Below are 57,671 nucleotides of genomic sequence, written 5' to 3' on the forward strand. Positions count from 1 at the left end.
TGAGCAGATAATACTGCATTGCTTCAAAGGTTTTGTGCGTGAGCGCATTGGCACTGCCATCTGAATATTTCACACCATTTTTGGCCAGATAGTAAGCATAGTTAATGACTCCTACGCCCAGAGTTCGACGGTTCATTGTTGCCCGGTGAGCCGCTGGTAGTGGATAATTCTGGTAATCCAGTAATGCATCCAGTGCACGAACGACCAAATCAGATAACTCCTCAAAGTCATCCAGAGATTCGATTGACCCCAGGTTAAAGGCTGAAAGAGTGCACAGCGCAATCTCCCCATTTTCATCTTCGACATTGGCCAGCGGCTTGGTAGGGAGTGCAATTTCCAGACACAGGTTCGATTGTCTGACCGGAGCAACCGAAGCATCAAACGGACTATGTGTATTACAGTGATCAACGTTTTGGATGTAAATCCGGCCGGTGGATGCTCTTTCCTGCATAAGCAGCGTAAACAGATCAACAGCCTTCACTATTTCTTTTTTAATTGAAGGGTCATTTTCATATTGCAGATAAAGACGTTCAAATTCATTCTGATCCTGGAAGAATGCATCATAAAGTCCGGGAACATCAGATGGAGAGAACAGAGAAATTATTCCGCCTTCTACAAGTCGTGAGTACATCAGCTTATTCAGCTGAACACCATAGTCCATATGACGGACACGGTTTTCTTCAACACCCCGGTTGTTTTTCAGAACAAGTAACGACTGAACTTCTCTGTGCCACATAGGGTAAAAGACGGTTGCCGCACCACCACGGACACCGCCCTGAGAGCAGCATTTGACTGCAGTCTGGAAATATTTATAGAAAGGAATACATCCGGTATGGAAAGCTTCGCCATTGCGGATTTCTGATCCCAGAGCCCGGATACGCCCGGCGTTGATTCCGATACCTGCTCTTTGAGAAACATAGCGGACAATTGCGCTTGCAGTTGCATTGATTGAATCAAGACTGTCGCCACATTCGATCAATACACATGAACTGAATTGCCGGGTTGGTGTGCGGACACCTGACATAATTGGTGTTGGCAGTGAAATTTTGAAAGTTGAAGTCGCGTCATAAAAGCGTTTTACATAGCTAAGTCGTGTCGATTGCGGATATTTTGCAAACAGGCAGGCGGCGACAAGAATATAAAGAAATTGTGCACTTTCGTATATTTCACCGGAGACGCGGTTCTGGACAAAATATTTTCCTTCCAGTTGCTTTACAGCTGCGTATGAAAAGTTAAGGTCTCGTTTATGGTCGATGTATCCACCAATCTCATTCCACTCTTCCTGAGTATAATCAGCCAGTAAATGCTGATCATATTTGCCCATTTCAACCAGTTTAACGACATGATTGTATAAAGCAGGGGGCTCATATTGGCCAAATGCTTTTTTTCGCAGATGAAAAACGGCGAGTCTAGCAGCCAGATACTGGTAGTCAGGAGATTCTTCAGAAATGAGATCTGCAGCGGATTTTATCAGGGTTTCATGGATATCAGATGTCGTGATTCCTTCATAAAACTGAATGTGAGCCCGTAATTCAACCTGTGATACAGAGACGTTATTCAGATCCTCTGCAGCCCAGGTAATCACACGATGAATTTTATCCAGATCAATCTTTTCTTTGCGTCCGTCACGTTTGGTGACTGTGAGTTGTTGATTCATTCTGATTTATTTCCTAACAAAACTGAAAAGGCCAGGCCGGGTTTATTGCTCTCATCTTCACGATGACCATGCGTGCCTTACTTTACTTAATGTGAATAATGTTACTAACACAAAAAACACAATATATAGGGTTGAGCCATATTTTTTTTACAAGATAGTGCTATTAAGAATTCATTTCAAGGTGAAGATCCTGAACAGGTTGTGGATAACAAGCGCATGAGAAATTTTATGATAGTGTCTACTTACCGATGAGGAAAGCCAGCTAAAGCATATTGAAAACAGCATCGATTTGATTCAGTCTTTTTTTATAAAAATGTAAAAAAATTATCTTGATTTATGGAATGAAATGATCATTTTCTGTCTTTGTTGTTATCTTGGTCAATATGGGAGATTTTTGTGCATTTGTCCCTGACTTCAACAGAGTCAGGGACGAATATCAGCTGCTTTTTGTATGGACAATATAGTTGATATCAACATTGTGTCCCAGCCGGTAGGTGTCTGTCAGAGGGTTATAATGCAGACCGGTCATTCCTGTTTCCTGCAGTGGTGTTTTGTCTATCATCTTTAAAAGTTCTGAAGGCCGGATGAATTTGTCGTGCTCATGAGTGCCTTCCGGGACTATTTTCAGTAATTTCTCAGCTCCGACAATTGCAAACAGATATGATTTGATATTTCTGTTCAGTGTTGAGAAGAAAACATGTCCACCCGGTTTGACTAATTGTGCACAAGCCTGAATGACGGAAAAAGGGTCCGGTACATGTTCAAGCATTTCCATGCAGGTAATCACATCATAACGGCCCGTGTTTTCCTGAGCATGTGCTTCAACCGTTTCTTCAACATATGAGATTCGGAGTTGTTCTGAACGGGCATGCAGACGTGCAATTTCAAGTGGCTCTTTCCCCATATCCAACCCGGTGACATCGGCACCTTCTCTCGCCATACTTTCAGAAAGAATACCGCCACCGCAGCCTACGTCGAGTACCTTTTTTCCAAACAGGCCATCAGCTTTTTCTAATACATAATTGAGCCGGAGTGGGTTGATTTGATGTAATGGCCTGAATTCACCGTCCGGATCCCACCATCGTGATGCCATTTCTTCAAATTTCTGAATTTCTTTAAAATCAACGTTTTGATTTGAACTCATTTTGAATACGCTTTTTTGCTGAGGGTATGATTATCTCTGATGCAGGAGAGTAACATAAATTAACAGGCAACGAGAATGGCTTGTCCGCATTGAGTGTTTTATGAACAAACCAATGAGGAGGCATGTTTGAATTATAATCAGTTGTTCATTAATGCGACCGGCGCAAAGAAAAAGGTCGGGAAAGTGATGCCGAAAATCCGGAATCTGTGTTATATTTTCGAACCTTATACGTATCAGATTCATGATCAAAATATAGAGGGATAATGGCTCTATGAGCGATCTAGCTAAAGAGATCACGCCTGTCAGTATAGAAGATGAGCTACGAGGCTCATATCTCGATTATGCAATGTCTGTCATTGTTGGTCGGGCTCTTCCTGATGCTCGTGATGGCCTAAAACCAGTGCACCGCAGGGTGCTTTATGCAATGAGTGTACTGGGAAATGATTGGAATAAACCCTATAAAAAATCTGCTCGTGTTGTGGGCGATGTGATTGGTAAATATCACCCGCATGGTGACAGTGCAGTCTATGATACTATTGTTCGTATGGCGCAGCCTTTTTCTTTGCGCTATATGCTGGTCGACGGCCAGGGTAACTTTGGCTCGATTGATGGTGACTCGGCAGCAGCAATGCGTTATACCGAGGTCCGCATGGCTAAAATTGCCCATGAGTTACTCGCGGATCTCGATAAAGAAACTGTCGATTATGTACCAAACTATGACGGAACAGAGCAGATTCCTGCTGTTTTGCCAACCAAAATTCCAAACCTGCTGGTCAATGGCGCATCCGGAATTGCGGTTGGTATGGCAACCAACATTCCGCCACATAACCTGACGGAAGTGATTGATGGCTGTCTGGCCTACATCAATAATGAAGAGATGAGCATCGATGAGCTCATTGAATACATTCCGGGCCCTGATTTTCCGACTGCAGCGCTCATTAACGGCCGTAAAGGGATTATTGACGCCTATAAAACAGGCCGGGGTAAAATCTACCTTCGTTCTAAAGCCGATATTGAAGTCGAAAAAAATGGCAGAGAAACCATCATTGTCACTGAAATTCCTTATCAGGTGAACAAAGCCCGTTTGATAGAAAAAATTGCTGAACTGGTCAAAGACAAAAAAGTCGAAGGGATCAGTGCATTACGTGATGAATCTGATAAAGACGGTATGCGCATTGTCATTGAATGTAAGCGTGATGCTGTTGGCGAAGTCGTACTGAACAACCTGTATTCGCAAACTCAGTTGCAAACGACCTTTGGGATTAACATGGTCGCGTTGGATAATGGTCAGCCAAAATTATTCAACCTGAAAGACATGTTGAAATGTTTTGTCGACCACCGCCGGGAAGTTGTGACCCGCAGGACTATTTTTGAACTTCGCAAAGCAAGAGACCGGGCGCATATTCTTGAAGGTCTGGCATTGGCGCTGGCCAATATCGATGAGATTATCGATTTAATCCGTCAGGCTCCGACTCCTGCTGAAGCTAAAGCCGGATTGATTGCCCGGGGATGGGAATTAGGGAATGTGTCAGCCATGCTTGAAAGAGCGGGTGTTGATGCTGCCCGCCCTGACTGGCTTGAGCCTGAGTTTGGTATTCGTGAAGGACTTTATTATCTGACTGAGCAACAGGCTCAGGCGATACTTGATCTCCGTCTGCACAGACTGACAGGTCTTGAGCACGAAAAAATTCTGGATGAATATAAAGCACTGTTAGAAGAAATTGCAGAGCTGATGTACATCTTATCGAGCACCGAACGTCTTATGGAAGTCATTCGTGAAGAACTGGAAATTGTCCGGGACGCATTTGGTGATGCCCGTAAGACAGAGATTACAGCTGCTTCTCACGATATCGATCTGGAAGAGTTGATTGCACGTGAGGATGTTGTTGTGACGTTGTCACATGAAGGCTATGTAAAATACCAGTCTTTAAGTGACTACGAGGCACAGCGCCGGGGTGGAAAAGGTAAGAGTGCCACGAAAATGAAAGACGAAGATTATATTGAACGTCTTTTAGTTGCGAATACACATGATAATATTCTGTGTTTCTCAACCCGTGGTAAAGCATATCGCCTGAAAGTCTATCAGTTACCTCATGCGACCCGGACAGCCCGGGGAAAACCAATCGTTAATATTCTTCCGCTTGAAGAAAATGAACGTATTACTGCTATTTTACCTGTTGCGGAATATTCAGCAGATAAATATATCTTCATGGCGACTGGTGATGGCACTGTGAAGAAAACATCGCTGGATCAATTCTCCAATGTCAGGGCAAACGGCCTTATTGCTGTCAACCTAAGAGATGATGACTCACTGATTGGTGTTGATATCACCAATGGTGAAAGTGATATCATGCTGTTTTCTAAGCTGGGTAAGGTTGTCCGCTTTAATGAACAGCAAGTCAGATCTATGGGACGAACGGCCGCCGGTGTCCGCGGAATTAAACTTGCAGAAGGTGATCAGGTCGTCTCTTTGATTGTTCCTGCTTCAGATGGTGATATTCTGACGGTGACAGAGAATGGTTATGGTAAGCGGACAGTACTGGATGAATATCCTGCCAAGAGCCGTGCAACTCAGGGTGTTGTTTCGATCAAAGTTTCTGAGAGAAATGGTTGTGTCGTTGGCGCTGTTCAGGTGGATTTGGGTGATGAGTTTATGATGATCACCAATGCAGGAACACTTGTACGGACCCGCGTGTCTGAGGTGAGTCAGGTTGGACGGAATACTCAGGGCGTTACGCTGATACGTACAGCAGATGACGAGCAGGTTGTTGGTTTGCAGCGGATCGATGAAGTTGATGAAGCCGACATTCAGAATATTGATGATGCAGAGGCACTGGTTGAGTCTCCTCAAGCATCTGATGATAAGCCAACGGGTGATTAAGTCTCCTGTTGGTTAACTTGAATTTTCTGATTGTTTTAACCGGGATATCATTCGATGTTCCGGTTTTTTTACATAGTTCTGACCTGATGTTTATTTTTAAGAGGTATAGTTTTCGATCACTGAAAAATCACACGTAGCAAGGTGCTTAGCAGTAAAATGAAGGAAAAAAATTGATATTGCTTCCAAAAACGAAATCTAATGCAGACAAGTATAAGGAAAGTGGTAAAATTTTTTTATTCGTTTTTTTAATAAGTTAAGTGGATATCTGCAGTGGATTCGCAAGTGACTCAGTTGAGAAAAAATTTTTACCAGCAGGTTCGGGCCGATAAGAAATATATCATTCCAGAAGTTTGTTCCACGTTGTCTCTTTTAACTGATGAAGAACTAAAACAGATTGAGCAGGCTTGGGTTGAATTGGCCATCTGGAAAAAATCACAAAGCCATTAAGTATAAGTTGTTCAAATAAAGCGTCCAAATTTTGTTATTGGGGGCTTTATTTTCTTCTTCTGTCCAAAAATCATTATTGTTTTATTTGAAATCACACCTTTTTGCCCCCATCTTATAGTAATGCATACCCTATTCAGGACAACAACCGGTTCACGAGGTCTGAGACTTGTTGGTATGTGATAAAAATTATTATTAATTAATAAAATCAAGTGAGAGCTGATATGGCAGAAGTAAGGGCCAGAGTTGGATTAAAGGTCGGAGTAAACAGTAGTATTGATGCGGAAATTCTTTCTTTTGAAGGATTGAAAACTGATAAAGAGCATGTGGCACTGGTTTTTAAAGCTGCGGATAAAAATCAGGAGATACCTCTGGTCAGAATGCATTCTGAGTGTCTGACTGGTGATGTGTTCCATTCATCAAGATGCGACTGTGGCGAACAGCTGGAAGAAACTGTGTCACTGATGGGTGAGTCTGGCGGTGTATTGCTTTATTTACGTCAGGAAGGACGTGGGATAGGTCTATATAATAAAATAGATGCTTACCTCCTGCAGAATGAAGGTTATGATACATATGAAGCGAACCACCAACTTGGCTTTGGCGATGATCTGCGTGACTTTCAGGAGGCTGCACAGATGTTACAGGCGCTTTCTATTAAAAAAATACGACTCATCACCAATAATCCCAAGAAAGTGAAAGAGTTGAAAAATTACGGGATAGAGATTGCTGAAGTGATCCATACATCTGCACATGTGAAAGAAGGAAATGTCAATTACCTCAAAGCCAAAGTATCTCATGGTAAGCATAAATTGAATTTATAATAGTAATTTCTGCAGGCTCCATTCTGTGGGGCCTCACTTCTGCACTTGTCAAACTATTAAGGTAATGTCATAGTTCCTGCAACGAATAGATTCTTTTCAAGGCAAATTATGGCACTTCAGTATCAAATTGTTCCGGTGACTTCTTTTTCTCAAAATTGCTCCATTGTCTGGTGTGATGAGACAATGGAGGGGATTGTTATTGATCCGGGTGGTGAAGCAAAGCGTTTGTGTCAGATAATTGGAGAGTTGGGTGTAAAAGTTGTGAGTGTTGTTTTGACTCACGGGCATTTGGATCATGTTGGTGGAACTCAGAAGCTTGTTGAAGAGTTAAGCGGGGTTAAAATCATCGGGCCTCATCAGGCTGATTTGTTTTGGTTACAAGGGCTTGAGCAACAGAGTCAGATGTTTGGTTTCCCTTTAACGCCAGCGTTTGAGCCAGATCAGTGGCTGAATGAAAATGATGTCGTTTCATTTGGCCGGCAACAGTTAAATGTGATTCATACACCGGGGCATACACCGGGGCATATAACACTGTTTAATGAAGCCGGCAGAATTGCTTTTGTTGGTGATGTCTTATTTAATGGTGGCATCGGACGAACAGATTTCCCTCAGGGTGATTTTAATACTCTGATTGAGTCAATTAAAAACAAGTTATGGCCGCTTGGAAATGATATGACTTTCGTCCCGGGACATGGCCCTAAGTCAACCTTTGGACAGGAGCGTGTATCTAATCCCTTTGTTGCGGATGAGTCTCCGCTATATTAGGTCAGTCAATCAGGTCATATTCCGTAGAAATTTAAGTGTCTGGGTCGGCTGCTGCAATATAGCGTCGGGCCAGACCGATAAATTCTTCTCCTGTTCTGTTCATCCCTAAATCACCCACGGAAATAAATATATCGTAACCGTGCAGCTGTCTTTGATATTGCATTCTGTTGGCTAACATGGCCTGAAGTCCGGTATAGCGTTTACCGTTATCAGCAATGAACTCCCTGGAGTCCAGAACAATATCTTCAAAATTCAGCATATATTCCGGATGCTGTTTTATTCCAAGAAATAATAATCCTCTTTGATTCAGAAGTATCTCACTGATAATTCGTGGACAAATACTTTCAAGGTAAGGCGTGTATGATTTTAATCGTATACCTATCCATGGTATGGGTTGATGCCAGCCATTGTGGCTTAAAGTACATTGCTCAATTTGTCTGATGTTACGCCATTTAATAATCCAGCCACCCCGGAATAGATGTTGTTGAAAATGTGTCGGGGTCAGTGAGAAAGCAACCTGACTCTTGATAATCAGCCAATAGATCAGAAGGATAAAAGCGACCAGCAATGTTGTATATATGAATGCGTGAGTAAGAGAGGGTGCAGTGAAGATAATCGCCATGCTAATAGTAAAATAGACAATACCCGATGCCCGAACTACCGAACTTTGTTTGTTAAACTTAAAGTTTTCAAAATAGACCGTTTGCATATTTATTGCCAGACTCATGATGACTTATCCTCATTTTAGCATGCAACAATCAAAATTCGCCTGAGTTAAATTTGTCCAAAAAATAGTCATACGCACTCAGGTTTAGTCGGTTCCTCTACATTTTCTGAGGTGACCCTACAAAAGGGAGTGAAATTTTGATATAAGATGCGCTTTGTTGTTAGTTCTGCTTCAGGCAGTGAAATGGAGAATACTCTATGAGACTTTCTCATAAGCGTAATGTGCAAAAAAAATTGCAAAAACGTGTCTTAGCATTCGCTTCAAATATTGTTCAGTATGAACAATCCCGTCAATCTGAGGTAACCCCTGTTGTGCCAGCTAAACCCGTTCAGGTAAAGCGGGAAGTGACAGTAAATCTGACTCCCAAGCAACAGCAGGTTTTGGATATCGTCAGTCAGCACTCAGATGGCATTAATCCTAAATCAATTGGCCTGGAAGCCGGACAGGAAGATACAAAAGCTGCATCGTGGGCAACAGGTGCGCTGAAAAAGCTTCTTGAAGAAGGGTTGGTTGAAAAAGTACAACTTTCAGGAAATAAGGTGATTTACAAAGCACAATAACATTTCCTGCTAGTGACCGAAGTATCTGCTTCCCGGGACGTTAATTCTGATTGTCACGTTTGCTGAAGCAGATATTTCATTGATAAGTCTTTGTCAGGGGTTATTGTGCACTACAGAAACGTTGTTACTCGCTTTTAGTTATACTTCCGATCTCAAGCATTGGTGCAACGTCGATATTATCTGCTTGCATCATGTTTGAAAGTCTCTGAATTGATGATAACAGGAGACTTTGTTCCCATTCTTCCAACTGCTGGAACTGAGAGACAAAATTATCTTGCAAAGGTTGCGGTGCTTTATTGAGCAGGTCTTGTCCTGAATCAGTCAGGTAGGCGTGTACCTTTCTTTTATCAGACACACTTCTTACACGACGCACATAACCATTACGCTCTAAGCGATCCAGAATCGTTGTTGCTGTCGCCTGACTCATATTAGTATGGTTTGAGAGTTCCCGAATTGTGACCTCACCTAACTGTTCTATTGAACGCATCAAAATCAGTTGCGGCCCGGTCAGCCCGGCAATTTTGCTTAATTTTTTTGAGTGGAGGTCAATGGCTCGGATTATCTGGCGTATTGAAACCAGAACTTCTTCATATTTTTCCAAAATTCAGTATCCAGGAATGGTTTTGCTCTTATACCGCGGACATTACATGAGTTACCTGCAGAAGAAAAGTCCTGATGTCATAGTTTTCGATGGTTTGTATTCTGAACCATGAACGGCATCAAAGCGTTTTTTGATTTCAGGAAGGTTTTCTACCGGGGGATGATAAGAGAGCTGAGAGATGGTTCCAGATCGATTGTTTATCAATCAGATCATTGTGATGCCCCAAAATATGCATTCCGGTTATTTGAAGTACATTCAAAAATAAAAAATGTTATTTGTATTAATGTCGTTCATTTTTATTTTTATTGGTGCTTTTTAATGAAAGCTATACATATTGTGTGATAATATCCTGATTCTTCTCATTTTTCCTGAATTTTATTCCCTTTGTGATGTAAGGAAAATCAGTCTAATGAAATTGACACTGAAAAATAAACTCATAGTGGCCAGTTTGTCGGGCGCACTATTTATGGCTGTTGCTCTGACGTGGCTGTCTGCCCATCAACTTTATCAAGAAACCCGCAGTAATGTTTATGAGCGGGCCAGAACATTATCAGAAACCGCTTCGAAAGGAATTTCGGACTGGCTGATGATGAAAAAGAAAATTGCAGGTTCAATCCATGATTACGTGCATGAAGACAATATTGTTTCTTATTTGCAACAGGCTCGCTTAGCGGGTGGTTTTGATGATATTTATTATGGGACGGTTGAAGGAGAGATGTTCCGTTCTCATCCTGAGAGAAACCGGGCTGACTATGACCCTCGCCAGCGTCCCTGGTATCAGGATGCTGTGAGCCACGGAGAAAGGATTGTTACAAAAGCCTATTCTGATGCGATAACGGGGGCATTGTTGGTAACAATTGCAGCCCCGGTTATGGAAAACGGAGCTTTAGCCGGAGTATATGGTGCAGATGTACTCATCGACGAAATTGTGAAAGATACACTGAGTTTGAATGCCGGAGAAAATGCATCAACTATGCTGATTGATAGTCATGATGGATATTTTCTGGGACACCGGGATAAAAATACTGCAATGAAGCCGGTCTCTTCACTGACACCTCAGCTGACCATGGATATGCTGAACAAAGCGGCCAGAAATAAAGAAATGGTCACACTGAATATTAATGGGCAGGAGAAGTGGTTCTATTTTGCAAATGTTCCGCATTCAGGCTGGATATTTGCTGTGGAAATGGACAGAGCTACTGAAGAGCAGGCGTTCAAAAATACATTTATTGGCTTGTTGTCTATTGCCGTGATTATCACCCTTTTAGTGATTGGGTTTATGTCCTGGCTGGTGAGTTTCCTGATTAAAGACTTAGGGCGTGTTTCCCGGGCTTTGGGGGAGATTGCTTCTGGTGAAGGTGATTTAACTCAGCGTCTTTCTCCCAAAAATGATGATGAAGTCGGACAATTGGCTAACAATTTCAATCAGTTTGTTGGCACTATGCATGCAATGATAACCCGTTTAAGTCATGTTGCATCTTCTTTATCTGCGCAGGCACAACATGCGGCTATGCATGCTGATACAAGCAGCAAGCAAATTGGTGTTCAACAGGATGAAATTAATATGGTCGCGACTGCAATTAATGAGATGGCTTCCGCGACTCAGGAAATTGCCGGTAATGCAGAACATACAGCACAAAGTTCGAATAATGCGGTCTCTGTATGTCAGGCGGGCGTAAATCAAGCTTCGAAAACACAGGCATCGATTCATAGTCTGGCTGAAGAGGTTCAGGTGGCGACCGATGTGATTCAGAAACTGGACGAACATGGTAATCAAATTAGTTTGATTCTTTCAACAATTCAGGATATTGCTGAACAAACCAATTTGCTGGCATTAAATGCAGCGATTGAAGCTGCAAGGGCAGGAGAGCAAGGGCGTGGATTCGCGGTTGTTGCTGATGAAGTAAGGTTACTGAGTCAGAGAACACATGCTTCTACAGAAGAAATTCAGCAGATGATTCATACACTTCAGTCTACGACAGGTAAAGCCGTTCAAATTATGTCAGAAAGCCGGACACTGGCTACGTTGAGTGTTGAAGAAGCCAGTGCTGCCGAAAACAGTCTTGTGCAGATTAATGATGCGGTGACAAATATTTCTGATATGGCTGCACAAATTGCTTCAGCTGCGGAAGAACAGGCTTCAGTCACTTCTGAAATCACAAGGAATACGGAAGGAATTCGTGATGTTTCAAATAAATTTGCACTGGAAGCTGAAGATGCAGCTGAACAATCAGCAGAGTTATCTCGTTTATCTGGTGAATTAGAAAGAGAAATTGGTCAGTTTAAGTTGTAGTTCTGAGCCGAATTGAAATTCCTGTAAAAGAATTCGTATTTTATGGGACACGGGTGGCGATTGGCTGCCCGTTTTTACATCAAATATTATGTTTGATTTATTTCTCAATATTATTCTTGCAATCTTTTCCTTTTAATTTGAGGATGAGATAGTCATCTTTTGTGCTGCAATGGAGAAGTTCAATGAATAAAACTTTAATTATTGTTGATGTACAGAATGATTTTTCTTCTGAGGGTGCTTTAGCTGTACCTGAAGGTGAAGCAGTTGTGCCTGTGATTAATCAAATCATGCCTTTCTTTGATTTTATTATTGCAACAAAAGACTGGCATCCTGAGGGACATGCCAGTTTTGCATCCAGTCACCAGCGTACGCCGGGTGATGTGATAGATCTTGACGGAATACCACAAATTTTGTGGCCGGATCACTGTGTGCAAGGAACGAAAGGGGCTGATTTTATCGAAGGGCTTGATACTGACAGGATTAACTCGGTGATTTACAAAGGCACTGATCCCGGAATTGACAGTTATAGCAGCTTTTTTGACAATCATAAGCAAAAGTCAACTGGCTTAGCGGATTTATTAATTTCTTGTGATAAGCATGAACTGTATATTGTTGGTCTGGCAACAGATTACTGTGTTCAGTATACCGCGCTTGATGCTGTTTCATTAGGATTTAAAACATATGTTATTCAGGATGCGTGTCGCGGGGTGAATCAACGGCCCGGAGATGATGATGTGGCATTTTATGAGATGTCTAAGGCTGGGTGCTTGCTGATACTGTCCAGTGATTTACCTTTAAATCAGGCCTAGAGCTGGTATATCTTTCACCGCCTAACCTGTAGTTGCCTGAAGGGCTGGGGCCATTTTTTACCCTGACCGCGTTGGCAAATGTTAAATATAGACGGCTATTCTCTGAATTTTCGGCCTTACCAGAGTAAAAAATAGACTCCAGCAGGAACGTCGATGAAAGATAAACAAGCTCTGGAAAGAATAAAGAATAAAGAATAAAGAATAAAGAACTCAGGTTTTATTCTGTTGTCCCAAACGAGCCAGATATTGATGGATGAATTGTGTGTCCATCCCGGCTAACTGCATTTTCAGCTCAAGTCTCTTGATTTTATCCAGGGTCTTTTTTTTCGCAGAGCGGTTGTCTTCATCAAGGTATTTGTTGTCCTGCTTTTGCAGAGAAAACAGTAGATCACACATTTTCAGCGCTTCCTGCCTTTGTTCCAGCTCCGGGGGAAGAAACCCCGCATTTTTCAACACATGGTACCCTGTGCGTAAATGTTCGGGGACCATGCGTAAGTCTTCAAGTGCCAGAGGCTTTCCCTGACCTCTGAGGTTTTCTAATTCACCCTGTTGGATTGAAGACTGAATGCTTTGCTCAGCCAGCTGATCGATTAACGATTGCATTGCACTGCCTGTTTCCGGAATAAAAATTAATGGAATTGGATCATTATACCTGCCCACAATGCAGAGACTGGCATCGCAAGAATCAGAGCCGGGATCATATTGGCGACAGGGTAGCTGACAATATTACAAATTCTGAATCCGGTTGCAAACATGACTAAGCCACCTACAGCAGAAAAATCAGCCACCATTTTTGCATCGGTTAATGGCAGCAATGCACTGGCTGAAAAGAACAGAATTAACTGGATCAGACACTGTGGAATAGCCAGAGTTGCAACGGGCAGGCCCAAACGTATCGCAAAAATAATCGCTGTAAAAAAGTCCAGAAAAGATTTGACGATTAAAAGGGACGCATCTCCGGTAACGCCTTCATTCATTGAGCCAAAAATGCCTGTGCCACTCATACTGAACAGAATCAGAATTGAGATAAATGTGTCCATGTATTCATTTTGTTGTATTGTCGGATTTTGTGGCGGTGTGAACTTTTCAACCAGTTGTTTGAGCTTTCCGGCAAGAACAGTAATTTTTTCTTCTAACTGGATCAGTTCACCAATAATTGTTCCGATTAACAGGGTCAGAATGACAACCGGAAGAGAGTTGAGTTTCATGACCATGGCTATGCCAAGGCCCATAGAAGCAAACCCGAAAACAATGGGCATTCTTTTTTGTATATCAGATGGGATTTTATCCCCGAACAGTGCGCCAACTCCGCTGCCGATAATTATCGCAGCAGAGTTAATAACAGGACCTATCATCGAATATCCTTTATCATTTACGTCATGTTGAAATTAAAACAACCACGGAAAGAGTGATGTTGTAGCATGTGGGACTTAGCGAGAGCTAAGGGAGGATATTTCCTTATGAAACAAGAGGATGTAAACAAGGAAATATCGCATCAGAGTGCTTATTCTATACTTTTGTTATCAAAATAAAAAGAGATAAGGAGAAATTGATCACAAAAAAACGTTTTGAAAGTGTGAATTAAAATACTTTACAGGCGAATCCTTTCAGGTAAAAACCTTCCGGGTAAGTGCTGTCAACCGGATGATCTGCCGCTTGTCCAAATCGTTCAATAAATTTTACATGACGTTTGGCATCAAGGGCTGCATCAGCGATAATTTTCTGGAACAGTGTCTGATCCATCAACCCTGAACATGAATAGGTTAAAAGTGTACCGCCAGGTTTTAAAATTTGCATGGCCAGCATATTGATGTCTTTATAACCGCGGCACGCACCATTTAACTGTGCTTTTGATTCTGCAAATTTGGGGGGATCCATAATGACAACGTCAAACTGGGTTCCCTGGTCACGATATTCTCTGAGAAGTTTAAATACATCCGCATTGAGAAATACCATGCGTTTTTTCGATGTATCAAACTGGTTCAGTTCTGCGTTCAGTTTAGCTGTTTCTAACGCGTGCTGTGATACATCAGCATTGATTATTCTTTGTGCGCCGCCTTTAGCGGCGTACAGTCCAAATCCACCGGTATAAGAAAAGCAGTTCAAGACTTCTTTATCTTTAACATATTTCATGGCGTGATAGCGACTGTCTCTTTGATCGAGATAAAATCCTGTCTTATGACCGTTAACAATATCTACACTGATTTTGATACCGTTTTCTTCAATGATTACGGGGTCAGAAGGCATGTTTCCATGCAAAAGTCCGGTTGTCGGCTTGAGTCCTTCTTTTTTTCTGATGGCAACATCAGATCTTTCATAAATATTGATTGCCGGGAAACATTTGCGTAGTGCATCGACAATAACAGTTTTCTGATAGTCAGCCCCAGCACTCAGGAACTGGCAAACTAAATAGTTATCATACCGGTCAATGGTTATACCGGGCAGGCCATCGGATTCGGCAGCAATAAGGCGGTAACCCGTAAGCTTTCCTTGTTGAATAACTTCTTCTCTGAGCAACTGTGCCTGGGAAATGCGTTCAACAAAAAAATTGGTATCAATTTCTCTTTTTTCAAAGCTCCATACTCTGGCCCGGATTTGTGAATGAGGGGAGTAGGCTGCTTTTGCAAGCCACCGGCCATCATGACTGTAGATATCGACGGTTTGTCCTGCTTCCGGGGTGCCGTTAATTTGTTCGATTGCACGGGAAAAAACCCAGGGATGACGTCGGATAAGAGATTTTTCACGGCCTTTAGCCAGCGTAAGAGAAATTGTCATTAAAGCTTTCCGGGTAAAAATAAGAAGCGGTATTTTTATTGATGTTGTACCGAAAAGCAATTGCTGTCTTTGAATTCCTGCTGATATCCGTGCGAACTCCATTGGATTTAGTGCATACTATAAGAAGTGGTTAGCGACAGAAAAATGAACAAACTATACACAGATGGAGGTGTTTTATGGTCAGGAAAACAGAAATCTATGTAGTGAAAGGTATCGTTCAATGTGTTGGATTTCGCTATTACACATCACATAAAGCGATGAAGCTGGGCTTGACCGGGTATGCAAAAAACCTCAATAACGGAGATGTAGAAGTAGTTGCAAGCGGTGATGCATCCAGACTGGAACAATTATTCGAATGGTTGCATCAGGGCTCACCGGGAGCAAATGTGACAGCGGTGAGCAGAACGGAGTTAAAAACCGATAAAATTTACCAGGGGTTTGCCATTCAATAGGCTGTTACAGATCAATCGTCTGTTACAGACACCTGGCCGGTTTCGGCAAGCCTGCCAGCTTAGTGGCTTGTTTTGCTGGTCCCTGACGGAATAATTTAAACAGATATTTACTGCTGCCTTTTTCTGGCCCGTACTCTTTTTCCATCGCTTTGACCAACATACGAATCGCCGGTGCTGTTTTATATTCTTCGTAAAATTTGCGCACAAAATGGATCACTTCCAAATGCGACTCTGTCAGTTCAATGCCTTCTTGTTCAGCCAGAGTGCCGATCATTGCGGGTTCCCACTGTGTATAATCCAGCAGATAGCCTTCTTTATCCGTTTCGATCATTGAACCATTATATTCGAACATCACGACCTCTTCATTATCAAACCGGGCACAGGCTAACGAAGTGATGCTGATTTCGCAATATGAAAAATAAAAAATGTGAAAATAAAAAAGCCCGGAGAGGTTATCCGGGCTTACGCTTCACAGTTTGTCTGTGATATTAATCGTTTCCACTCAATGCTCTGAGGATATTCAGTAGGCTGAGGAACAGATTATAGATAGATACATACAGCGTGATTGTCGCTGAGATGTAGTTTGTTTCACCGCCGCGGATAATTTGCTGTGTTGTCAGCAGGATAGCACCGGTAGAAAACAGAATAAATAAACCACTCATCGCGAGGTATATCACTGGTAATTGCAGGAAGATGTTTGCAATCATACCAACAATCAGAACCACAAACCCGGCCATTAATAATCCACCCAGGAAGGATAGATCACGTTTGGTGGTCAGTGCATAAGCTGATGCTGCCATAAAGGTCAGGGCAGTACCGCCCAATGCGGTCAGGACCAAATCGCCCAGGCCATTGCTGATATATACATTCAGAATCGGACCGAGCGTATACCCCATAAAACCGGTAAACAGAAAAGTGAAAACCAGTCCCATGCCATTGTTGCGGTTCTTTTCTGTTAAGAAAAGTAAACCATAGAAACCAACAATTGTGATGAGAAATCCAGGATAAGGAAGATTCATCGCCATAGAAACGCCTGCAACAATCGCAGACCACAGCAGGGTCATTGACAGCAATGCGTAGGTATTTCTGAGAACCTTATTTGTTTGTAAAGCGCGGGTTTGACCCGTTGAACTTGAATATATCGGACTATTCATACTTTTCCTCGTATGTCTTGTTGCCTGTTTATTCGACCAGTCATCAGCCTGAAAGTTCTGAATTTCATTCTGCTGGTTTTATGTCTCTATCATAATCAAAAGATGACACAAATGCCGAAACAAAGTTGTAACACAATCTTTCTGTAAGAGTATATACGCATCCGGACTTAAGTTATATAAAAAACAGTGAGTAAAACCACAAGAGGCATTCATATCACATGAATGCCTCTTGTGGTTTTATGTACAAATGATCCAAAGGTGAATTTAGTGATGCAGTATTTGAGAAAGGAAATCTTGTGTCCGGTCTGATTGCGGATTACCAAAGAATTCTTCAGGATTATTTTCTTCAATAATTTCACCGGCATCCATAAATATCACCCGGTCAGCGACTTCTTTGGCGAATCCCATTTCATGGGTCACACAAAGCATCGTCATCCCTTCATCTGCCAGTTCTACCATGACATCCAGAACTTCCCGGACCATTTCCGGATCCAGTGCTGAGGTTGGCTCATCAAACAACATGATCTGAGGACTCATGCACAGGGAGCGTGCAATAGCAACCCGCTGCTGCTGTCCGCCGGATAGCTGGCCCGGATATTTATTGGCCTGATTCGGTATTTTGACCCGCTCCAGATACTTCATTGCCTGAGCTTCTGCTTCTTCTTTGGACATTTTTTTGACCCAAACCGGCGCCAGTGTACAGTTTTCCAGAACTGTCAGGTGAGGGAACAGGTTAAAGTGCTGAAAGCACATACCGACATCCCGGCGGACGGCTTCAATATCTTTTAAATCTTCTGTCAAAGCATGTCCGTTGACGATAATATCACCTTTCTGATGTTCCTCAAGCCGGTTAATACAGCGAATCATGGTTGATTTTCCAGAGCCGGATGGGCCACATATCACGATCTTTTCACCGCGTGTTACATCAAGGTTGATGTTTTTCAGGACGTGGAACTCTCCGTACCACTTGTTCATATCTTTAATCTGAATCATTAATTCTTTGTCTGAGTTCTGCTGCTTCATTTGTCATCCTTAAAACTAAATTCCTGTCTTTCCGGCTCTATCTTTTGTGCCCGGTATGTAATTTATTTTCCAGCCAGATGGAGTATCTGGACATACCAAAACAGAACACCCAGAAAACTAAAGCAACAAATGCATAGCTTTCAGTAGAAAAGCCTAACCAGGCCGGATCTGTATTCGCTGCCTGACCAATACCAAGTACATCAAACATACCGATAATGAGAACCAGACTTGTATCTTTAAATAAATCAATAAATGTATTCACTATCGAAGGAATCGTAATCTTTAATGCCTGAGGCATGATGATTAATCCGATTTTCTTCGGATAATTTAACCCTAATGCATCTGCTGCTTCATATTGCCCTTTAGGAATCGCCTGAAGGCCACCACGAATTACTTCTGCCATATAGGCTGCACTAAAGAGTGTGACACCAATCAAAGCTCTGATCAGCTTGTCAGTTTCTGAACCCTCAGCCATAAAAAGTGGCAGCATCACTGAAGCCATGAACAGGACGGTAATCAGAGGGACGCCACGCCACATCTCAATATAGACTGTACTCAGGCTCCGAATCACTGGCATGTGAGAACGACGACCTAAAGCAAGTAAAACACCGATGGGTAAGGAAGCGACAATCCCAACCAATGCAAGTACCAGAGTGACCAGTAATCCGCCCCATTTATAGGTTTCTACAACCGGTAATCCAAACATACTGCCATGTAACAGGCCTGCCATCAGTACCGGATAAAGGGTAATCGTAAACAGGCAAATCCAGCCACGTTTCGGTGTTTTATTCCAGGCCAGTAATCCGATAAGGATCGCCAGTGTTGCGTAGAAAAACTCAGGACGCCACAGCTCTGCTTCAGGATAAAAACCGAACATGAACTGATTAAACCGGACATAGACAAGAACCCAACACGCACCACCTGTTGTACATGCATTGCGGTCTTCTCCAATCCAGTCTGCCTGCAAAATGGCCCAGTCAATCACATGATACAGCCCTTTGATTGCAAAATAGGCAATAACCAGTGTTAATACGGAGTTAACTGCACTGTTAAATAAGTTTTTTTTCATCCAGCCGACGAGGCCGGTTGTATTGCCTGGTGGTGGCAGATCGGGCTGAAATTGATGAACTTTCATATTATCTCTCCACGAGCGCAACTTTACTGTTATACATATTCATCAGGAACGAGGTCGTGAGACTCAAAGTCAAGTAAACGGCCATGGTCATTGAGATGACTTCGATCGCCTGTCCCGTCTGATTGAGTGTGGTTCCGGCAAAAATGTTAAACAAATCCGGATAGCCGATAGCCACTGCAAGTGATGAGTTTTTAGTCAGGTTCAGATACTGGCTGGTCAGGGGCGGAATAATGATGCGCATTGCCTGGGGTATCACGACCAGCTTTAACGTTTTACTGCGCGGTAATCCCAGAGACATGGCAGCTTCACTTTGACCATGGCTGACAGCATTGATGCCTGAACGCACAATTTCTGCAATAAAGGCTGCGGTATATACACTCAGCGCAATCAAAAGAGCAACAAATTCCGGAATGATCTCGATCCCGCCCTGAAAGTTGAATCGTTTCAAAACAGGGTAGTCTGCAGAGATAGGTTTACCCGTCAAAAAGAACACGATTAACGGTAATCCGACAATAAACAAGGTACTGATAAGAAAGACAGGTGTTTGCTGTCCTGTAAGTTTTTGTTTTTCGTTTGCACGGATTTTTATACAAATTGCAGCAATCACGCCAAACAGAAGACCGATGAATATCCATCCGCTACCAGGTTCAAAAACTGGTTTGGGAATAAACAGGCCACTGATATTCAGATAGACTGATTCTCCGAGAGACAGGCTCTGTCGTTTGCCCGGCAAAGCGCCCAAAACAGAAAAGTACCAGAAGAGAATTTGCAGCAGCAGTGGTACATTCCGGAAAATTTCAATGTAAACTGCAGCGAAGCGGCTAACGAGCCAGTTGGTGGATAAACGGGCAATTCCCAAAATAAAGCCAAGAATTGTCGCGAAAAATATACCGATGACAGAAACCAGAATAGTATTCATCAGACCAACAACAAAGGTCCGGCCATATGTATCCGTTTCTGTATAATCGATAAGCGAGAGCCCAATACCGAACCCTGCGGGCTGATCCAGAAAATCAAATCCGGTTGTAATGCCCCGTGAATTCAGGTTTGTTAATGCATTGTTAACGATAGTGTAGACAAAGAATGTTAATGCAAGTACTGCAATAATCTGAAATACAACCGACCGGAATGTTGGACTATAAAATAAATGCGCCAATCCCCTGGATTGACTATTCTCGGGGTGTTTCATACCTCAAAAGACCTCAGAAATCCATTTTTCAGATAAGGGCGGAATTGTTTCCGCCCATAGGTTTTATGTGATTAACGGATTGGTGGAGCGTACATGAAGCCGCCTTCATTCCATAAGGCATTCACACCGCGGGAGATTTTCAGTGGTGAGCCAGAACCGACTGAACTTTCAAATACTTCACCATAGTTACCCACTTGCTTGATGATTTGATAACCCCAGTCATCGCGAATCCCTAAACCGGAACCTTTTGGTCCGTCAAGACCAAGGATACGCTTGATATTTGGATCGGATGACTTTTTCATCTTATCCACATTTTTTGATGTAATACCATATTCTTCGGCATTCACCAGTGCAAATAATGTCCACTTCGCTACATTGAACCATTTGTCATCATCCTGACGGACGACAGGACCTAAAGGCTCTTTTGAAATAATGTCTGGCAGAACAGTTGCTGATGATGGCTTCTTCAGGTTGACACGTAATGCATATAATTGAGACTGGTCAGAAGTCAGAACATCACAACGTCCGGCATCAAATCCTTTTGCGGTTTGGGCTGATGTATCGAATACAACGGGTTTGTAACTCATGCCTTGTTTGCGGAAATAGTCAGCAAGGTTGAGTTCAGTAGTCGTACCTGACTGAATACAAACGGATGCACCATCAAGCTCTTTGGCAGTCTTGACACCAAGGTCTTTTTTCACCATAAAACCCTGGCCATCATAGTAGGTGACACCCACAAAATTCAGACCCAACGCTGTATCCCGTTGCAATGTCCATGTCGTATTGCGCGACAGAACATCAATTTCACCGGACTGAAGGGCGGTGAAACGCTCTTTTGCAGTCAGAGGAACAAATTTAACTTTATTTTTGTCTCCCAGTACGGCTGCTGCCAGAGCATGACAATATTCAACGTCAATCCCTTCCCAGTGGCCTTTGGCATTTGGGTTAGAGAAGCCGGGGAGACCTGTACTGACCCCACAAGTTACAAATCCCTGAGAGAGCACTTTATCCAGAGTGCTTTCTGCTGCTGAAGCGGAATTTGCCATCAAAGCTGTTGATGCTGCAACGATTGACGTAAGTAATTTTAATTTGTTCGCCATGAGTATCCTTCCTGTCTGTTCCATAGACACCAGTTGATTCTGATGCAAAAATTCAATTTTCGATGATTTCCCGTAATGGCTGGTTTTGTTATTCGTACGAAAGGTTGCACCGTAAAGTGGCAACACCATCATCACCATCAGTGAGTTCGTGAATGACTGTTTATTGATTACCTGATAAGTAATTACAGTTTAATCATTAACCCGACATTGGTTAGCATGGCGAATTGTTATTTAAATGTAAATAGTGCAACCAATAACCATAATAGTGCAACAGTATCTATGTGTTTTGTAATTTAACTTTTTTGAAATTTTAATCTGATATTTGTATTTTATTTAAAATAATAATCCACCTTTCGAATTTATTTTGACGAATCATTTTTAAGATATGCTGTTTCAGTAAATTCTCTGCACTGTTTTTGTTAGTATAGGTCATTGGCGATGTAAATATAGAGTTAATGGTGTAATGCAATATTTTCCAATTTTTTTAGATTTGAAAGATAAAGCTGTTTTGGTGGTTGGCGGAGGGGAAGTGGCCAGCCGGAAAGTAGAAGCTTTAATCAAAGTGAATGCGCAGGTAACTCTGGTTTCTCCGGAAATTGTGCCTTTTCTCCATGATCTGGTTGAAAAAGGACAGATCCGGTGGCTGCAACAGCCTTATCAAAGCCAGTTAATCAGCGAACAGTATATTCAGGTCTGGGCAACGACGGATAATACCAGCCTGAATCATCAGATTCATGCAGATGCAAAAAAAGCAGGGATTCTGGTGAATGTGGTCGATGATCAGCCTTATTGTGACTTTATCACGCCTTCGATGATGGTTCGGGGAAAAATTCAAATTGCGATATCCAGCGGTGGCGCTTCCCCTGTGTTAATCCGTAATTTACGCGAGTCTGTCGAATCGGTCTTACCTCAAAACCTTTCATTGCTTGCCGAATTTGGTGGTCAGAAACGTGAACAGATCAAGTCTGACATCTCTGGTATTGACGGCAGGCGGGCTTTCTGGGAACGTTTTTTTGATGACAAGCAAGTCATGGATGCGTCGGACTTATCACAGCTGGAATTGCGGTATCAACAATTACTCTCAGAACCGGAGTTGCCGGTCAATGAAGTCATCTGGGTGATATATGATGAGGATGTTGAGTTGCTTCCGGTCAAAGCACTCAGGTTTATGCAAAAAGCAGATTTGGTGTTGCATCCTGAGCAAATTCAACCTGAGTGTCTTGAATTATGCAGGCGGGATGCAGGACGTTCTGTTTACACCGATGCGCAGACATTAGCACAGGAACTGAAAAAAGAGAGGAAACAGAATCGATATATTTGTGTATTTGTGCACGAGCAGCATGCCGGACTTCTGACTGGACTGCCTGAGGCAGGCGATCGCTATTTTGGTCCGGGGGCGTTCAAAAATTATTGAGCTTTTATGCTGATTTCGATAGCGGCTATGGTCTGCGGGCAGAAGCCGCTATGCTTTTAACTAACAAAGAAATCAATGAATAACAAAGGAACCAATGAAGTAAAAATTAATCTCTGAAGTTGTTGAACTGAAATGGCTGCTCAAAATCAGCAGACTTTATCCATGCGATCACCTGCTGGAGATCATCTCTTTTTTTGCCGGTGACCCGGATTTTTTCTCCCTGAATTGATGCCTGAACTTTGAGCTTCTGATCCTTAATGGATTTCACCAGTTTTTTTGCAGTCAGAGAGTCGATCCCTTGCTTAAATTCCACATCCTTGTACCAGTTTTTACCAGAGTGGATGGCATCTTTTATTTCCATTGCATTGGCATCTACACCCCGTTTAGCAAGGTTACCACGCAAAATATCCATCATTTGATTCAGCTGAAAGTCATCTTCAGCTGATAGTTTTGCTGTGCTCTCTTTCAGATCAAACGTTGCTTCAACATTACGGAAATCAAAACGGGTTGCAAGCTCCCGGTTGGAATTATCAATGGCGTTACGAAGTTCAACTGAGTCAATTTCTGAGACAATGTCAAAAGATGGCATGAGAATGCTCCTGTCGGTTAACAATTTTTTTCAGGCAGAACCACAACTGCCTGAAGTGTTGATTGACACTATTATGCAGATTTTGACTTATAGATCGATAAATCCTGGTCCTTTGCTTGTATTTATCAGGTTCAATCGGTATGTTCGACAACAGTCTGTGTTTATTAATCATTATATGGAGTCATAATGAGCATTGAGCATCCTCAAAATGCCAGTGAATATCCAATAGCCTTTGGTAATGTGCTGCCTGCTGCTTCTCAGCATCAATCCGGTCCTTTTCCTCATCTTTATGTATCGTTGTCAGACTTAGTCGCAGAGGCGATTTTTTATCATCCCGGTATTGAGGCTCATCTCTCAGAGCTGGATGAAACAGAGAAAAAGTCTCTTGAGAGTATTTTGGATGGAAAAACGGTCGGTGAGCACTTTGTGTCCGTATTGGCTGAACAAATTACAACAATGATTGATTCTGCCGGTTATAAAACGATTCGGATTTGTCTGAGTGATGCCGATAGCCATGAATACCGATCATTAATCGGTGGGCGTTTTGAACCTGAAGAAGTCAATCCGGCAATGGGATGTCGTGGTGTTTCCCGTTTAGTTGCAAAACATCAGGCGCAACATTTTTCTTATGAGTGTGAAGTGATCCGGCGATTGCGTCAACAGGGCATTCCGGTTGAGATTGTTGTTCCGTTTGTCCGGACGCTCAGTGATGCTGCCGCAATGATTGATCGCCTGGCGGAACATGGGCTGCCAAGAGGTTTGAATGGCCTGAAGGTGCTGTATTCATGTGATGTACCTTCCGCAGCATTGTTGTCAGAGCGCCTGCTTCACTATTTTGATGGCGTTGTTGTTCATGTTGATCATCTGACACAGTTTACTTTAGGTGTCGACAAATACAATGAGGCGCTGTCTCACCTGTGTAAACCTGAGAGTGAGTCGGTCACTTCTCTGATTGATATGGTGGTTAAATCAGCGCACCGGGTGAAAAAAAATGCGGTTGTCGTGATTCAGTCATTTGAATTACATCCAGAGTTTCAGTCATATGCAAAAGAAAAATTGCAGGCTGATGTTCTTTACACCTACTAAGTGTCAGCCTCGATCTGTCCTCAGAAAAAATGATGAGCAGGCATTATGAATGCCTGCTAATTTTTCAGTTCTTCTTCCAGTTCAATGGGTTCTATTGCCACGATTTTGCTGCGGTTTAAAACAATTTTCCACCGGTAGTAAGTGGGCTGACCAACAAAGTTATTTTCTTTGACAATCAGATTAATCAAATGCCTTTTTTCTACTTTTTCTTTGCTGACCTGCCCATTCGACAGGCGATATATCCGGTTGGTGTTTTTATCAAACAGACGGGTGATTTCTCTGAAATCGATAAGTATTGTCTCTTTGGTTTCTTCATAGCCACTCATAAATCTGGATGTGGACATTTGGGTTTCTGACTGATAGCGCAGGATTTGTTCTTCCCGCTGAACAATTCTTTTTTTGCGGATTTTTTGAATCCTGTCCGGAATCGATGACAAGGGTTGATAATCGAGCCATTCCAGTTTTTGCCCGATAATTTTGCCGGTATTTGGATCCTGATAGCGGCGTTTCCATTTTGGTTTGCCTTTCCGGAGCCATCGCCATAGCATGCTTTTTAAATCATCTTTAAAAATTTCCCTGAGTGCGTAAATAAAGGACATCGCGATTAAAAATGACACTGTAATTTCTCCCCAAAAATTTCGGGCTGAGATAACAGTAAAAGTGACGAACAGCATAATAAAACCGGTAGCAGTGCCTTTGACGACCCGCTTTACATTATTTCCCAGAGATATCACATTTTCTTTTAATATCACCGGATGCTCGATAAGTCGCCGTAACAGGCGCATTTTGTTACTGAGACGGGTGATGTCTTCATCTGCTTTAGCTGAATTGTAGTGATTCAGAGCCCGGTGGGCCTGTTCCTTTTCGGCTAAGGTGATCAGCCGGTTTTTAATGGTTTTATAGTCCTGATCCCGGTTCAGGTGAGCAACCAGAGCGAGAAACTTTTGTTCAGTGTACCAGGACAGGTAATTATCGATGTTCGCATAATAGCGCTTTAATGTTTCTTCGTAAGGGATGGTCCGGCGAAGTCTGCGCAAAATGTCCAAAGACAGTTTTATCACATGATCGATTTCTTCCGATGTGACAGTGTCACCATGGTTGGACAGGTCACTGACCGCTTTATCCAGTGCAATCACATATTGATAAGCATATAAACTCAAACTAACCCGGTATTGCTTGGAAGATAACCGGCCACGTTGTGCAAGCCGGCTGTGAATCAGGGGAAGCAGTATTTTATCACTGTAGTAAGCCCGTTTCTGGCTGATACAGTTATAAAAGAAATCTGTCTCAGAAATGACATCTTTATTCAGATTGATCTCGCCCGGAATAAACAGGTAGATGTCTAAATGAGATGATTTACTGTTCGACATCGCATGAGAAACTTTCAGAGTAATGGCATCATGTTTGTCAACAAGAATCAAAACATCTCTCCGGTTTTTTATTGCATTCAGAAGAAGAAAGCATATCAGAGATCACGTATAATCTCTGCAAATTTGATGTGAGACGATGATTGAATGATTCGAATTGGACAAGTGAACCAACTGCCCGTAACCAAAGAAACTGACTTCGGTGTATTTCTTGATGCTGAAGACTATGGTTCCGTTATGCTACCGGCTAAGTTTGTGAATCAGCCGCCTGTTATGGGTGAGCCGATGGATGTTTTTCTGTTTTTTGATTCTGACAACCAGCTGGCTGCAACGACAGAAGTACCGGTTGCTCAGGTTGGTGAATGGGGAATGATGAAAGTTGTTGGTATCAACAAAACCGGTGCATTTGTTGACTGGGGAATTCGGGAGAAAGACCTTCTGATTCCATTCAGTGAGCAAAGAGGGCGTTTGAGTGCGGGGCAATCTATTTTAGTTTATGTCTACACTGATAAAGCCTCGGGCAGGATTGTCGGGACAACTAAATTCAATAAATGGCTGGATAAAACACCAGCAACTTATACCCGGAATCAAAAAGTTGATTTATTGATTGCAGAGCGTTCCCAGTTTGGATTTAAAGCGATAGTAAACGGTGAACACTGGGGCATGTTGTTTCAGTCAGATGTGTTTGGACGCCTGTTTGTCGGTAAACGGGTGAAAGGGTATATCAAGCAAATCCGGGAAGATGGAAAAATTGATGTGTCTCTGCAAAAAATCGGTGTGGCAAAACTGGATGAATTGAGTGAAAAAATTCTGGATTTACTGCGTAAGAAAGATGGCTTTCTGCCATTGTGTGATAAATCATCCCCCGAAGAAATCTTCAGTGTGTTCAGAACCAGTAAAGGTACCTTTAAAAAGACGATTGGACAATTATACAAGAAAGGTTATATTACCATTGAATCAGGAGGTATTCGCCTGACATCTGATCAGGCGTAATCGCTATTTAAAAATATTTTAAATCTCATTTTGTAAATATTTTTAAAATTGACTTGTGAAATTGTAAAACTTAAAAGGAACCCGATACAGGATCGGGTTTTATATCATAGATTTAAAATAAATTACCATCACGGACTAATTCACGCGGGAGACCGTTTTTCAGCCGGTTTCCAACCCATTTACCTAAGCCTATCGTGATGTTCTGATAGCGTATCAGTACATCACCTTTTGATGGTGAAACCTCTTCAGGGCGGATATCCTTGCCCATGAACCACTCACGAGCCTGCTCCAGTGAAAGTTCGACAAATGCCTGCTCATGGCCGGTTGTTAACGAAGTAACAACCTGATGCTGCCAGCGATAACCTTTTTTGTGTGACTCTGCGACTTTAATGCCCATCCTGGAAAATTTAAATTCCCCGATAAATGATGTCAGCACATCAGGGAAAAGCCATATTTCCCTGTCCCGCAGCCATAGCTGAGAACCTGAAGGAAACTCTATATCCAGAGAATCTTTGAGTGCCCGGCTGATTTCTGATGTTTGCGTTGCAGTTGCTTTGGTAAAAGGAAATTTACCCAGCCTCTTTTTGACAACACCGGAAGGAACGGCACTATTTTTACGAATTCTGGCAACAAAAAAACCCTCACAATCGTAAATCTGTGGGAAAATATGCAAAAAACCTTCTTCAGTGATGGCTTCTTTTGCTGCCGGGAAAAGGGATTCAAGTGATTCAAAAGTGACGGCGTCACCATAGGTGTTTTTCAAATGTTGACAAACATGCTGATTCTCTTCCCGGCTTAAAGTGCAGGTTGAATACACCATCACACCACCAGGTTTGAGTGCCTGAAATGCACTTTCGATTAAGGCTTTTTGAGTGATAGTAATGGCTGCAATCGACTCCTGACTCCAGTTTTTCATTGCGTCAGGATCTTTGCGGACTGTTCCTTCGCCGGAACATGGTGCATCAATTAATACAGCATCAAAGGATTCGGGCAGCCAGTTACCAAAGACCCGCCCATCGAAGGTTGTGAGCGCTGAATTTCTGACCCCGCAACGTTCAATATTTGAATAGAGTGCTTTTGTCCGGCTTGCTGAAAATTCATTGGCAACAACCAGACCTTCATTATTCATCAGCGCTGCAATTTGAGTTGTTTTAGAGCCGGGAGCTGCTGCCATATCCAGTACGGTGTCAAAAGTTTTATCCTGCTGGTGGAATAGTGCAGTGACTGGCATCATGGAGCTGGCTTCCTGAATATAAAAAAGCCCTGACATATGTTCAAGCGTATTTCCCAGAGGTGTCCGGCTGTCTTGTGTATCAATCCAGAACCCGCAGTTGCACCATGGTACAGGCTCTAATTTCCAGCCGAGATTTTCTGCTCTGTTACAAAAATCATGAACAGATATTTTCAGCGTGTTTACCCGAATGCTTTTTCGCAACGGGCGCTGGCAGGCAGAGACAAAATCATCCATGTGAAGGGATGAGGGAAGAATCTGTTCTATTACCCGGAGAAATTCTGCCGGGAGATAAACGTTATGGTGCAAAACTATGTTCTCAATCGTGAATGGGACAGAAATTATATAGGAATCACAAAAAAAAAGAATGGGGCAGATGCCGGATGATGACTGATTAACATTGCGGTCCGGAGAAAAGGAACCAATCATACTTGTGACTGTCACAACGTAGACCGATGTTGAGAGTATCTCTGTGTCTGTTTCCTGAGCTTTGTGTATAAAAATTAATTTTCTCTTGTTTTATTTAAGTTAAAAAGTTATTACTGTTTCATTGACATATATTGAAATGTATCAGCTACATTTAGTTTTTATGAGGTTTTTCTGAACAGGTATGGAAGACAAACAGTACCTTCTTTTAACGAAGCAAGCGATAGGGTTAATCGAAAACGAGCCTGATGTTATTGCAAATCTGGCAAATTTGTCAGCTTTGATATCCATGAATATTGAGCGATTGAACTGGGTTGGATTTTATTTTTTAAAAGATAATGAATTAGTGCTGGGACCTTTTCAGGGTAAACCAGCTTGCGTGCGTATCCCTGTTGGGCGGGGTGTGTGTGGTACTGCAATTGCAACATCCCGTACATTGCGTGTTGAGGATGTTCATGCGTTTGAAGGGCATATTGCCTGTGACTGTGAAAGCCGTTCTGAATTAGTGATTCCTTTTTATCTGAATGGAAAACCAGCTGGCGTTCTGGACCTGGATAGTCCGGTAAAAGGGCGTTTTTCTGAATCTGATGAACTTGGCTTCACGCATTTGATCAGAGAAACAGAAAAGCTGCTTAATTCACAGTCTAACGTATGATTATTTGATATCTGAATATGGTTTTTCCTATTCAGAACACTATAATACCCGGACATTAAATATCTTCATGTATTGCGGAAAAAACCGTTTTAACCAGGAACCCACATGGATAACACCGAAAAGTTAAAAAACAGCAAAGAAGTGATTGCGTATATTGCTGAATGTTTCCCGAAATGCTTTACTTTGGAAGGTGAAGCTAAGCCATTGAAAATTGGCATATTTAAAGACCTTGCAGATCGTTTGAGTGATGACCCGAAAGTAAGTAAAACACTGCTTCGTGCTGCGTTAAGACAGTACACGTCTTCATGGCGATATTTGCACGGTGTTAAACCGGGTGTTGAGCGTGTTGACCTGGATGGAAACCCATGTGGGGAGTTAGAGCAGGAACATATTGATCATGCGCAGACGACACTGGCTGAAAGTAAAGCCAGAGCTCAGGCTATCCGAAAAGAGAAAGAAAAAGCAAACCCTAATAGTAAGAGCAATAAGTCTGATAAACCAAAAGCAAAAAAAGCTGGGTTTAAACCTAAAAATGCCAGACGTGTTCAAGAAAAGAAAGTTCAGACCCGGGCTTTGAATGCTGATGAGTTGACAACTGGACGGCAGGTAAAGGTTAATATGGGTAAAGGCAACATGGTTGCGACCATTGTTGAAATTAATAAGGAAGATGTGCGCGTGCAACTCGCGAATGGCCTGCAAATGGTCGTAAAAGCGGAGCACTTGTGTGCATAAAGGAGAAATCCCTACGCATGAAATGCCGTTTTAAATTGACATTAATGGCTGCCGGTTTATTACTGGCAGTTTCTTCATCTCAAGCTGCAGATGCTGGTTCTGTTACTGAAAAAGACATTCCGGTTCTTGTTCCTGAAGCCCAGCATTCGATAGCGACCAAACGTATAACTCACCGCTTTACGCGTAATCACTATAAGCACATCATTCTGAATGATGACTTCTCCCGGAAAATTTTTGATCGATATCTGAGTTTACTCGACTATAACCGCAATATCTTTACTCAGAAAGATATTGATGGGTTTAAAACATGGTCTGAAGAACTGGATGATCAGCTGAAAGCTGGCAATGATCAAATTGCATTCGATGTTTATAATTTATCGGTAAAAAAACGATATGAAAGATATCGTTATGCGCTTTCATTGCTCGATAAAGAGATAAAGTTCGATAAAGATGAGTTTATTGAACTGGATCGGTCAAAAGAACCCTGGGCCAAAGATCAGAAAGAGTTGGATGAGTTATGGCGTAAACGGGTCAAAAGTGATGCATTGAACCTGAAGATGACGGGCAAAAGCTGGCCTGAAATTAAAGAGAAATTAAGCCATCGCTATAATAACGCAATTAAGCGTATGATTCAGACCCATAGTGAAGATGTATTCCAGCTGTATATGAATGCATTTGCCCGTCAGATTGACCCGCATACCAGCTATTTGTCACCACGAAGCGCGGAACAATTTCAGTCTGAGATGAATTTATCACTGGAAGGCATTGGTGCTGTGCTTCAGTTGACGGATGATTATACAGTGATTCGCTCTCTTGTTTCTGGTGGTCCGGCTGATAAAAGCCACAAACTGTCAGAAGGTGATCGTATCATTGGTGTTGGTCAGGAAGATGGCGAAATTGTTGATGTCATTGGCTGGCGTTTGGATGATGTTGTTCAGTTGATCAAAGGACCCAAGGGGACGACGGTAAAACTTCAGATTCTGCCGGAAGGTAAGAACGCAAAAAGTCACGTTGTCACAATTGTCCGGGATAAAATTCGTCTTGAAGATCGGGCTGTTAAATCGAAAGTGATTGAGCATAACGGTCATAAAATCGGAGTGCTGGAAGTACCAAGTTTTTATGTCGGTTTGTCGAAAGATACTGACAAGCTGCTGGCTGACTTCAAAAAACAACATGTTGGCGGTGTCATTGTTGATTTACGCAATAACGGTGGCGGTGCATTGACAGAAGCAACAGCATTAACCGGATTGTTTATTGATAAAGGGCCGGTTGTTCAGGTGCGTGATAGCTATGGCCGTATCAATGTCAATACGGATACGGATGGAAAGAGCAGTTATGATGGACCACTGACAGTACTGATCAATCGTTATAGTGCTTCTGCTTCTGAAATCTTTGCTGCGGCTATGCAGGATTACAGACGGGCTGTCATTTTAGGTGAAAACTCGTTCGGAAAAGGAACCGTACAACAGCATCGTTCCCTGAATAATATTTATGACTTATTTGATAAGCCACTGGGTTATGTTCAGTACACGATTCAGAAGTTTTACCGGATTAATGGCGGGAGTACGCAAAATAAAGGTGTTGTGCCTGATATTGCTTTCCCGACTCCGGTTATTCCAAGTGAAACCGGTGAAAGTGTTGAGGATAACGCACTGCCATGGGATAGCATTAAAAAAGCGGATTACCATCAGTTGCATCACTATAAAAAGTTGATTGCTCAACTGGAGGCGCGCCATAAAAAACGTATTCAGAGTGATATGGAATTCAAATTCATTCAGGAAGATATCGTCAGATATAAGAAAGAGAAGGATGATAATCAACTTTCTTTAAATGAAGCTGTCAGAGAAAAAGAAAGTGAAGCAGCTGATGTAAGGGAGCTGAAACGGGTGAATTTGCGGCGTGAAGCTGACCATAAAAAACCTTATAAAGCATTTGAGGATATACCTAAAGATTATGTAGCGCCAGATGCTTATCTTGATGAGGCGGTTGCAATCACTGCTGATATGATTCTTGTTTCTAAGTGATTTATTTTTAAGTAACATTAATCATTTTCATCTTCAGGCGGACAGGTAACACTGTCCGCTTTTTTATGACCATTCCATTTCGCTTTCTTGTCAGTGGTGCCTATGCTTAAAGAAAAGCAGGGGATGTTGTCATGAATATAGGGAAATATTTTATTCTTCTCTGCCTCGTTTTTTCGGGTCAGGTAACGGGAATTCAGAAAGATAAGCAAGATTTAACTCAGTTTGATTTCCCTTTTTTAATTGGTGACTGGCATTTGGTAAACACATTATCCGGGTCCGGAAACGATGCAGAAGATTATCTGTCAATACGGCTGCAGCTGAAGTCGAGCTATATGTTCGCCGTTCAAATTCATAAAAAAGACAGCTCGGTTGAGTATTGGGAGGGGGATTATACAGCAGATGGAAATACATTAACTCTCGGAGCTAAAACATTAACGCCTCAGGTTTATTCATACTCTGCAACACACAATCAATTGATGCTGAACGGCGTTATTTTTTATAAAGCGCTTTCCCGTGCTTTGGTTGGTGTTTGGGAAAGTCATCAGATTTCCGGATATGAAAGAACGGATACAGGAGTTGAACAATTACAGCTTATCCTGCAACCTGACTTTATTTTTTCAATCAGAGTACAGAATGATCGGGGGAAAGAAGTTGTTCATCAAGGCGTTTATTATACCGAAAGTGACCATCTGGTTTTTCTGTTTGAAGATGGCGAACATGACGCAAAATTTGAGCTTGAGGCGAATCAAATGGTTCTGAACCTGGAAGATGGAGCCATTCTTGCGACGTTAAAACGTATCTACTGAGCAAAAAAATTTTCACCAGGAAGAAATCTTATATAGACCTTTCATATCAATTGAGTATTTCCGGCAAATCATCTAGAGTAGTTCTGGTTGTATATTCAAGTCTGGATGAGTCATCCATTCATTTTCTGAGACTTCACATCATCCGGAACTGTTCTGAGGAGAGGGAATCTCTCTGGTTTTGTTTCAAATATATTATAAAGAGCTAAGGATTTTATATGGCATCTGAGCTTCAAGCTAAATATCGTAAAGATTATCAATCGCCTTCTCATACCATCACAGATATTGATTTAACCTTTTATCTTCATGAAGAAAAAACACGGGTGGTTGCGATATCTCAGGTTCGTCAGCTGGACAGTACAAACCAATTAGTGCTGGATGGAGAAAACCTGGAGCTGGCGAGTTTACATATTAATGATCAGGCATGGACAGCGTTCAAAGTGACTGATACCGGGCTCGAACTTTCAGCTTTGCCAGATGGAGAATTTGAGCTTCGGGTCGAAACTATGATTAATCCGTCAACAAATACTGCTCTGGAAGGTTTATATATTTCAGGTCAGGCTTATTGTACCCAGTGTGAAGCTGAAGGGTTCAGACGGATCACTTACTACATGGACCGGCCCGATGTTCTGGCTCGTTATACAACCACGATTGTGGCTGACCGGGAAAAATATCCTTATCTGTTGAGTAACGGTAACAAAATCGAAGAAGGTGTAACGGAAGATGGAGAGTCATGGGTTCGCTGGCAGGATCCACATCCAAAACCCGCCTATCTTTTTGCGCTGGTCGCCGGTGACTTTGACATGATACAAGAACAATATAAAACGAAGTCAGGCCGTATGGTTACTTTGGAAGTTTTTGTTGATAAAGGAAACCGGGACAGAGCAACACATGCAATGCTTTCTCTGATCAATGCAATGCAATGGGATGAAGAGCGTTTTGGTCTGGAATACGATCTTGATGTTTATATGGTTGTTGCCGTCGACTTCTTTAATATGGGCGCGATGGAAAATAAAGGATTGAATATTTTCAATTCGAAGTTTGTTCTGGCGAACGATCAAACGGCAACTGATTATGATTATCAGGCGATTGAATCAATTATTGGCCATGAATATTTTCATAACTGGACGGGGAACCGGGTGACATGCCGCGACTGGTTTCAGTTGAGTTTGAAAGAAGGGTTGACGGTTTTTCGTGATCAGGAATTTTCATCTGATTTAGGCTCTCGTTCAGTGAAACGGATACAGAGTGTCAGATTGATTCGCGGACCTCAGTTTGCTGAAGATGCTTCACCAATGTCACATCCAATTCGTCCGGAAAAAGTGATTGAAATGAATAATTTCTATACTTTGACTGTGTATGAAAAAGGCAGTGAAGTGATTCGTATGATCCATACTTTACTGGGCGAGACTAATTTCCAGAAAGGGATGCAGCTTTACTTTGAGCGACATGACGGAACAGCTGCAACTTGTGAAGATTTTGTCTCTGCGATGGAAGATGCATCCGGCATTGACCTGAAACAATTCCGTTTATGGTATAGCCAGTCGGGAACGCCGGTTTTGACCGTTTCGGGTGAATATTCAGAAGCAGACAAGCAGTTTGCTTTGCATGTCAGCCAGCATACATCGTCGACAGTCGATCAGGAAGAAAAGCAGGCTTTGCATATTCCGCTTAAGATGTCACTTTATGACTCCGAGGGCAATCGTATTGAGTTACGTTGTAACGGTGAAAAAGTTTCTGATATTTTGAATGTGACTGAGTCAGAACAAACCTTTATTTTTGAAAATGTTTTTGAAAAACCTGTGCCTTCATTACTGGAAGAGTTTTCTGCACCGGTTAAGCTCTTTTATGATTATAGCGATGAAGAGTTAATTTTCCTGATGGTGCATGCCAAAAATGATTTTGCCCGTTGGGATGCTGGGCAGATGTTACTGGGTAAGTATATTCGCCAAAATGTCGAAAAAGTCCGGGATAATCAGGAGACGACAATCTCTGAAGGCGTGATTCAGGCATTTAAAGATCTGTTGCTGGATAAGAGTGCTGATCCTGCATTTATCGCTGAGATGTTTGCATTACCTAATTTTAATGAAGTTTCTGAATGGTTTGACGAAGTCGATGTTGACAGTATTACGACAGTTCTTAAATCAATGAAAGTTGAACTTGCAACAGCATTAAAACCAGAACTTCTTTCTGTATACCATCAGCTGAAACAATCTGATTACACAATTGACCATGAATCGATTGGGCAGCGAGCTCTGAGAAATATGTGTCTCTCTTATCTTGCATTTACAGATCAAGGCAACGAACTGGTACAAAATCAGTACCAGCAAGCGTTGAGTATGACAGATGTCATCGCTGCAATGACTGCTGCGAATCTCGCAGGACTGAGTTGTCGTGAATCATTGATGCAAGATTATAGCAAACAGTGGAAACATGATGGGTTAGTGATGGATAAATGGTTTGTTTTACAAGGGCAAAACCCTTCAGAAAATGCACTTTCAATGATTTATGATTCGATGGAACATGAAGCATTCACGATGAAAAACCCTAATCGTATCAGAAGCCTGATCGGTGCATTTTTGAATTATAATCCTAAACGATTCCATGATAAGTCTGGCTCCGGATATCAGTTTGCAGGAAAAATTTTGCAGCAACTGAATACGATTAATCCTCAGGTTGCTTCCCGCATGGTTGATCCATTACTGAAGTTTAAACGCTACGACAAAGACAGACAGGCTTTGATGAAAAAAGAGCTTGAAGCACTTTTGAATATGGATAATCTTGCAAAAGATTTATATGAAAAAGTAACCAAAGCTTTGGATATTTAATGTAGTTTTACAGGAGATAGAACAAAGGGAGTGAAATGAGAAGACAAACAGTTCTGTGGTCACGCTTTTTTCACTGCCTTTTTAAGATTTATGCAGTATTACTATTTTTCTTTAAATATTTCCTATCATGACTACCTTTCCTATTACTCAGGTCAGGCAGCTTCGGTTCTGGTGGTGACTGATAATGGTCTGAAACTTCAGTTACCGGCCATTCGCTTCCGTCCTTTTCTGACTCAACTTGGTTTAAAAGGACGATATCGTTTAACAACGGATAAAAATCATAAGTTTGTCAGCCTGGAATCTATAAGATAACAGCGGAATATTGACCGGTTTTTTCTGTTGACATCCCCGTTTAGTACAATAGATTTTCTATTTGATTCTGCAAACAATTCTGTCTCTCATTTTCAATGAATAGTTGTGGATTAGTCCCGGTAAATTACTTCATAATTTAATCAATTCATGTTTTTCAAACTATGCTTTACATGAATTGATAACAAAAAAAATTACAATTAAATATGGAGTTTGCTATGGGATCGAATGATACATTGCAACCAGTTTTGGTAGAGAAAGTCTTCGAATTAATTCAAAAAAAACTGGAATCAGACCAATATGTGATAGTGAAACAATTAGCTCAACATCTTTTCAGAAATGTATCTATAAATGACCTGGCAAGTCGCACTGAATCTGATTTATATGGTGCAGTGATCAGTTTATGGCATCACCTGAATGAAGTGAAGCCGACTGCTCAGTCAGTCAGAGTGTTTAATCCGATTGTCAGCAAACATGGCTGGCAGTCTACGCATACGATTGTCGAGATAGTTGTCCCGGATACTCCTTTTCTTGTCGATTCAATAAAAATGGTATTGACCCGGCTTGATTTGGCAAGTCACCTGATGTTACATGGTCCGGCTCAGATAACCCGAAGCAAAAATAATACGATTTCGAGTATTAATCAGGGGAAGGGTTCATTGCATTCAATGTTTCATATTGAAGTTGACCGATTGAATGATAAAGAAAAAATTAAAACTTTACGTGAAGAACTGACTAAAGTACTGAACGATACTTCATTAGTTGTAAATGACTGGAAACCGATGGTCGAACGACTCAATGATGTAATTCAGCAACTTGAAAGCCAGCAGCAAACCATCCCGGTTCCTCAGGAGCATTTTGCGGAGTCAATTAAATATCTGCGCTGGCTGGCTGATCATAACTTCACTTTTATGGGATACAAAGAATATGATCTGACTGAAGCGGATGAAGGACTTGAACTCAGGCCAACAAAGGAGCCGGGTTTAGGTTTATTTTCTGAACCCAGCAGAGTGAGAAGTGTCAGGCTATCTGAATTTTCAGATTCTGCGCGGCTTGAAGCAACCAAACCATTTATGCTGATTCTGACGAAGGGTAATACCCAGTCCAGAATTCACAGGCCAGCTTACACTGATTATGTCGGTATCAAAAAGTTTGATAAGAACGGGAATGTGATTGGTGAACATCGTTTCACTGGTTTGTATACATCTGCAGTCTATAATCAAACGATCGAATCTATTCCATTAGTCCGGGAAAAAACAGGCCGGATCCTTTCTGCAAGTGGTTATTTGATTGGATCACACGCCTATAAAGCACTGCATAATATTCTTGAAAATTATCCGCGGGATGAACTCTTGCAAGCAACGGAAGAACAGTTGCTTGAAGTCGGAACCGGGGTTGTTCAGATGCAGGACCGTGATCTGTTACGGTTGTTTGTCCGCAAAGATCCGTTTGGCCGTTTCTTCAGTTGTATGGTTTATGTTTCAAAAGAACGTCATACCACGGCCCTCAGACGCAGGACTCAGGAAATATTAGCTGAATATTTCATGTCAGGTCAGGATGTGGAGTATACAGTTTATTTTTCAGAGAGTCCGCTGGCCAGAACTCATTATATTGTGCGGGTCGACAACAATAATATGGACGTTGATGTGAAGACAATAGAGCAAAACCTGATGGAAGCATCAACAAGCTGGGATGATCGTTTATCAGAAGCGATCGTCTCAAACTGGGGAGAAAGTATCGGATTACCTTTAGCGAAAGATTATCTGCTGGCGTTTCCCCGTTCATATAAAGAAGCCATGATGTCCAGTACTGCTGTTTCGGATATTGAACGGCTTGAATCTTTGAGTGAAACCAACAAATTGGGGATGCTGTTTTATCGTCCGCAGGAAGAAGCAACGGATTCTAAGGTTGTAAAACTGAAGTTATATCACCGGGATGAGCCGATTCATCTGTCTGATGTCATGCCTATGCTGGAAAAACTTGGGTTGCGTGTAAACAGAGAATCTCCATATGAAGTCAGGAAAAAAAGTGGCCAGGTTTACTGGATTCTTGATTTCTCTATGTTACACCGCAGTGACGCCGGGATTGATATCCGCGAAGCCCGGGATCGTTTTCAACAAGCTTTTGCTTCAATCTGGAATGGTAGTCTTGAGAATGATGGATTCAACCGGCTGGTGCTTGAAGCGTCCCTGACCGGGAGGGAAGTTTCAATTTTGCGTGCATACGCAAGATACATGCGTCAGGTTGGTTTTCCTTTCAGTCAGAATTATATTGAAGAGACGCTAAATCATTACCCCAGGCTGGCGGCAAAACTTGTTGATCTGTTTGTGAGTCGTTTTGATCCTCAGTTGAAAAAGCGGGATCAGATATTTGAAAAGTTGATCAACAATATTTCAGAACAACTTGAAGAGGCTGAAAGTCTCGATGACGATCGGATCATTCGTCGTTACATGGAAATGATCCAGGCGACGCTCCGGACCAATTACTTCAAAACTGATGACGAAGGAAATCATAAACCTTGTTTGTCATTCAAACTCGATCCACAACAGATCCCGGATATTCCAGCGCCCGTACCGGCTTATGAAATATTTGTGTATTCACCAGATATCGAAGGTGTGCATTTACGTGGTGGCAAAGTAGCACGTGGCGGATTGCGCTGGTCAGACAGACAAGAGGATTTCAGGACTGAAATATTAGGTTTGGTCAAAGCACAGCAGGTCAAAAATACAGTGATTGTTCCTGTTGGCGCAAAGGGTGGTTTTGTCTGTAAGAAACAACCATTGATGAGCCAGCGGGATGAAATCTTTGCGGAAGGTCAGCGTTGTTACCGGCAGTTCATCCGTGGATTGCTTGATCTGACAGACAATATTATTGATGGTGATGTTGTGCCGCCGGAAAATGTGGTGCGCCATGATCCTGATGATCCATATCTGGTTGTCGCTGCCGATAAGGGAACTGCGACTTTTTCTGACCTGGCGAACTCAGTTTCAGAAGAGTACGGATTCTGGCTGGGTGATGCGTTTGCTTCTGGTGGTTCGAATGGATATGACCATAAGGCAATGGGGATTACCGCAAAGGGTGCGTGGGAATCTGTGAAACGTCACTTCCGGGAATTGGGTGTTGATTGCCAGCGCTCAGAGTTCACGGTTGTTGCTATTGGTGATATGGCTGGCGATGTATTTGGTAACGGTATGCTGTTGTCAAAACATACTCGTTTGTTAGCTGCTTTCAACCATATGCATATATTTTTAGATCCGGATCCGGATACCGGGAAAAGCTGGCAAGAGCGTGAGCGTTTATTCGCTTTACCAAGGTCTTCATGGGAAGATTATGACTCAGCTTTGATTTCCAAAGGCGGTGGTGTTTTTTCAAGAAAGTCTAAATCTGTTTCTTTGTCACCTGAAGTCAGATCCATACTCAACACAGACAAAAAGTCTTTACCACCGAATGAAGTCATTCGTTTAATTTTGAAAATGGAAGTTGACCTGCTGTGGAATGGTGGCATCGGAACTTATGTCAAATCATCATCTGAGTCTGATTCAGATGTTGGTGACAGAGCAAATGATGCAGTCAGAATTAATGGCACTGAGTTATCTGCCAAGATTGTCGGAGAAGGTGGTAACCTCGGCATGACGCAGTTGGGACGGATCGAATATGCCTTGAAAGGAGGCCGGGTTAATACTGACTTCGTTGATAATGTAGGGGGGGTTGATTGCTCAGATAATGAAGTCAATATTAAAATTTTCTTAAATTCATTAGTGACAAATGGTGATCTCACCATGAAGAAGCGAAATGAATTGCTGCAATCGATGCAGGATGAAGTCGGGGAGATTGTATTATCCGATGCTTATCAGCAGTCTGAATCACTTTCTGTTTCTGAAACAGCCGGGGTGACGACGGTTAAAGAGCTGATTCGTTTTATTCATTCACTTGAAAAGAGCAATATACTTGACAGGGCACTCGAAAATCTTCCCGATGATGAGACGCTTCTCGAACGCGAAAAGCAGGGGGTTGGTTTGACCCGTCCGGAACTCTCTGTATTGGTTGCGTATGGAAAAATGGTCCTTAAAGAACAACTGGCAACAGATCGTATTACGGATGATGTGTATCATGCGGCACATTTGATTGAATATTTCCCTTCAGAGTTACGCCGTAACTACTCAGATTTGTTACCGGGTCACCCTCTGAGACAGGAACTGATCGCGACGGCACTGGCTAATCAGATGGTCAATGAAATGGGATGCAATTTTGTTTCCCGTCTTCAGGAAGAAACAGGGGCCGGGGTTGTTGAAATTACCAATGCTTATTGTGCAGCACGTGATATATATAACTTTGATGATGTTTTGCAAAAGATAAGACTTGCGGATAATCAGGCATCAACACTGGTTCAGTATGAAATGATTAGTTTTGTTCGACGGATGTTGAGACGTTTGTCCCGTTGGCTGTTGCGAAATCATATGGGGAAAAAGTCGGTTGAAGAACTGGTTTCATTATATAAAGCTGATGTGACTCAAGTAACAGAAAATTTGAACGATGTTCTGATTGGCAGAGAGATCAGTGATCATGATGCAATTGCTATCCGGTGGATCGATCAGGGGATTGATGAGAATACAGCACATTATGTTTCCCGATTATCCAGCCTGAATTCAGCATTGGATATCAGTGTTGTTGCCCGTGAAAAAGGGATCACGGTTCTTCAGGCAGCTAAACTTTATTTCCACTTGGGCGTGCGTTTATCGCTGCACTGGTTCCTTGAACAGATCAACCATCAGGCCGTTGAAAACAATTGGCAGGCGCTGGCAAAAGCTGCTTACCGGGAAGATTTAGACTGGCAACAAAGACAGTTAACTTCTCAGGTACTGAGTTGTCAGTGTGCGGATGAAAGTTTTGATGAGCTCACACGTTTGGATGACTGGATCGAAGCGAATGAACAAGCGTTGCTTCGCTGGGAGAACATTTTAAATGAATTTAAAGTTGGTTCTGCCCATGAGTTTGCAAAATTCTCCGTTGCTTTAAGAGAATTAGCCCTATTAAATTTGAATTGTTCGTCAAATGAGTAATAATAAGGCCCCATTTAATGGGGCTTTTTTTATCAGGGGCAATTATGCTTTACCGTATCGCCAGAAGTGGTTTTTTTCAATTAGACGCAGAGAAAGTACACGATCTTGCTATCAAGAATTTAAAGCGTTTCACCGGCACTCCTTTTGACTTATTTTACCGCCAACATCTTCCATCCCGTCCTGTTGAATGTATGGGGCTGACTTTTAATAATCCGGTTGGACTAGCCGCCGGTCTGGATAAAAATGGTGAATGCATCGATGCATTTGGTGCGATGGGGTTTGGTTTTGTTGAAGTCGGCACTGTCACACCCCGTCCACAACCTGGTAACGATAAACCCAGACTATTCCGGCTGATTGAAGCAGAAGGCATTATTAACCGGATGGGCTTTAATAATCTGGGTATTGATCAGTTGCTTGAGAATATCGAACATTCAAATTATGACGGTATTATCGGCATCAACATAGGCAAGAATAAAGATACACCGATTGAAAAAGGGCATGAAGATTATCTGATCTGTATGGATAAAGCTTATTCATCTGCCGGGTATATTGCCGTCAATATTTCTTCACCGAATACACCGGGACTCCGTTCTCTTCAATATGGTGATGCATTAGATGATTTATTGTCTCAATTAAAGTCGAAGCAACGTGAACTTGCAGCAAAGTATGATAAATATGTGCCGCTGACTTTGAAGATCGCACCGGATCTAAGTGATCAGGAGTTAGATCAGATATGTCAGGCGTTGCTGAAACATCAGATTGACGGGGTGATTGCGACCAATACCACACTTGATCGCTCAATTGTTATGGGCATGAAGCATGCGAATGAAACCGGTGGATTGAGTGGCAGACCTTTACAGTCCAGAAGTACCGAGGTTATCAGGCAAATGCATCAAGTGTTGGGTGATCAAATTCCAATTATCGGCGTTGGTGGGATCGATTCCTTCGTTTCAGCAAAAGAAAAGATGATGGCGGGAGCTAAATTAGTTCAGATTTATTCTGGTTTTATTTACCAGGGTCCTGGTCTAGTAAGGGATATTGTAAAAAATCTATAGAGATCATCGATTAATCACCTGAATTGTATTGAATCATATGAGAGGAAATGAGCTATCGTTTCCTCTTTTTTTTGTCTGACCCCTTTTAAAATGGTTTTATGGGGAAGGTTATGTTCTGCCTTTCAGCTATGTCGCTACATATTTATCAACATTTTCTGGAAGTCGTTAGGAATGCTAAAACCAAGTGATAAGTGGAACTGGTATTACTGTGATAAAGAGGAACATCTGATGCTCGATTTGGGCGATGATATGCTCTTCAGAACACTTTTGCCGCGCAAAGTTCTGGTTACCTGTGCTTTTGCGTCTTCGCAGTTCACGGTTGAAGATGCGGCTGACTATCAGCTCTTTCTGGAAAGTTTGGACGGCTTGAATTATTCCGGGCCCAGACTGGTGGAACTGGTCCTGAATTGCGTTGCTTCAAAGCGCTTTCATAAACCGGTACAGCCAAAAAGCTGGTTTTTCGAGCCCCGGTCTGCGGATTTTACCCCGAAAGAGGGGAACATCGTCCAGTTAACGAATCAGTTTAATCAGGGACGATTTATCGTTCTTGATGTCGGAGAGAATGCCAGTTTATGCCTGAGTGCAGAACTGGAGCCATTTATTCTCTCTCCGGGGAAAGAACTCGTGTTTGGTCAGGCAATAAAAGTGATGCATGATCGAATGGAGTGTGTGAATTCCGGTTCACAAAAGATAGCCCTTGTGGGTTAGTGATTTCCATGAGTATTATTTTGTTCCGTTTATATATTCTGTTTTATTTCCTATCGGCTTAATCAAGCCGATTTTTTTTGTCTGCATCGTCTCCGATATCCCATTTCGATCCTCATTTAGTGTGATATTCCTCAATAAATTCTGATTATATTTTTATCACTTGCCTGATTGAATTTAGATCAGACAGGCGGTTGATTCATCATAAATTCCGCTTTTAGCTATGTTTTGTCATTTAATTACAAGTAAAAAAGAGTGCTGGTATAGACCAGTTTCGAGGTGAATAAGTATGCGCTTACTCTTAATATTAAGCTGATAGTTAAAAGAGAAAACGCATTTCAATCGGAGGAAATAGCTTGTATGGACTGCCTAAAATCCGGACAGAGATGGCTGACGGAGCTTTTCAAGACATATTCTGGATGAGTAAGTACAAAATTAACCGGGTTTGATTTACCCAAAGGGAAGATTGTCAGGTATAATTGCTGGCCTTTTTTTAATATGAAGAACTTCAATGCATCAATATTTAGCAACTACTTCTATCGGACTCGAAAATCTTCTGGCTGCAGAACTGCAAAAAATTGGTATTCAGGATGCTAAACCTGTACAGGCCGGAGTGAAGTTTACCGCGACCAACGATCTAATTTATAAATGTTGTATGTGGAGTCGGCTTGCATCCCGGTTTATCCGGATTATTTCTGAGTTTCATTGTCAGGATGATATGGATCTTTATCTGGCGGCCTCATCTGTTCCCTGGATGAATTATTTTCAGCCTAAGAGCAAATTTGTGGTCGATTTTAACGGGACAAACCGCTCAATCAGAAATAGTCAGTACGGCGCGATGAAAGTGAAGGATGCCATTGTTGATGCATTTACCAAGAAAAACCTGCCGAGACCGGCGATCAGCAAAGATCAACCTGATCTTCGGATTCACGTCAGACTGAATAAAGAAAAAGCGCTTTTGGGCATTGATATGGTTGGCGAAAGTCTTCACGCAAGAGGTTACCGGACTAAATCTGGCATAGCACCATTGCGGGAAACGTTAGCGGCGGCCATGATCATCCGCAGTGGGTGGGATGGACAGACTGCGTTAATGGATCCCATGTGTGGCTCTGGCACAATATTAATTGAAGCAGCGATGATTGCGGGATGTGTAGCACCAGGAGCCAGACGGAAGTTCTGGGCGTTTGAGAATCTGGAAGACTATCAGGCAGATGTTTGGGCTGAAATAAAGACTCAGGCAACGGTACAGTCACGAAGAGGTTGTAAGCAACTTTCTGTGCCTCTTTACGGCTATGACTGTGATGAACGCGTATTAAAGGTGGCAAAAGAGAATGCCCGGCGTGCTGGTGTTGAAGAGCTGATTCATTTTGAGTGTCAGGATGTCACCCGCTTGAAAAAACCGGATGGGTTTGGCAAGGGGATGATTATTTCCAATCCGCCATATGGTGAACGATTGGGAACAGAGCCTGGATTAATTGCATTGTATTCAGCGTTAGGCGGCCAGCTGAAATCAGAATTTGGCGGCTGTCAGGCGATGTTCCTTTCCAGCTCTGGTGAATTATTGAGCTGTATCAGAATGCGGGCTGAGCAACAGTACAAAATGAGGAATGGCAAACTGCCTTGTCACTTAAAACTTTATTCAATTAGTGAACGAAGTGTGACATCTGATGAAAATCAGAAAGAGCCGGGTCATGAGGTGGCTGCTGATTTTGCGAACCGGTTGCGGAAAAATGTCTCCAGAATCTCTCCCTGGGCTAAGCGGGAAAATATTGACTGCTTCCGTATCTACGATGCTGATTTACCCGATTATAATGCTGCGATTGATTATTACGGTGATTATGTCGTGATTCAGGAATATGCGGCGCCTAAAACAATTAGCCCTGACAAAGCAAAGCTAAGGCTGACGGATTTAATCCGCGCAACGATTCAGGTTCTGGATCTTCAGGCGAATCAGGTGGTATTAAAAGTTCGTGAAAAGCAAAAAGGCAATGCTCAGTACCAGAAAATCGGGTCTAAGTCGAATAAACTTAAAGTCAATGAATACGGCGTCAAATTGATTGTTAATCTGTTTGACTATCTCGATACCGGTCTGTTTCTCGATCATCGCTTAACCCGCAGGCGGCTGGGTCAAATGGCGGCGGGTAAAAATTTCCTTAATTTGTTCGCTTATACCGGAACGGCGACAGTGCATGCAGCTCTGGGCGGTGCGAAGTCGACAACAACTGTCGACATGTCGAAGACTTACCTGGAATGGGCGAAAGAAAATATGGCACTTAACGGGCTGGTGGGGCGTCAGCACCGTTTTGAGCAGGCTGATTGTCTTCAATGGCTTGAATCGGCGAAAGGAAGTTATGATTTAATTTTCATTGATCCTCCCACGTTTTCGAATTCCAAACGGATGCTTGCTACATTTGATGTTCAGCGGGATCATGTTCAGCTGATGGCGCAGTTAAAGCGGATATTAAGTGAGCAGGGGGAAATTGTCTTTTCAAACAACAAACGTCATTTCAAAATGGACCATCACGCTTTAGAAGAGCTGGGATTAATCGCTGAGAATATTTCGGCAGAAACGCTACCAACTGACTTCAAGCGAAACAAGCAAATTCATAACTGCTGGCTGGTTCGTCACAAATAACGCCCAAGTGACAAGGTCACTTTTAGCCTTGTCCTTTTTTAACTTAAAGTTTTTTGGTTGAATATAAAAATATGGCACTTGTTACAATTCATAACGGTTATTTAGCTTTTGGTGATCATCCATTACTTGATCATGTTGATTTTGCACTTCAGGAAAATGAGAGAGTTTGTTTAGTCGGACGAAATGGTGCAGGAAAGTCAACGTTATTAAAAGTTCTGGATGGCAGCATTTTACTTGATGACGGGAAATTAACCGTCACACAAGACGTTGTTGTTTCCCGTCTGGAACAGGATCCGCCAAGAGATCAGGCTGGCAATGTGTTTGACTATGTTTCTGGTGGCCTGGCGGAGGTTGGTGCTGGGTTAAAGCAATATCAGGCACTTTTATCGCTGGTTGAACAGGAACCAACTGAGTTAAACATCACTAAATTATCTAAAGTTCAGGAGCAGCTGGATCATCTTGGCGCCTGGCGTTTCGAAGATCGAATCAAAAATGTTCTGACGTCACTGAAGCTGAATGGGGAAATGCTCCTGTCTGACTTATCCGGTGGCTGGCAGAGAAAAGCAGCGTTGGCCAGAGCACTGGTATCAGGCCCGGATGTCTTGCTGCTTGATGAGCCAACAAACCATCTGGATGTAACAACGATCGAATGGCTGGAGGGATTCTTAAAAGACTTTAAGGGTTCTATCGTATTTATTTCCCATGACCGCAGTTTTATACAGACTATGTCGACCCGGATTATTGATTTGGATCGTGGTCGCGTCGCCTCTTTTCCGGGGAATTATGAAAACTATCTGACTGAAAAAGAAGAGCTGCTTCGGGTTGAAGAACAGCAAAATGCCGAGTTTGACAAAAAGCTGGCACAGGAAGAAGTGTGGATTCGCCAGGGAATCAAAGCGCGCCGGACGCGGAATGAAGGCCGGGTACGGGCACTGAAAAAACTCCGTCAGGAGCGGAGCGAGAGACGGGAAGTGCAGGGCAAGGTCAATATTCAGGTTGATGATACAGTCCGGTCCGGGAAAATTGTTTTTGAAGCTGAAAACCTTTGTTATGAGATTGATGGAAACAGAATTATCGAGAATTTCAGCTTTAATGTGATGCGGGGAGACAGGATTGCATTTATTGGTCCGAATGGGTCCGGTAAGAGTACGCTGCTGAAGCTGTTACTGGGAGAAATCACGCCAACAAGTGGACGTTTACACTGTGGAACTAAGCTGGAAGTGGCTTATTTTGATCAGTATCGGGAAAAGTTAGATCCTGAAAAAACCGTCATCGATAACCTTGCTGACGGAAAGCAGGAAGTTATGATTGGCGGTCGTCAACGCCATGCTCTCAGTTATCTTCAGGACTTTCTGTTTTCTCCAAAGCGGGCCCGTACCCCGGTTAAAGCACTTTCGGGAGGAGAGAAGAACCGGCTTTTATTGGCAAGAATTCTGTTAAAATCAAATAATTTGCTGGTGCTTGATGAACCAACGAATGATTTGGATATTGAAACGCTGGAACTTTTAGAAGATCTGCTTGCCAATTATCAGGGTACTTTGCTTCTTGTCAGTCACGATCGTCATTTTGTCGATAATACTGTGCTGACCAGCTGGATTTTTGAAGGTAACGGCCATATTGAAGAGTTTGTTGGTGGTTATCATGATGCGCAGCAGCAACGCCGGCAGGTTATTGAGAGCAGGAAGGCTTTACAGCAATCAAAAGAGACTGAGGTAAAATCACCTGCTGCCGGGAAGAATCCAGGAAAGAATAGTGCGCCTAAAGATAGTAAATCCAGAAAGTTATCTTACAAGCTTCAACGGGAGCTGGAATCACTTCCGGAAAAGCTGGAGTCTTTAGAAGAAGAGATTGAAGTGTTACAGAATAAAGTCAATGACGCAGAATTTTTTGCTCAGGGAATAGAGTATACTCAGCCAGTTCTCGATCGCCTGAAAGAGGCTGAAAGTGAACTTGAATATGCTTTTGAACGTTGGGAAGAACTTGAAGAATTACAACAAGGCAGCAATTAATAATGATACAGACGAATTTAAGAATCAAAACGTTAGCTTTTTCCATTTTTATTGCGACCAACGCACACGCAAATTTATATCAGGTTGTGGAAGTAACACCTTCATGGATTACTGACAGCTACCAAAGTACATTTGGGGTTGCTGTTCAGCCTTCACAGGATGATAGTGATGTTTCAACCAATCATAACAGTTGTTTTCTGACGTCATCTGTTGGTGGTACAGCATGTGATGATTTTGCAGTTGCCGGTGAAACTCGCTATCAAAAAACTATGGCAGGGCAGCCTGTTGACGGCATTCCTTTCCGGGAAGAGGCGCCATTTGGCATGGATAACTCATTCGTCTATGCACAGTCTCACAGTGATCTTAAATCTTACTGTGTTTCTGAATTACTTTATGCGACATGTTCATCGTGGGCGGAAGTCCATTGGGATGAGTGGTATAAAGAGCTGAGTGGTGACACGACACCAAACTCAGTCGCATTTATCAGCGATGACAGCTCTTTTTATGACAATTCCCAAAATATTGTCATTAACAGCTTAACTTCTGATCTTTCACCGGTAGGCATCGAAAGTTCTCTGGGTGACAGCCGCGCGACAACAAGTGCTTTAGCTCCTGTTTTACCGGCAGAAGACGGAAGCTTTGACAGATCCCGCGCCTGGAAAACTGATGGTACCTATACTGTTGGCAGCGTCTCTGAAAATTACACCAACGATAACGGTCAATATTACAGTTCAAAAGCTGCTTTGTGGGGAAGTGATGGTGCCGTCGTTCAGTTATCCTGGCCAAGTGGAAAGCAGGATGAAGATGAACGTCTGGCTCAGGGCAGTATGCGTGATTTTGTGGTTCAGGACGGTACTATTTATGGTGTTGGGTACAATACCTACGATAGTGATAATAACTACATGAATGCAACTGTATTTAAAGTGAGTGAAAGCAACTATGCTGATGCTTCTCAGTGGACTTCTACTATCGTGCAAAATACTCAGGCGAAGATGAGCGGTGATTATGTTTACAGTAATAGTGTTCTGACCGGTATTAACAAAAATCTGGTTGCAATTGGTGAAGCGAAACGTGCCGGAAGTCGTCCGTCAGGTGGGGCTGCTGCCAATCGTTTATTTATTGTTCCTGATGTGACAAGTACATCTCTGTCTGGTTCTTTCTTCTCGGATGATATTGAGTTTTCGGGCGCAGGTGGTCATGCCAGTGCTATCAATAACTATAATGAGATCGTGGGTCAGATCGATAATGAATCTGCCCGGGAGAAGGATGGTAAACCAAGGCGCAAACGTGCATTTATCTATCCTTACAACGGGAATGGCAGTGACACAGAGCGTATGGCTGTATTTGATAATCATGCCTGGTTATTGGATGACTTAACAAATGATGGCAGTGTGACGTCAAATAATAACCAGTATCGTATTTTGATTGCTTCAGATATAAACGATGCGGGAGTCATTGCGGCGACTGCGATTAAATGTGAAGGTGGATACAGTTCAACAACCCATGATGCATCATGTGGTGGCACAGAAACAACGGTGGCTGTCAAACTGGTTCCGGTCGAAGGTGCAACAAGTAGTGATATTCAGCAAAGAGGCTACGAAAATAACTCGACGGACAGGAGCGGGGCATCATTTGGGAGTATTGGGTTGTCATTCCTCGGTTATATTTTGTTCCGTCGCAGGAAGAATTTTGTAAAGAACAGGAACGAATCACAGATTTAATATTGATGATTTTTTGTACTTGAGTCCTGCTCAGATTTGAGCGATGCTTAATGATGTGGTCATAAAAAAACCACATAAATGTAATAGTTGTCATTGGATAAAATAGCGACTGTATGAGGACTCAAGTATGAAGAGACAAAAGCGGGATCGCCTCGAGAGAGCACAGTCTCAGGGATATAAAGCTGGTTTAAATGGACGCTCTGTTGAGCAATGCCCGTATCAGCAGATGGAAGTTCGCTCCTATTGGATGGGAGGATGGCGAGAAGCCAGAGAAGATAAAAATCTAGGTCTCTATAAATAATATTATCATGTCACATACATTTACAGCCCCTCAAACAGGGGCTTTTTTATATACATACACCCTAATGCACTATAACTAATTATTTATGTTGAAAATAAACGACTCTGGTAAGAGTCGTCTTAAAATTATGACTATCAAACACATTCAACAATCTGCAGAGAGAAGGGCAACAATAACCTGTTTTCCATATTCAGAATGTTGAAGTATCCTGGAAAAGGCCAACCTTCAGATCTTTTGCTGAATAGATTTGTTTTCCATCGACTAATACACGTCCATCCGCTAATCCCATGACCAGCTTACGGTTAACAACCCGCTTCATGTGAATTTCATAGGTGACTTTTTTGGCTGTTGGCAAAACTTGTCCGGTAAATTTGACTTCACCAACACCTAATGCACGGCCTTTCCCTTTTCCGCCAACCCAGCCAAGGAAGAAACCGACAAGTTGCCACATTGCATCTAATCCTAAACATCCTGGCATCACAGGATCTCCGGGGAAGTGACAATCAAAAAACCACAAATCAGGAGTAATATCTAATTCAGCTAAAATTAAACCCTTACCAAAATCACCTTCTGTTTCGGACATTTTTGTCACGCGATCCATCATTAACATATTCGGCGCAGGTAACTGTGGATACCCCGGACCAAACAGCTCCCCACGGCTGGAAGCTAAAAGTTCATCGTATGTGTAAGATTCTCGTTTATTTTGCATTATCTGATTACTCCAAAATTCTGTAGTTGCATCTTAGTGAACACGTGTACGCTAAACAAGTCCGATCAGTCAAAATTGAACTTATTTCTTATCCGTTCCCAAATTGTTTCTGTATGTTCATTGCGATCAAATTCATCAATTCGGGTGGCAATCTTTCCGATCACACTTTCATTGTCTTTATCATCCCTGAAAGGTTTTCCCATTAAAATCGGAATTGCTTCGTCAACTGTTGAAACCGGCCATATGTGAAACTGTTCAGACTGAATGTCAGAGATGATTGTGTGGTGCAATGCCAGATTGTTTAAATTTGTTTTCGGTAAAATCACACCCTGCTTACCAGTTAATCCGTGGTGTTTACATACCCGGTAAAAGCCTTCAATTTTTTCATTCAGTCCACCTACAGCCTGAACCCGTCCAAACTGATCAACCGCTCCCGTGACCGCAATTTGTTGATCAATCGGAATGCCGGACAGGGCACTGACCAATGAACAAACTTCTGCAAGAGACGCACTGTCGCCATCGACTTCACTATAGGATTGTTCAAATACGATGGAAGCCGAGTAGGGTAAAGGAGCATTTAATTCCAGAGCACTGCTTACAAAAGCTTGCATAATCATCATCCCTTTGGCGTGCAGATTACCACCAAGATCCACTTTGCGTTCAACGTCGCTGATGTCTCCGTCACCAAAGTGCACAACGCAGGATATTCTTGCCGGTTCTCCATAAGAAATAGGATGTCCGGCAATATCTATCACTGTTAACCCGTTGACCTGACCGACTTGCCGGCCCCGGGTTTCAATCAAAACCTGCCCATTGAGTATATCGTCACAAGCCCTTTCTGGCAGATAGCTTTCCCGGTAGTAGCGGCAGTCCAGAGCTTGCTGAATATGTTCTGAATGAATGGTTTGATGCCCTGATTCTAAAGCCGCTTCTTCAAGAAGTGATTGATGCCAGAAAGGACACAATGGAATATGGAGCTGGTCTTCAGTCTGGTAACGAATGCCTGATGTTAAAAGCAGTTTTATCGCATCAGAAGAGAGAGCCGGGAGTTGATAGAACTGGCACAACCACTTCAGATATTTCAGATAATTACTAATATTTTCAGCATTGACCCTTAAATCAAATTCTATTTCACCAAACAGGGATAAATCACTGCGAATATCTTCATCAATGCTATCAATCTCTGCCAGTTGTTCTCTGTCACCCACAATAATAAGTTTAATATCATATGCTTTACTCCATTCATATTGCAGTGGAGATTTTTCATCGCAGTTTAAGGCCGTGATTTTCTCACCAAATAGCGCACCTTTCAGCAAAGGCCAGTACCTTTGGTTGGCAATTAACCAGTTTGGGGAAATCACGATATATCCGCCATCCGCTTTATCAAGCAAGCCTGGTATTTCACTGACTACATGGCCATTCTCAGCTTTAATCGTCGGAAAGAGCGTCGTTTTTTCAAGAGATTCTGTAGAGATGACAGGAACATCATCTCCGGTAAACGATTGTAATTTCGTACAGATCATTCGACGATACACAGAATTATCCGGCGCATGAATCAGCAGGATTTTCGTCAGGCCTTTCAGTTCGCTAAATCGTTTAAGAACAGCCTGAACACGGGGTTGAACAGACAATAAATCAGCAGGAAGAACAGCATTATACTGAGCAAACTGCTCATCATATGTATCGAACTGCGGTGTGACATGGCGCCAGATATCTTTGGTCATCTTCAAGTAAAATCTGTATTTTTAAAGGTTTTCGATTATATAAGAATATAAAGCATGCTGAAATCAGAGAATGGATAAATACTGATTTGAAGTTAAGTAATTTATGAGTTACGCTGTAACTATATGCTTTTTAATGATGGATAACAGGTAGATAATGTCATGAAGTACCAACAACTCGAAAATCTGGAATGTGGATGGAAATGGCAATATCTGGTGAACCGCTGGAAAGATGGTACTCAGATTACGAAGTATGTTGATACGAGTGAAATTGATCATGCTGTATCGTTATTAAAAGAGATTGAGCATGAGCCGGTGCGGGTACTTGAATGGATCGAGAACCATATGTCTCCGGAGCTGGAAAATAAGCTCAAGCAAGCTATCAGGGCTAAAAGAAAGCGGCATTACAATGCAGAGCAGATTCACACCAGGAAGAAATCAATTGATCTCGATTATCGGGTTTGGGAGAAGCTTTCATACAGAGCGAATGAGTTAGGCTGTACATTATCTGACGCTATCGAATATCTGCTGTCTGAAGCATCGAAAACTGAAAAAGCAAACCAGAAAGTCAGCACTCTTAAAGAGGATTTAAATCGCTTACTTTCTGATTAAACTCAACGTTAGTAAGGGTAACATTTATGATCTATGTAATTATTTCAGCTGCCTTGGTTATTTTCTGGCTTTTAGTGGTCGATCGACCCGTTCTTTATATTCAGTTCAAAGATCATGAACTGGCTAAAGTGAAAGGCCATTTGCCACCGGCCTTGAAACACAATCTCTCAGAAATTTGTGCAAGTACAGATTTCAGCGGCAGTATGAAAGCTTACCAACGTAGCGAAAGGATTAAATTAGTTTTTTCATCTTCAGTTCCTAAGAGCGTCCAGCAAAGAATCCGAAACGTATTTCCATTCAATAGCTTTAACGACAAAACAGCCAAAAAGAGAGCCTGATAGAGTCAGAACATGTCCTGTATGGATTGCATACATTAGTTCGCATTATGTATATTATGTTAAATAGTGAGTTATAAGAGCCCAACTCTAAAAAACGTTTACGTAAAAACCCCGCTATGAATTTACGGGGTTTTTTGCTGTTACGATATATTATTAGTTGATTGCGATGTGACCCCATATGATGGAATGTTGGCTGTTCATGACACTGGCTAAATAGTCATGATTATTGTTATTGACCGTGATTAATACGCCGTCTTCATATTCTCCATCATAGGATGAATCATTACAGTTACTTGCTTCGATATCTGTCAGATTGAAATATGAGTCGTTGCGTGTGAGTGTTGCTGATACCTGACAATCGCCATTGATTGTTAGTGGGCCGGAAGTATTGATTGTCCAGACCGTGCCCGTATCCGAATCTGTGTAGGTTCCGGCAATTTGAGTCAACGATTCGGAGCTATTCCCCTTTTTATTGAATGAATATATAAGATCTGAGCCATTGAATGTTCCGGTCAATATTGCAGCCGTATCTGTAAATGCAGCGGTCAGCTTTGTTGAGGTGCTGGAGATGAATTGATTCGCATCGGAGTAAATCAATCCCTTGGTTATATAAGTATTGTTATTGTCAGCGCTGCCTGATGTCGTTAGATAGACATCTTTTCCTGCTACATCGCCAACAATTAAACTATGGCTCTTACGATTGCTGTCAACAAGCATAAAAGCAAAATCATCCGTATTCACATAAATACCATTATGCTTAGAGAAACCTGATACTGATGTCGAAGAAGATGATGATGAAGAGCTTGTTGTTTCATCATCATCCTGATTACCGCAGGCGGTCAACAAAACAGAAGATAAAATACAAACACTAACACCTAAAAGTATTTTCATTATCTATTCCTTTTTTAATTTTATAATTGTCAGATTGCGTTATAGCGTGACAACTATACTTATCTCGATCTATTCAGCAAGCGATTCAATTAAAAATTTCACGCTTTCAGAAAAGGAGGCTTTCTCCCGGCGGACCGGGAACAACAAAGCCTGAAGGCAGGAGAAATGAAAGGAATTTAAGGCAGGAAAACTTTGATTAATACTATCTCCCGGTATTTCTGTGGCCCGGCCTGGAGCCAAACCACCAGGTGACTGCGGTTGTTGTTAAGAACATGACCTGCTCTAAGGTATTCCGGAATATCTGAGTGAGTTCCTGATGATCGATCAAGGTGGTCATCTCGTTCATATAGCCACTGATATGGCGCGCGATCAGGGTTGCGATCACCAGTAGATAAAGGGTAATGAATGGCCGCATTAAGCCGCGAATCAGCTCGGCGAAGCGATTATCCAGCGGCATATTCGTCTTTTGGCTGGTTTCAAATGCTTCAGTCTGTGCAACTTCTACGGCAAACTTCCCCTGCTGTTTGATGGACTCTGTGCCCTGCTCTGCCATTTTCAGTTCATGGTTGTACTGTTGGGTGCGCTGCATCTGTTTTAACCGGAACATTTCCTGTTCATGGCTGAGTTTTATTTCAAGATTTTGCCTTTCTTCCCGGCGGGTCAGCCAACTGCCCACAAGCCCGACGATGGCGCCGACGCCTGAGGAGGAAAACAGTCCCATAATCAGTTCCAACATCTCTCACTCCTCATCAGGACTAATACAGCTCGCACAGTTGATGGCGTAATGTTTCCGGCATTAACGCCACTTTACCTGAAGAAAAACACCGGTAGAACGTCTCTTCATCAATCAGGTTCAGATAAGCAATATTCTCCGGGGTCATATAACCTGTGGGACGCATGCCCAGTACTGCCTGCATCAGCCGGATCGTATGATGACAGTTGGTAAATGAGGCATACCGGAAAAGAGAATCCGCAATCGGCTGAGCCTGAATATCATCACCACCCAGTACCTGCCATACATTGTCCCGGTAGCACTCCCTGAAAACTAAATCGAATGTTTCTTCATGCCAGCCTTCACTTTTGATGGCATAGCGCCACAGCTCGGCCTGTTTTCCCAGCTTTTCCAGCGGAAGTTCAGATAAACCGGCCTGATAGGCATCCTGCTCAAATACATCTTCGATTAAATGCCCGAAAGCGCTAAAAAAGTCAGCCATAATCGTCTCCTTTTCTCCCTGTGCAGTTGCTGATACTTTGTTTCCACTGATATTTTGTTTTCACTGATAAGACGATTTCAATTCCGTTTTGTGAACAGAAAACCGGTATTTTTTACATGGTCACCTGGGTATAACTCACCGATAATACGGTTTCTCCCAGCCAGGGCAGCCGGATAATACCAATCCCCCACGGCATTTTTTCCATCAGAATATCAATGGTTTGTTTCTCAACACAGATGCTGAACCCAAGCGCTGACGGTTCAGTTTTGGCGGGCCGCTGCAAAAATAATTGCCGGAATGCCGGTGCAGACATATTTTTTAAGGCGTCCCAGCGGCTGACGACGGCGTTCAACATGCGATCTGCTTCTTGTTGCTCTTCTTCTGTAAGCGGTTCGGTGGTATCGATCAACGTATCGGCTTCATAGCCGGTCAACAGATTGGCGATTCCGGCGTATCCGTCCTGGATAATGTCTTCTCCCAACAGATAGATCAGGAGTGAATAGGCTTTTAACCGGGCGGCCTCAGAGATAAATGCCTGACTTGACCGCCCCTGTTCATCGCTGACAGGAACCAGCAAAGATAAACGGTGAAACAGTGTTGGCAGAAATGGCCACAATAAGACCAGACCGCCATCTGATGTCCATTGTGATTCAGGTAAAGCCGATACGGACAGACGCTGAATTTGTTCGATCACCGTCAGTCGAGCCGCCGTCAAAACTGGTTTGATATCCCGTTGCTGCTGTATGGCTTCATTAATATCCTGCTGGCTGAGCAAAGCCGGATAAGCTCCGGAGATCCATGCTGTTATTTTTCCCTGCCCTGATTCAGTCGTGTTGGCGGCAAACTGCTGTTGCCATTGTGATAAAACATGTACTGTCCCGGGGTGAGCCAGATCTGTTCCGGGGTTTAGTTTGCTGTCCTGATTCCTGAGTTGAGTTTCAGTTTCAAGCCAATGGTCAACAAAAGCGGATAAAGCTTTCTGTTGTTGTGCCTGAGTAAATTGCATCATGATCAGCGACGGCAGCGGATCCAGCCCGGCCCGTTTTGCTGCTGTTTCAAGGTAAGATAATTCAAGGTCAGATAAGGCCGTTTTTTTCTGTTTATTCTGATGATCGTTTTGCGCCATGGTGCCATACCGGGCGGGTTGAGCCTGATTAACCGCCTGTCCCGACTCTTTGACTGTCAGTCCGGATTGGCATCGTTCTGAGGAAATTTCATGCAGAAGCTGACGGAACCGGGAAAATATCTCTGATGAAATCTTATGTTGATGCTTCTGTTGAAGGTTCGCGTTAGCCTGTAAACCTGAGGCAATGGTTTTGAGCATGTCCGCAGCCTGCATCCGATGGGATAAACGACCTGGTAACCACATCAGAAGCAGGCAGTATCTGGCTAATCTGTGGAGAGAAAGATCGTCTGGCCTGCTGGCTAAGTCGCCGGGAAGCTGCTGCTCTGTTGGTTGTTTTGTCTCTGGATGACTGGCTTTTGCAGACTGGTGTCGCGGGTGTTCAGTTATTCTTGAAGGTTCTGCGTTTGCGAACATCCCGCCGGAATACTGCGTTGCTGAAGATTGAGTATTCAGAGATCGGGCGTGTGGGCTCTGGCCAGTGGATGACGCCATTTCGTGTCGTTGCAGATTGAACCAGCGCATCGCCTGAGTGAGTAACTGTTGTTCGCTCTGTGCCGATTCGGTGTGCTTCTCTGTGATTCGCTCAATGAGTTGACGGAATACTTCTGTATCGAAACCCGCGTCATTTTCTGAAACAGGTTCTGTTGTGGTAAATACACCGTCATCCACTGGCCAGAGACGAAGAAATAAAGTTTGTATTTCCGGATCAACGTCAGGATTCATCAAAGCGACTCTGAGGTCAGTCAGGCTGTGCTTTAATACCGAACGGCACTCATCCGCTGACAGAATCAATGGGTGGGTCGTGTCGTTTTTTATTTCTTTAGTGAGCGATGTGAGCAGACTGATTTTATGTAATAAAAGCAGTAACCCGGACCAGTATTCCCTTGCCGAATCAGGAAGGATTTTTTGTTGTAACTGCTGCAATATCAGTGCTGCATTGCAGGATAATATTTGTAACGAAAGCGGTTTTTGCCTGGTTAACCTGAGCATTTCAGTCAGCCGTTCCACATGGATGACCCATTGAACAGGATGAACAGTTTTTTGTGACATTGTAACAAGAAGATCTCCAATCTCCTGCCAATGTTGTCGCTGCTGCCGCCCGCTGAAAATACGCTGCTCCTCAAATGTTCCGGGCTCACTGTCTCTTTCTGTTCCTCTTTTCGCTGAACCTGTTCCTGTCGCTAATTTTTGCTCCGGAGAAAAAACATGATCCGGAAAAATATCCGCATGCGTCATGACAGCAGGCGCTGTGGTTGCTCTGGTATCAGATATTCTGTGTGGCGTGATCTGCTCAGGGAAACGCCCCGGTAACGGGTCAGACAGCTGCAACGCAGGTATAGTCTGGCTGAGACGCGATAGCACGGCTTTATCTGCCGGCGTCGGTGGCCGGAGCTGCACGATATTGATCCAGGTTGTGACTGCCTCCAGAACCCGGTTTTCCTGACTGCTGAGCAGTAATGTTTCCAGCTGGCGCAAAATGAGTGTTTCTGTTCCCGGCAGTGTGTGTAAATTCAGCCAGTATGAGAGACGTTTACATCGTTCCGCCCCGTCAAAGCGGGCTTTGAGTATGAAGGTCGTCCGGATCAG

48 protein-coding genes (2 of these 48 cut by a window edge) are annotated in these 57,671 nt (G+C 42.7%); 26 read left to right on the plus strand and 22 right to left on the minus strand.

Translation table 11 applies throughout. The features are described from left to right. Positions 1–1,657, minus strand: partial view of a class 1a ribonucleoside-diphosphate reductase subunit alpha gene (gene nrdA / locus OCV29_RS08210; protein ID WP_073605935.1) — the 5' portion only. 626 nt of this gene lie to the left of the window's left edge; 1,657 of the gene's 2,283 nt are visible here — the first part of the coding sequence; its start codon is at positions 1,655–1,657; its stop codon lies beyond the left edge, outside the window. Positions 1,658–2,093: 436 nt separating this feature from the next. Continuing rightward, on the minus strand, positions 2,094–2,801 hold the full coding sequence (gene ubiG / locus OCV29_RS08215; protein WP_073605936.1) for a bifunctional 2-polyprenyl-6-hydroxyphenol methylase/3-demethylubiquinol 3-O-methyltransferase UbiG: 708 nt from the start codon (positions 2,799–2,801) through the stop codon (positions 2,094–2,096). A 126-nt stretch (positions 2,802–2,927) separates the two neighbouring features. Here ubiG and OCV29_RS08220 point away from each other — a divergent pair, with 126 nt between their 5' ends. From OCV29_RS08220 to OCV29_RS08235, 4 genes are all read left to right on the plus strand, one after another. Beyond that, positions 2,928–3,065, plus strand: coding sequence for a hypothetical protein (locus OCV29_RS08220; RefSeq protein ID WP_175561608.1), 138 nt, complete (start codon positions 2,928–2,930; stop codon positions 3,063–3,065). A 7-nt stretch (positions 3,066–3,072) separates the two neighbouring features. Beyond that, positions 3,073–5,682 (plus strand): DNA topoisomerase (ATP-hydrolyzing) subunit A, encoded by a 2,610-nt coding sequence (gene gyrA, locus OCV29_RS08225; protein ID WP_073605937.1) that lies wholly within the window; start codon positions 3,073–3,075, stop codon positions 5,680–5,682. 668 nt (positions 5,683–6,350) lie between these two features. Beyond that, the gene (locus tag OCV29_RS08230; protein ID WP_073605938.1) at positions 6,351–6,947 is read left to right on the plus strand and encodes a GTP cyclohydrolase II; all 597 of its coding nucleotides are present in this window, start codon (positions 6,351–6,353) and stop codon (positions 6,945–6,947) included. Positions 6,948–7,055: 108 nt separating this feature from the next. After that, positions 7,056–7,712, plus strand: a complete 657-nt coding sequence (locus OCV29_RS08235; protein ID WP_073605939.1) for an MBL fold metallo-hydrolase — start codon at positions 7,056–7,058, stop codon at positions 7,710–7,712. Positions 7,713–7,743: 31 nt separating this feature from the next. Here the strand turns inward: OCV29_RS08235 and OCV29_RS08240 are convergent, their stop codons facing one another. Beyond that, on the minus strand, positions 7,744–8,421 hold the full coding sequence (locus OCV29_RS08240; RefSeq protein WP_073605990.1) for a DUF2982 domain-containing protein: 678 nt from the start codon (positions 8,419–8,421) through the stop codon (positions 7,744–7,746). Between the two features lie 215 nt (positions 8,422–8,636). Here OCV29_RS08240 and OCV29_RS08245 point away from each other — a divergent pair, with 215 nt between their 5' ends. Continuing rightward, positions 8,637–8,999, plus strand: coding sequence for a MarR family transcriptional regulator (locus tag OCV29_RS08245; RefSeq protein WP_073605940.1), 363 nt, complete (start codon positions 8,637–8,639; stop codon positions 8,997–8,999). 124 nt (positions 9,000–9,123) lie between these two features. Here OCV29_RS08245 and OCV29_RS08250 read toward each other — a convergent pair whose 3' ends face one another. After that, positions 9,124–9,600: a MarR family winged helix-turn-helix transcriptional regulator gene (locus tag OCV29_RS08250; RefSeq protein ID WP_073605941.1), complete on the minus strand. Its 477-nt coding sequence runs from the start codon at positions 9,598–9,600 to the stop codon at positions 9,124–9,126. Positions 9,601–10,009: 409 nt separating this feature from the next. Here OCV29_RS08250 and OCV29_RS08255 point away from each other — a divergent pair, with 409 nt between their 5' ends. Further along, positions 10,010–11,893 (plus strand): methyl-accepting chemotaxis protein, encoded by a 1,884-nt coding sequence (locus OCV29_RS08255; RefSeq protein WP_073605943.1) that lies wholly within the window; start codon positions 10,010–10,012, stop codon positions 11,891–11,893. A 182-nt stretch (positions 11,894–12,075) separates the two neighbouring features. Next, positions 12,076–12,702, plus strand: a complete 627-nt coding sequence (gene pncA, locus OCV29_RS08260) for a bifunctional nicotinamidase/pyrazinamidase (protein WP_073605944.1) — start codon at positions 12,076–12,078, stop codon at positions 12,700–12,702. Between the two features lie 210 nt (positions 12,703–12,912). On the opposite strand, the gene OCV29_RS08265 is transcribed toward pncA, so the two are convergent. The 3 genes from OCV29_RS08265 to OCV29_RS08275 all read right to left on the minus strand — a co-directional run bounded on the left by OCV29_RS08265 (position 12,913) and on the right by OCV29_RS08275 (position 15,477). Further along, positions 12,913–13,305 carry a DnaJ family domain-containing protein gene (locus tag OCV29_RS08265; protein WP_073605945.1) on the minus strand — a complete coding sequence of 131 codons (393 nt, stop codon included), beginning with the start codon at positions 13,303–13,305 and terminating at the stop codon, positions 12,913–12,915. A 26-nt stretch (positions 13,306–13,331) separates the two neighbouring features. Continuing rightward, entirely contained in the window at positions 13,332–14,057 is a 726-nt protein-coding gene (locus OCV29_RS08270) for a DUF554 domain-containing protein (RefSeq protein WP_073605946.1), read from the minus strand. Between the two features lie 226 nt (positions 14,058–14,283). After that, positions 14,284–15,477 carry a class I SAM-dependent methyltransferase gene (locus OCV29_RS08275; RefSeq protein ID WP_073605947.1) on the minus strand — a complete coding sequence of 398 codons (1,194 nt, stop codon included), beginning with the start codon at positions 15,475–15,477 and terminating at the stop codon, positions 14,284–14,286. 176 nt (positions 15,478–15,653) lie between these two features. Between OCV29_RS08275 and yccX the strand changes: the two genes are divergently transcribed. Further along, on the plus strand, positions 15,654–15,929 hold the full coding sequence (gene yccX, locus OCV29_RS08280) for an acylphosphatase (RefSeq protein WP_073605948.1): 276 nt from the start codon (positions 15,654–15,656) through the stop codon (positions 15,927–15,929). A 22-nt stretch (positions 15,930–15,951) separates the two neighbouring features. Here yccX and OCV29_RS08285 read toward each other — a convergent pair whose 3' ends face one another. The 6 genes from OCV29_RS08285 to OCV29_RS08310 form a co-directional block, all read right to left on the minus strand. Next, on the minus strand, positions 15,952–16,281 hold the full coding sequence (locus OCV29_RS08285; RefSeq protein ID WP_073605949.1) for a TusE/DsrC/DsvC family sulfur relay protein: 330 nt from the start codon (positions 16,279–16,281) through the stop codon (positions 15,952–15,954). 136 nt (positions 16,282–16,417) lie between these two features. Next, complete coding sequence (locus OCV29_RS08290) at positions 16,418–17,083, minus strand: Bax inhibitor-1/YccA family protein (protein WP_073605950.1); 666 nt, start codon at positions 17,081–17,083, stop codon at positions 16,418–16,420. A 264-nt stretch (positions 17,084–17,347) separates the two neighbouring features. Further along, entirely contained in the window at positions 17,348–18,106 is a 759-nt protein-coding gene (locus OCV29_RS08295; RefSeq protein ID WP_073605951.1) for an amino acid ABC transporter ATP-binding protein, read from the minus strand. A 37-nt stretch (positions 18,107–18,143) separates the two neighbouring features. Continuing rightward, positions 18,144–19,241, minus strand: coding sequence for an amino acid ABC transporter permease (locus OCV29_RS08300; RefSeq protein ID WP_073605952.1), 1,098 nt, complete (start codon positions 19,239–19,241; stop codon positions 18,144–18,146). Between the two features lies 1 nt (position 19,242). Further along, a complete protein-coding gene (locus tag OCV29_RS08305; protein ID WP_073605953.1) occupies positions 19,243–20,430 on the minus strand; it encodes an amino acid ABC transporter permease in 1,188 nt (395 codons plus the stop codon). Positions 20,431–20,501: 71 nt separating this feature from the next. Beyond that, positions 20,502–21,530, minus strand: a complete 1,029-nt coding sequence (locus OCV29_RS08310) for an amino acid ABC transporter substrate-binding protein (RefSeq protein WP_073605991.1) — start codon at positions 21,528–21,530, stop codon at positions 20,502–20,504. A gap of 463 nt (positions 21,531–21,993) precedes the next feature. On the opposite strand from OCV29_RS08310, the gene OCV29_RS08315 reads away from it, so the two are divergent. Then, a complete protein-coding gene (locus OCV29_RS08315) occupies positions 21,994–22,944 on the plus strand; it encodes a precorrin-2 dehydrogenase/sirohydrochlorin ferrochelatase family protein (RefSeq protein WP_073605954.1) in 951 nt (316 codons plus the stop codon). Between the two features lie 106 nt (positions 22,945–23,050). Here the strand turns inward: OCV29_RS08315 and OCV29_RS08320 are convergent, their stop codons facing one another. After that, a complete protein-coding gene (locus OCV29_RS08320; RefSeq protein WP_073605955.1) occupies positions 23,051–23,533 on the minus strand; it encodes a YajQ family cyclic di-GMP-binding protein in 483 nt (160 codons plus the stop codon). 186 nt (positions 23,534–23,719) lie between these two features. On the opposite strand from OCV29_RS08320, the gene OCV29_RS08325 reads away from it, so the two are divergent. Then, the gene (locus OCV29_RS08325) at positions 23,720–24,619 is read left to right on the plus strand and encodes a putative PEP-binding protein (protein ID WP_073605957.1); all 900 of its coding nucleotides are present in this window, start codon (positions 23,720–23,722) and stop codon (positions 24,617–24,619) included. 56 nt (positions 24,620–24,675) lie between these two features. On the opposite strand, the gene OCV29_RS08330 is transcribed toward OCV29_RS08325, so the two are convergent. Next, on the minus strand, positions 24,676–25,989 hold the full coding sequence (locus tag OCV29_RS08330) for a hypothetical protein (protein ID WP_370737234.1): 1,314 nt from the start codon (positions 25,987–25,989) through the stop codon (positions 24,676–24,678). Positions 25,990–26,133: 144 nt separating this feature from the next. On the opposite strand from OCV29_RS08330, the gene OCV29_RS08335 reads away from it, so the two are divergent. Next, entirely contained in the window at positions 26,134–26,979 is an 846-nt protein-coding gene (locus OCV29_RS08335; protein WP_073605959.1) for a CvfB family protein, read from the plus strand. A gap of 112 nt (positions 26,980–27,091) precedes the next feature. Here the strand turns inward: OCV29_RS08335 and rsmF are convergent, their stop codons facing one another. Continuing rightward, the gene (gene rsmF, locus OCV29_RS08340) at positions 27,092–28,519 is read right to left on the minus strand and encodes a 16S rRNA (cytosine(1407)-C(5))-methyltransferase RsmF (RefSeq protein WP_073605992.1); all 1,428 of its coding nucleotides are present in this window, start codon (positions 28,517–28,519) and stop codon (positions 27,092–27,094) included. 301 nt (positions 28,520–28,820) lie between these two features. On the opposite strand from rsmF, the gene OCV29_RS08345 reads away from it, so the two are divergent. The 13 genes from OCV29_RS08345 (at position 28,821) to rmf (ending at position 49,473) form a co-directional block, all read left to right on the plus strand. Beyond that, positions 28,821–29,291 carry a GAF domain-containing protein gene (locus OCV29_RS08345; RefSeq protein WP_073605960.1) on the plus strand — a complete coding sequence of 157 codons (471 nt, stop codon included), beginning with the start codon at positions 28,821–28,823 and terminating at the stop codon, positions 29,289–29,291. Between the two features lie 105 nt (positions 29,292–29,396). Beyond that, positions 29,397–30,023 (plus strand): RNA chaperone ProQ, encoded by a 627-nt coding sequence (proQ, locus tag OCV29_RS08350; RefSeq protein ID WP_073605961.1) that lies wholly within the window; start codon positions 29,397–29,399, stop codon positions 30,021–30,023. Positions 30,024–30,040: 17 nt separating this feature from the next. Continuing rightward, positions 30,041–32,047, plus strand: coding sequence for a carboxy terminal-processing peptidase (gene prc, locus OCV29_RS08355; protein WP_073605962.1), 2,007 nt, complete (start codon positions 30,041–30,043; stop codon positions 32,045–32,047). Positions 32,048–32,178: 131 nt separating this feature from the next. Continuing rightward, positions 32,179–32,853 (plus strand): hypothetical protein, encoded by a 675-nt coding sequence (locus OCV29_RS08360; protein ID WP_073605963.1) that lies wholly within the window; start codon positions 32,179–32,181, stop codon positions 32,851–32,853. Positions 32,854–33,068: 215 nt separating this feature from the next. Next, on the plus strand, positions 33,069–35,678 hold the full coding sequence (gene pepN / locus OCV29_RS08365) for an aminopeptidase N (protein WP_073605964.1): 2,610 nt from the start codon (positions 33,069–33,071) through the stop codon (positions 35,676–35,678). 90 nt (positions 35,679–35,768) lie between these two features. Then, a complete protein-coding gene (locus OCV29_RS08370) occupies positions 35,769–35,990 on the plus strand; it encodes a DUF2835 domain-containing protein (protein ID WP_073605965.1) in 222 nt (73 codons plus the stop codon). Between the two features lie 215 nt (positions 35,991–36,205). Then, positions 36,206–41,047 carry an NAD-glutamate dehydrogenase gene (locus OCV29_RS08375; protein WP_261887385.1) on the plus strand — a complete coding sequence of 1,614 codons (4,842 nt, stop codon included), beginning with the start codon at positions 36,206–36,208 and terminating at the stop codon, positions 41,045–41,047. Between the two features lie 44 nt (positions 41,048–41,091). Further along, complete coding sequence (gene pyrD / locus OCV29_RS08380; protein WP_073603988.1) at positions 41,092–42,102, plus strand: quinone-dependent dihydroorotate dehydrogenase; 1,011 nt, start codon at positions 41,092–41,094, stop codon at positions 42,100–42,102. A gap of 171 nt (positions 42,103–42,273) precedes the next feature. Then, positions 42,274–42,810 carry a cell division protein ZapC gene (locus OCV29_RS08385; protein ID WP_073603989.1) on the plus strand — a complete coding sequence of 179 codons (537 nt, stop codon included), beginning with the start codon at positions 42,274–42,276 and terminating at the stop codon, positions 42,808–42,810. Between the two features lie 508 nt (positions 42,811–43,318). Continuing rightward, complete coding sequence (rlmKL, locus tag OCV29_RS08390; protein ID WP_073603990.1) at positions 43,319–45,442, plus strand: bifunctional 23S rRNA (guanine(2069)-N(7))-methyltransferase RlmK/23S rRNA (guanine(2445)-N(2))-methyltransferase RlmL; 2,124 nt, start codon at positions 43,319–43,321, stop codon at positions 45,440–45,442. A 71-nt stretch (positions 45,443–45,513) separates the two neighbouring features. After that, on the plus strand, positions 45,514–47,451 hold the full coding sequence (locus tag OCV29_RS08395; RefSeq protein ID WP_073603991.1) for an ABC transporter ATP-binding protein: 1,938 nt from the start codon (positions 45,514–45,516) through the stop codon (positions 47,449–47,451). Positions 47,452–47,453: 2 nt separating this feature from the next. Then, positions 47,454–49,172 carry a DUF3466 family protein gene (locus OCV29_RS08400; protein WP_073603992.1) on the plus strand — a complete coding sequence of 573 codons (1,719 nt, stop codon included), beginning with the start codon at positions 47,454–47,456 and terminating at the stop codon, positions 49,170–49,172. Between the two features lie 127 nt (positions 49,173–49,299). After that, positions 49,300–49,473 (plus strand): ribosome modulation factor, encoded by a 174-nt coding sequence (rmf, locus tag OCV29_RS08405; protein WP_073603993.1) that lies wholly within the window; start codon positions 49,300–49,302, stop codon positions 49,471–49,473. Between the two features lie 190 nt (positions 49,474–49,663). On the opposite strand, the gene fabA is transcribed toward rmf, so the two are convergent. Together fabA and OCV29_RS08415 are read right to left on the minus strand one after the other, a co-directional pair. Then, complete coding sequence (fabA, locus tag OCV29_RS08410) at positions 49,664–50,182, minus strand: bifunctional 3-hydroxydecanoyl-ACP dehydratase/trans-2-decenoyl-ACP isomerase (protein WP_073603994.1); 519 nt, start codon at positions 50,180–50,182, stop codon at positions 49,664–49,666. A 65-nt stretch (positions 50,183–50,247) separates the two neighbouring features. Beyond that, the gene (locus tag OCV29_RS08415; protein ID WP_073603995.1) at positions 50,248–51,906 is read right to left on the minus strand and encodes a S16 family serine protease; all 1,659 of its coding nucleotides are present in this window, start codon (positions 51,904–51,906) and stop codon (positions 50,248–50,250) included. A gap of 159 nt (positions 51,907–52,065) precedes the next feature. Between OCV29_RS08415 and matP the strand changes: the two genes are divergently transcribed. Next, positions 52,066–52,515 carry a macrodomain Ter protein MatP gene (matP, locus tag OCV29_RS08420; RefSeq protein ID WP_073603996.1) on the plus strand — a complete coding sequence of 150 codons (450 nt, stop codon included), beginning with the start codon at positions 52,066–52,068 and terminating at the stop codon, positions 52,513–52,515. Between the two features lie 26 nt (positions 52,516–52,541). Next, on the plus strand, positions 52,542–52,853 hold the full coding sequence (locus OCV29_RS08425) for a DUF3634 family protein (RefSeq protein WP_073603997.1): 312 nt from the start codon (positions 52,542–52,544) through the stop codon (positions 52,851–52,853). Between the two features lie 153 nt (positions 52,854–53,006). On the opposite strand, the gene OCV29_RS08430 is transcribed toward OCV29_RS08425, so the two are convergent. The 4 genes from OCV29_RS08430 to OCV29_RS08445 form a co-directional block, all read right to left on the minus strand. Continuing rightward, positions 53,007–53,744, minus strand: a complete 738-nt coding sequence (locus OCV29_RS08430; RefSeq protein WP_261887386.1) for a hypothetical protein — start codon at positions 53,742–53,744, stop codon at positions 53,007–53,009. A gap of 202 nt (positions 53,745–53,946) precedes the next feature. Next, complete coding sequence (locus tag OCV29_RS08435) at positions 53,947–54,480, minus strand: hypothetical protein (RefSeq protein ID WP_084193327.1); 534 nt, start codon at positions 54,478–54,480, stop codon at positions 53,947–53,949. Positions 54,481–54,499: 19 nt separating this feature from the next. Continuing rightward, positions 54,500–54,958: a hypothetical protein gene (locus tag OCV29_RS08440; RefSeq protein ID WP_073603999.1), complete on the minus strand. Its 459-nt coding sequence runs from the start codon at positions 54,956–54,958 to the stop codon at positions 54,500–54,502. A gap of 112 nt (positions 54,959–55,070) precedes the next feature. Further along, a protein-coding gene (locus OCV29_RS08445) for a contractile injection system tape measure protein (RefSeq protein WP_139281591.1) crosses the window boundary here: on the minus strand, positions 55,071–57,671 show its 3' portion. It continues 840 nt past the right edge of the window; 2,601 of the gene's 3,441 nt are visible here — the last part of the coding sequence; the start codon falls outside the window, past its right edge; the stop codon is at positions 55,071–55,073.

The sequence above is a fragment of the Vibrio aerogenes genome (genome assembly GCF_024346755.1).
GTDB lineage: Bacteria > Pseudomonadota > Gammaproteobacteria > Enterobacterales > Vibrionaceae > Vibrio > Vibrio aerogenes.

What these genes read in the sequence shown, in the direction of transcription:
- fabA (WP_073603994.1), bottom strand. Translation starts at nt 50,182, where the DNA reads ATGCAAAATAAACGAGAATCTTACACATACGATGAACTTTTAGCTTCC.
- OCV29_RS08235 (WP_073605939.1), top strand. Translation starts at nt 7,056, where the DNA reads ATGGCACTTCAGTATCAAATTGTTCCGGTGACTTCTTTTTCTCAAAAT.
- OCV29_RS08330 (WP_370737234.1), bottom strand. Translation starts at nt 25,989, where the DNA reads ATGTCGAACAGTAAATCATCTCATTTAGACATCTACCTGTTTATTCCG.
- OCV29_RS08425 (WP_073603997.1), top strand. Translation starts at nt 52,542, where the DNA reads ATGATCTATGTAATTATTTCAGCTGCCTTGGTTATTTTCTGGCTTTTA.
- OCV29_RS08285 (WP_073605949.1), bottom strand. Translation starts at nt 16,281, where the DNA reads ATGTTCGAATATAATGGTTCAATGATCGAAACGGATAAAGAAGGCTAT.
- OCV29_RS08270 (WP_073605946.1), bottom strand. Translation starts at nt 14,057, where the DNA reads ATGATAGGTCCTGTTATTAACTCTGCTGCGATAATTATCGGCAGCGGA.
- pncA (WP_073605944.1), top strand. Translation starts at nt 12,076, where the DNA reads ATGAATAAAACTTTAATTATTGTTGATGTACAGAATGATTTTTCTTCT.
- prc (WP_073605962.1), top strand. Translation starts at nt 30,041, where the DNA reads ATGAAATGCCGTTTTAAATTGACATTAATGGCTGCCGGTTTATTACTG.
- OCV29_RS08440 (WP_073603999.1), bottom strand. Translation starts at nt 54,958, where the DNA reads ATGGCTGACTTTTTTAGCGCTTTCGGGCATTTAATCGAAGATGTATTT.
- rmf (WP_073603993.1), top strand. Translation starts at nt 49,300, where the DNA reads ATGAAGAGACAAAAGCGGGATCGCCTCGAGAGAGCACAGTCTCAGGGA.
- OCV29_RS08395 (WP_073603991.1), top strand. Translation starts at nt 45,514, where the DNA reads ATGGCACTTGTTACAATTCATAACGGTTATTTAGCTTTTGGTGATCAT.
- pyrD (WP_073603988.1), top strand. Translation starts at nt 41,092, where the DNA reads ATGCTTTACCGTATCGCCAGAAGTGGTTTTTTTCAATTAGACGCAGAG.
- OCV29_RS08275 (WP_073605947.1), bottom strand. Translation starts at nt 15,477, where the DNA reads ATGACAATTTCTCTTACGCTGGCTAAAGGCCGTGAAAAATCTCTTATC.
- OCV29_RS08305 (WP_073605953.1), bottom strand. Translation starts at nt 20,430, where the DNA reads ATGAAACACCCCGAGAATAGTCAATCCAGGGGATTGGCGCATTTATTT.
- OCV29_RS08415 (WP_073603995.1), bottom strand. Translation starts at nt 51,906, where the DNA reads ATGACCAAAGATATCTGGCGCCATGTCACACCGCAGTTCGATACATAT.
- OCV29_RS08315 (WP_073605954.1), top strand. Translation starts at nt 21,994, where the DNA reads ATGCAATATTTTCCAATTTTTTTAGATTTGAAAGATAAAGCTGTTTTG.
- OCV29_RS08325 (WP_073605957.1), top strand. Translation starts at nt 23,720, where the DNA reads ATGAGCATTGAGCATCCTCAAAATGCCAGTGAATATCCAATAGCCTTT.
- OCV29_RS08435 (WP_084193327.1), bottom strand. Translation starts at nt 54,480, where the DNA reads ATGTTGGAACTGATTATGGGACTGTTTTCCTCCTCAGGCGTCGGCGCC.
- matP (WP_073603996.1), top strand. Translation starts at nt 52,066, where the DNA reads ATGAAGTACCAACAACTCGAAAATCTGGAATGTGGATGGAAATGGCAA.
- OCV29_RS08245 (WP_073605940.1), top strand. Translation starts at nt 8,637, where the DNA reads ATGAGACTTTCTCATAAGCGTAATGTGCAAAAAAAATTGCAAAAACGT.
- OCV29_RS08345 (WP_073605960.1), top strand. Translation starts at nt 28,821, where the DNA reads ATGGAAGACAAACAGTACCTTCTTTTAACGAAGCAAGCGATAGGGTTA.
- OCV29_RS08400 (WP_073603992.1), top strand. Translation starts at nt 47,454, where the DNA reads ATGATACAGACGAATTTAAGAATCAAAACGTTAGCTTTTTCCATTTTT.
- OCV29_RS08265 (WP_073605945.1), bottom strand. Translation starts at nt 13,305, where the DNA reads ATGCAATCGTTAATCGATCAGCTGGCTGAGCAAAGCATTCAGTCTTCA.
- pepN (WP_073605964.1), top strand. Translation starts at nt 33,069, where the DNA reads ATGGCATCTGAGCTTCAAGCTAAATATCGTAAAGATTATCAATCGCCT.
- OCV29_RS08295 (WP_073605951.1), bottom strand. Translation starts at nt 18,106, where the DNA reads ATGAAGCAGCAGAACTCAGACAAAGAATTAATGATTCAGATTAAAGAT.
- OCV29_RS08255 (WP_073605943.1), top strand. Translation starts at nt 10,010, where the DNA reads ATGAAATTGACACTGAAAAATAAACTCATAGTGGCCAGTTTGTCGGGC.
- OCV29_RS08335 (WP_073605959.1), top strand. Translation starts at nt 26,134, where the DNA reads ATGATTCGAATTGGACAAGTGAACCAACTGCCCGTAACCAAAGAAACT.
- OCV29_RS08290 (WP_073605950.1), bottom strand. Translation starts at nt 17,083, where the DNA reads ATGAATAGTCCGATATATTCAAGTTCAACGGGTCAAACCCGCGCTTTA.
- OCV29_RS08240 (WP_073605990.1), bottom strand. Translation starts at nt 8,421, where the DNA reads ATGCAAACGGTCTATTTTGAAAACTTTAAGTTTAACAAACAAAGTTCG.
- OCV29_RS08310 (WP_073605991.1), bottom strand. Translation starts at nt 21,530, where the DNA reads ATGGCGAACAAATTAAAATTACTTACGTCAATCGTTGCAGCATCAACA.
- OCV29_RS08230 (WP_073605938.1), top strand. Translation starts at nt 6,351, where the DNA reads ATGGCAGAAGTAAGGGCCAGAGTTGGATTAAAGGTCGGAGTAAACAGT.
- OCV29_RS08375 (WP_261887385.1), top strand. Translation starts at nt 36,206, where the DNA reads ATGGGATCGAATGATACATTGCAACCAGTTTTGGTAGAGAAAGTCTTC.
- OCV29_RS08370 (WP_073605965.1), top strand. Translation starts at nt 35,769, where the DNA reads ATGCAGTATTACTATTTTTCTTTAAATATTTCCTATCATGACTACCTT.
- OCV29_RS08360 (WP_073605963.1), top strand. Translation starts at nt 32,179, where the DNA reads ATGAATATAGGGAAATATTTTATTCTTCTCTGCCTCGTTTTTTCGGGT.
- rlmKL (WP_073603990.1), top strand. Translation starts at nt 43,319, where the DNA reads ATGCATCAATATTTAGCAACTACTTCTATCGGACTCGAAAATCTTCTG.
- OCV29_RS08430 (WP_261887386.1), bottom strand. Translation starts at nt 53,744, where the DNA reads ATGAAAATACTTTTAGGTGTTAGTGTTTGTATTTTATCTTCTGTTTTG.
- ubiG (WP_073605936.1), bottom strand. Translation starts at nt 2,801, where the DNA reads ATGAGTTCAAATCAAAACGTTGATTTTAAAGAAATTCAGAAATTTGAA.
- OCV29_RS08300 (WP_073605952.1), bottom strand. Translation starts at nt 19,241, where the DNA reads ATGAAAGTTCATCAATTTCAGCCCGATCTGCCACCACCAGGCAATACA.
- OCV29_RS08385 (WP_073603989.1), top strand. Translation starts at nt 42,274, where the DNA reads ATGCTAAAACCAAGTGATAAGTGGAACTGGTATTACTGTGATAAAGAG.
- gyrA (WP_073605937.1), top strand. Translation starts at nt 3,073, where the DNA reads ATGAGCGATCTAGCTAAAGAGATCACGCCTGTCAGTATAGAAGATGAG.
- proQ (WP_073605961.1), top strand. Translation starts at nt 29,397, where the DNA reads ATGGATAACACCGAAAAGTTAAAAAACAGCAAAGAAGTGATTGCGTAT.
- yccX (WP_073605948.1), top strand. Translation starts at nt 15,654, where the DNA reads ATGGTCAGGAAAACAGAAATCTATGTAGTGAAAGGTATCGTTCAATGT.
- OCV29_RS08320 (WP_073605955.1), bottom strand. Translation starts at nt 23,533, where the DNA reads ATGCCATCTTTTGACATTGTCTCAGAAATTGACTCAGTTGAACTTCGT.